Genomic DNA, 57,671 nt, shown 5'->3' on the forward strand with positions numbered 1-57,671 from the left:
CTAGCAATGAACCATCGTTTAATGCCCTCAAGAATATACCCACATCCTCTGCTGTAGCCATCATTCCGAAATCAGTATGCTTCAAATCGGCAAAGCCAACCAGAACACCTTAAAGCAACTTATATATTGCCAATATGCAAAAAAGAAACTAATATGTTTCTTATAGATAAATAGCAACATATGAGTTTCATCGTGAATTCACTACTCGAACAGATCAAAAAACGCCGTATAGTACTGGCACTCAAGCAGCACGATATGCTGTTGCGCGTCGGTATATCGCGCCAACAATATCAGCGACTGGAATCCAAAGGAAATCCTCGGCTCGATACCCTTGAGTTAATCGCCAAGGGGCTTAAGAGCGAGTTGCTGCTTATCCCCCAAGAAAAGCTAAATGCTGTGCTGGCTGTATTGGCCGACGAGGCTTTGTCACCCACTGGGTCATCAACTGGGGCGCCAACCAAGCCAAGCCAGACGGGCAAAGAAAAGAATAAGTCTCTAACCGATGATCCATGGCAAGGGTTGCTGGGAGAAAACGAATGAGCACAGATACAAATGATGAAGTGAATGTATTACAGCTCTCCATTCACGGCGTTTTGATCGGCTATCTCGCAGGGTTTAAGAATGGCCGCAATGTATTGAGCATTGCAGATACGTTTAAAAACAATCCTGAACGTCCGGCATTCAGCCTGATTACGCACCCCAAGTTTCCGAATGCGGACAAGCTCATGGCCGAGCCATGGGCACGGAATCAACGATTGCATCCTGTACTTTCAAACTTACTGCCAGAGGGCTCATTACGTGAGCTGATCGCACAAGGCCTGAAGGTGCACGTTGATAATGAATTTCACATTCTCTCGTACCTTGGCGAAGATTTGCCGGGGGCTATCGAAGCCACGCCGATGGAGCCTGAAGATGTTCCCGACCATTTATTAGACAGGGTATTGAACACGCATGGAAAAGCCAAGGCCGTAAAATTCGACAAAGATGCTCTCCATAAAAAGGGAAGAGAAAATAAGTTTTCCTTGGCTGGCGTGCAAATGAAGTTTTCCATGAAGGAAAAGGATGGGCGCTATAATTTGTCCAAGGGTGATGTGCTGGGTGACTGGATCATCAAAACGCCCTCAACCAAGCATAAGTTCGTACCACTGAACGAATATACGGCCATGTCGCTGGCGGGGCTCGTTGGCGTTGATATCCCTGAGATCAAACTTGTCGAGCTGGATAAGCTCGATAACCTGCCACAAATTAACTTACCCGATGAGAAGCAAGCCTTTGCCATCAAGCGATTTGATCGTGAAGACGATCAACGTATTCACATGGAAGACTTCGCACAAATTCTGGCGAAGTACCCGCACGAAAAATACACTTCGGCTAATTACGAGAATATCGGCAAAGTCATTTATGGCTTTTCTGGCGACGGGCTTGCCGACGCTCAACAGTTCGCAAGGCGATTACTGGTGAATATTCTCTTGGCCAATGGCGATGCACATCTCAAGAACTGGAGCTTTCTATACCCCGATAAGATCACGCCACGGCTGTCTCCTGCTTACGATATCGTCACAACCAACGTCTATATCGAAAACGAAACCCAGTACGCGCTCAATCTTGGTAAAACGAAGGAGTGGTATACAGTCACCATGGCGCACTTTCAGTCATGGGCTGATAAGTCAGGTATTCCATGGCGAGCAATAAAGCCACATTTGGATGATACGCTGAGTAAGGCAAGGGAGCTTTGGCCTGAAGCACTCAAAGCACTACCGATGGAGGATGCCCACAAAGATGGGCTTAGAACGCATTGGGGTAAGCTTCAGGAAGACTTTAAGATTGATACCACAAAATAAACGGCCTCTCAGTTAACGAATAATTCAGATACACAGCGTATGCTATTAGTAGCTGCGTGGCTTAATTCTGAGAAAGCGACTATCTGTTAACAGCAGGCGCGTAACTAATTTTCAAACATGGGTGCAAGGAAGCGATGCAGCATATGGCTGTTACCGCTTCCTTTGAAAAGGAAAGCCCCATGGATCAGATATTAAATGGCAAAAGCATTAAGGCGGACTTTTAAGCGCAGGTAACAGCGGCGCTTATGATTCAGAGCAATGCACTTATCCCTCTCAAGCTTGCCGCTCGCCTATGCGGTATTCCCAAACAAGAAATACTAGGGCGCATTGACTGCGGCACTTTCCCAAAACCCAGAACACTATCTTTAACAGGCAAACGCATTCGTGAAGCGTTCTACCTGAAAGATTTGCATGAATGGATTAAATGCCCGCACCTCTATCACCAGAGAGGGTTGCATGAGTGATCAATTAAGCTTGTCGCAAATAAAAAAGGCTTATCATCAAGCTGCAAAAATTGTAGCGCGATATGGCGATAAATATTTACCGATTTTCGAACGACTGGAAAAAGAATACCACGAGAGAAAAGATAAAATCGAAACGCTAAAACGTGCTATAAAAATTGCTGAAAAACACACAGGATTCGAACCTTGAGCGTTAACATGGGTGTCCGATTATTTGTCGTCTGATTATTTTGGTCTGTAGAAAGCGCCCCACTTCGGCCACAAGCCCTTACCCTTGCCTAAGCACGGGTGTGCAGCTTTCAATATAGTGCAGTAAGCCATTCTATCGGCATGGCTTTGCCTGACAAGCTGCTACTGAACAATGCCGGCTCTAAACAATTACCCATGCCTGCTTAAGGGTTTGCCCGCGCGGCACGGTTTAGATGGTGCTGTATAAACAAACAATAAAAAGTGGTGCCAACGCGGGAGGCCATTTGGCAAAATGGCGTAGAAAGGCGCGGCGGTAAGTTGCGCATTTATTTTAATTACAATGGCGAGAAATGCCGCGAGCCGCTGGGGCTGGGGCTGGGCAATACTCCAGAAAACGTAACCTACGCCCAAAATGTAGTGGCTACAGTTCAGCACAAAATTAAGCCGTGCACGTTCGACTATTCCAAGCACTTCCCTGAATCTTCCCGGCTGGCCGAACTTACGTTTGGGCGCTATGCGGATATTTGGTTGTGCATTAAAAAAGACAAGTCAGTGGCTTGGCGTATGTGGGTTAGGAGCGCTGGGCACGTAATTATATGCGAGCCAAATGGGGGGGAATGGTGGGCTAATCATTTAAACGCGGCTGTGGTTCGATATCACGGCCCCAGCCAATGCCGACACACGTTTATTAGCCAAATGCTAACGATAGGAATACCCATAAATGGGATAATTGCCCACGTGGCCCACACTTCTGAAGCAATGCTTCGCAAACATTACGGCCGATTTATTCGTGAAGACCAGCCGGTGAGCGTTGCAGAATTAGCCAATAAGCCGTTGGGGTTTGGCTCGATATCGTCACCAGAAGTATTTTGGAGCACGGAATACGTTGCCCATATTGCCGCACCAACAACATGCTCAGGCACGGCGAACACCCATAACAATACATTACTGGCAGCGCCAAAAACGTGCCCCTCTATACTCTCATTTTCGGGTGACATAGCCTTTCCTTTTGCAGAGCAAAAAAAAGGCTACCTCTCGGTAGCCTTTTTTCACTTTCAGACCCAAAACAGTCCCATTCTAGTTCCGTTTCAATCCATTATGCCCTGAAAGCCCCGCATTACGCGGGTTTAATTGGCGGTGGGCTAGGGATTCGAACCCCAGGAGCTATTACACTCAACGGTTTTCAAGACCGCCGCTTTCGACCACTCAGCCAGCCCACCGGAAGGATCGGAATTATACATGGGATTGCCGTTGTGGCAAGGGCTTGTACGAAATTTTAGTGAATTAAGTCAAAGGCTTAGCCGTTGTACAGAATGTATACCGTTATCACTACCCTATCGTCACAATACCTCTTTTAATATTGGCCACACATTATCCAGCACTATCGGTTGGGCTTCTGCGGTAGGGTGTAAACGATCTGCCTGCATTAGAGACGAGTCTCCCGCCACCCCCGCTAGAAGGAAAGGCACTAAGGGCAGGCTATATTCAACAGCTAACGCGCTGTATTGGTTAAAGAACGGTTCGGTATAGCGCTTGCCAAAATTGGGAGGGATACGAATGCCCGTCAAGACAACTTTTGCTCCAGCTTGCTGACTTAAAATAATCAGTTCTCGCAGGTTCTGCGTAATATAGGCAATGGGCTTTCCTTGCAGGCCGTCGTTAGCGCCCATTTCGAGCACAACAATGGCCGGCTGGTGTAGCTTAAGAAGTGCAGGCAAGCGTTGCAGTGCAGCGGCGCTGGTTGCTCCTCCCGCAGAGGCGTTCACTACGGTGTAGAGGCCTCGATATTGCTCGTCGGTTTTTAGCCGTTGCTGCAGTAAATGTACCCAGCCTTGTTCTTCGGCTAAGTTGTAAGCGGCACTTAGGCTGTCTCCAACGATCAATAAAGGTTTAGACGATGGCGCAGCCGCTACATTTATTGTGGCACTCATACACGCCACTATTAATAGGTGGATAATGACATTTAAATAGCGGTTGCAGTTGAATAAACGGATCACAATCATTATTGGTAAACTCTCTCGTTCGTAAAAGCTTTCAGCAAAGGCAATGCAGTATGATCAAAACACATAATCTTCATCACCGTGTCCCTGTATTTGATGGCCACCTCGATATACTCAAAGGTATTAATCTAGAAATCAAGCATGGTGAATCTGTTGCGATTGTAGGCGCGTCGGGTTCGGGTAAGTCAACTCTCCTTGGTATGCTAGCAGGCTTAGATATTCCTAGCGCAGGGGAGGTACTTCTCGACAATACGGATATAACACAACTAACGGAAGAAGAGCGTGCGGGCGTGCGCGCCAAGCTTGTTTCGTTTGTTTTCCAGAACTTTCAACTACTCGGTAGTTTAACGGCCCTAGAGAACGTGATGCTGCCGCTGGAGGTTGCCAACCTCGATAATATTGAAGATAAGGCGAAAAGCTATCTTGAGCGCGTGGGTTTAAGCAAACGCGAACACCACTACCCTCGGCAATTGTCTGGCGGCGAACAGCAGCGAGTTGCGCTAGCACGTGCTTTTGCGTCTGAAGCACCCGTATTGTTCGCCGACGAGCCTACGGGCAACCTCGATTCCGAAACCGGTAATGCGATAGCCGACCTTCTTTTTACGATGAATAAAGAAGCGGGCACAACGCTGGTACTGGTAACGCACGACCAACATCTCGCAGGACGCTGTGAAAAGCAGTTTCGAATGGAATCCGGACAACTGGATTGCACCTTATGACATCTATTTTTAAGTTGCTATGGCGGGATTTACGCGCTGGCGAACTCAATATTTTAATATTTTCACTTATTTTAGCCACGGCCACGGTCACAAGCATTAGCCTGTTCACCAGCCGTATTCAGAATTCGATTTTAGATGAAGCAACCGAATTTCTCGCTGCCGATGCACAAGTGCGCAGCACTTTGCCTATTAAAGATGAAATAACTGATCAGGCACAACATTTAGATTTAGAAACCGCGTTGCTGGCGTCTTTTCGTGCAATGGCCTTTTCTGACACCGGAATGCAATTAGTTTCGGTAAAAGCGGCCACACAGCAATACCCCCTTAAGGGTGCCGTTACTTTGGCAAACGCGCCTTTTGGTGAAAGCTATACGGTTACCCGAGGGCCAGCGCAAGGTGAAATATGGCTTGCCCCGCGCCTGTTTTCGGCATTGGAGATTTCACCCGGTGCGCAAGTGACAATTGGGGATGCGCACTTTACGGTATCGGCCGTGCTCGTAAAAGAGCCTGATAGCCCGCAATCTTTTTTTGGTGTGGCGCCTCGCGCTATCATGCATTACAACGATATTCAGGCGACTGGCGCAGTGCAAGTGGGTAGCCGTGTTAACCACACTCTGCTGCTGAAAGGCTCGGCACCTTCCTTAAAAGCACTTAAAGAGTACCTTGTAGAGAGCCTCGATAGTCACACCCATTGGGTGGGCGTGCAAGACGGCAACCGAAACGTTGGTGATGCGCTACAACGCGCCGAAAAGTTTCTGCTGCTTGCTGGCAGTTTGAGTGTTCTGTTAAGCGGCGTAGCCATTGCGCTCGCAGCCAGACGCTACGCCATACGACAGTCGACCAATGTCGCGCTATTAAAAACCTTTGGCCAAACACCTGCTCAGATAACCAAGCGCTACTTAACCGTATTGCTAGTATTGGGTGCCTCGAGCGTATTGGTAGGCAGCATTATCGGCTGGCTGTTGCACTGGATAATTTTGCAGTTACTAAGCGCTGTATTGCCCTCTGGGCTTGTGGCGGCCTCTGCACAGTCATTTATTACGGGCGCCCTCGCCGGTTTCGTTACGCTGTTCGCATTTGCGGCCCCCCCTTTACTCTCATTGCGTCATGTCGCTCCAGCAGCGGTGTTAAGGCAAGACAGTAGCAGCGGTATCATTGACCCGCGCATTGCGGCGCTTATCGGTTTTGTGAGTATTAACGCGCTTGTACTGGCGTATAGCCAAGATTTAATGATTACCGGCGTAATTGCGATTGGCGGGCTCATTACGTTAGCGGGGGGTAGCCTATTAGCTTGGCTCATACTCACACTAGGAAAGTGGGTAAGTGCCCATTTTAGTAATGCGTGGCGGTTGGGTATTGCTAATTTAAAGCGGCACCAAGGTTTTAATGCGATTCAAATCGTAATTTTTTCAACCTTAATAATGCTGTTACTCATACTCATTGATACGCGTACAAGCCTTATTTATCAGTGGCAAAAACAAATTCCCGAAGACACCCCCAACCACTTTATTTTTAATATTTTTAACGATGACAAACCCGTTGTTAAGCACTTGTTCGACGAAAGTAATATTCAGTACAGCCAGTTTTACCCGATGATGCGAGGCCGCTTAACAGAAGTAAATGGCGATTCTATTGCCCCGCGCGTGGAACAAACCGAATCCCATATGAATTATGAGCGAGAGCTTAATCTAACGTGGGCAACCGCGCTAGGAGGCGATAACACAGTTGTTGCGGGAAGCTGGCATTCTGAAACCGACACCAGTATTGTCGTATCGGCAGAGGAAGAATACGCAAAAGGCATTGGCCTTAAGGTTGGGGATAGCCTTACCTTCAGTATTACTGGCCAACAGGTAATCGCTACGCTCGGCAGTATACGATCGGTTCAATGGGATTCAATGAACCCCAATTTTTACATGATATTCAATCAACCGTTACTGGACAACACTGCCACAAACTGGATGACGAGCTTCCATTTACCCAAGGATCAAAAAATCTTTGTCAACTCACTCACCCGTAAAGTACCTACCGCGTCTGTGATTGAACTCGACCAGATGATTCGCCAAGTTCAAAATATTATTGGGCAAGTCTCTATAGCGATTGAGTTTATTCTTTTACTGGTGCTGGTAGCGGGTATTTTGGTGCTTATTACCAGTGTGCAGGCAACGCTAGATATTCGCTTTCAAGAAAGCGCCATTCTAAGAACGCTCGGCGCGAAGCGACGATTAGTGAGCCAAGTATTGATTATAGAGTTTAGCAGCTTAGGTTTTATGGCCGGTTTACTGGGTGCTTTTGGTGCTCAGTTATCGTTGTATTTTTTGCAAACCAAGGTCTTTCAGCTAACCTTTGAACCAAGCCTGCTAATCATGTTCTTAGGGCCTATTTCTGGCGCACTACTCATTGGTATAATTGGTTGGCTGTCCACGAGAAAAGTAACTCATCAGCCGCCATTAACCATTTTAAGGTCATTACAGTAAATGCTAGACACTACCGACCCCGACGTTCTGAAAGCCAAACTTAACAGCGAGACGGCAACCATCCCATGGCGTGAGTTACAGCGTTTTTTTGCTGCTGGTCATGCCATTGCTGTTGCACCCTCTATTGATCTGTTATCGGTTGCAACCGCTTTTAACCAAGATGACGCCACGCAAATCAAAGCGTGGATGAACTCCCACGAGGTTCAGCCTGTAACGGATGAAGAGGCCTCTTTGTGGTACGAAAATGATACGTTAGTTTGGGCCGTTGTGGTTTCACCGTGGGTGCTTGTTCAAGCAAGGTAATAGTGGGCAATAAAGCCCTGAAGTAATGGCTTGTTGCCCTAGGTCAATCATTATTGAATTCTAAACCCTGCTAACCGAGAAGCGCTATACAATGGCGGCATGGCGTATTTTCCCCTACGCATATAACCCTACATTTTTATTCTGCATTTTTGCCCGCTCTCTATAGGAGATACTATGTCCACCGCCAATAAACGCAGTTTGGCAGCAACCGTTTTATTATTTGCGGCAATTATCTTTATCGAGCTCTTTGGTATTCCCAAAACAAACCTCACTCACGCACAAGAAATTACCGCCGCTATATTAGTTGTTGCCGCGGTACTGTGGGTTAGTGAATGGGTTTCACTTTTTGTTGTCTCGTTCCTCATATTAGGCTTAGAAATAGTATGGTTATTACCCTCTCTTAATGCGGTGAGTGAAACCGCGTTTAAGAGCAGCGTATTTTTTAGCCCTTTTTTCTCCAACATCATTCTTTTGTTTTTAGGCGGCTTTGTTTTATCTAGCTTGATGCAAAAATACGGGCTCGACATTCGATTTGCTCAGGCTATTCTACGTAAAACCAAGGGCCTACCTTCCATGACGTTGCTGGGCATTATTTTGGCTTGCTCATTTTTATCCATGTGGATTAGTAATACGGCTACCACAGCGATGATGCTAACCATGGTTTTCCCGCTGATCAAAAAAATCCCCGAAGCCAACCCATTCAGAAAAGCCTTAGTGCTGTGCATACCCTTCGCCTGTAACTTGGGTGGTATAGGCACGCCAATAGGCACCCCCCCCAATGCTATTGCGCTTACTTACCTCACGGAGCACGGCTATACCGTTACTTTTGCTAAATGGATGGCATTGACGGCACCCTTTTTGGTGCTCTTTTTATTCCTTTTATGGCAGATGCTGTTACGCCTATTCCCAGCAGGAAATTTACGTTTAGAGGTGCCCGAGCGCCATACTGGCACCTTTGGATTTAAACATTGGGCCGCTATTGCCGTGTTTGCTACCACCGCACTGGGTTGGTTTTTCGCTAGCGCGCTAGGGCTCGCAACCGGTACTGTTGGCCTCTTCCCTATTATTGTGTGCTTTTGGTTTGGCTTACTCGACACCAAAGATTTTAGAGATTTGCCATGGGATGTGCTTTATATGGTCTCGGGCGGGCTTGCGCTGGGTGTTGCCCTTAAAATTACAGGCTTAGGCGAAGTTATTATCCATGCACTGCCGCTAAACGGATCACCCGCTATTTTGCTTATGATCACTGCAGCAGTAGCAGGTATAATGTCTACGGTTATGAGTAATACCGCAACGGCAGGTCTCGTTATTCCACTGGTAATGAATTTGCCCTTTGAGAACGAGTACATCCTGTCACTGGTTATTGCTTTAGCACTAATGTGCTCAATGGCGATGGCGCTTCCTGTGAGCACCCCTCCGAACGCTATTGCGTTCAGCTCCAGAGCAATTAAAAGTAAAGATATGATAATAACTGGCGGTCTTATAACGCTTATAGGCTATGCCTGTGTCGCGCTGCTAGGCCCCATGTACTGGCGTTTTATACTGTCAGTGATGGGCGTATAACAATAAATAAACATATCACAGTATGCTGATACCTCCGTAGATGGTACAACGGAGGTATCTTATGCTTCAGAGGATTCGTCATGGGAGATGTAATGGAAGTTAAAGTTCAAAAATGTCAAAACTGCGCATCACGGAATTTGCGTAACGTACTCGTTCGTGACGAAACCCAAAAAGTCTTTGTCCAATGCCGCGATTGCAGTAATTTAGTGGCACGCTATGTATTGGCTAAAGGCGGCTACTTTCATGCAGGCAAAGGTTTTGAAAGCTTTTTACGCTCTATGGAGCGAGACGGCGATATGATTAGTGGCCGCGATATCAATTCCAATTTCGATGAATTGGAGCATAATATTAACGACGAGTTTGCTGAAATAACCGCGATGATGAATAACATATTCGGCAAAAAGCTACCGTAGACACTGGCTATTATCGCAGCCAATCGGCTACCTGCCGTCGTAATTTTTACGTGGAAAGTTAGAACTATTAGCAATACAGCGCTAATATTTCGGTATAACTCGGCGGGTGGAAATCATGAAAAAAGTCGATATAACGGTAATTGGCGGCGGTATCAACGGCGTTAGCATTGCTGCCGAAGCCGCCAATAGAGGGCTAAGTACTCTCCTAATACACAGCCACGACCTTGGTTCTAGCGGCTCTGCACCACCCGTTACACTTGCGGGCACACACCTTCAACACCTTTCGGCACTCGACTACTTTCAGTTAAACAGCATGCTGGATGAGCTTGAACGGCTAAGGCGCTTCGCACCTCATTTGATAGACCTGCTGCCCGTGGTAGGGCCAAACGGCGCCCCCCTAAAAGACAAAGGCTTCGGGCTCATCGAGCAGTATTTCCAGGCGATGCGTGATAGAACACTGTCATCGCTGTGTAAACCCGCGCATTCGGCCAAAACACAAAGTATTGCCGCACGTATAAAGCCCTCTCGGCTTATCCTCTCAAAAGCGTTGCAAGCACAAGCATATGGCGCAGAAATACTGACAAAACACACCCTTATTGCCGCCCAACGCCAATCGACTTGTTGGCAATTGACGCTTCAAAGAGAAGCACAAAGCCACCTTGAGATTCAAACCACACTGTTGGTGAATTGCAGCGGCTGGTGGGCAAATGAGCTACTTGAAGATATTTTACGGGTGAAAACACGTTGCAAAGCGAAAGAAGAGCATCGCACACAATTTTTCTTTCGCAACCCTGGCATAGAAGTCGCTACCGTAAGCGTTCTAAAGCTACAAGGCCTAAGCAAACAAGCCTATTACGTTTACCCCGTTGCCGAGGGTATTTTTGCCTTCGGGCCACGAAAATGTGATCAGCACGGTTATGCCGAATGCGTCGAATTAAGACAAGGGTTTATTGATACCTGGAACAACGCCGTAGTACCGCACGCCCCACAGGCCGTTCTCGAACCAGCACATTTTATTTATCAGCGAAAATCTAAAATGGCACTAATCGCAGACCCGTGCTCTAACGACGAAACCCCCATGACCACGCCCTTGCATGATTTAGATAACCCCGGCGGCGCAGCGGTTCTGCTTAATATTTTTGGGGTCGACATTGCCTTGCACCGCAAAGTGGCTCGACAAGCACTCGACATACTCTACCCTTTCACCGGCAAAAAAATAAACTCTGCCTTTAAGGATGAAATACTGCCCGGAGGCAACTTCGGACCTTCATCAACAGATTCAGATGGCCGTTGTATAGACCACTTCATTGCAACTCTAAACACCGATTACCCCAACATCCCCACACCTCTGCTGAAACGGCTAGCAGAAAACTACGGGAGCCTTGCTACGCATATCCTCGGCAACAAACAGTCAGTGGAGTCGCTCGGCCAGCATTTCGGGCATCAGCTCTACCAACAAGAAGTCGATTATTTAACCACAATGGAATGGGCGAACGAGGCTGATGATATTTTGTACAGACGCACGCTCCTTGGGTTGAAATTTACACCCTCTCAAAAAGATACGCTTCAGCGCTACCTACAAAAAAACCACCTCTAGTTACCGGCCACTTACCGCTATTTCACGTTTTTTCCTCACTTCTAAACTCATTTTATACGCCATGTAGACTCAGCGTACTATGATGCCAAAATGATTCTGTTCGCACGACGTTATAATTTCGATTGACGCAGGTCAACGAGCTGAGCTTAAATACGCGCTTCAATACCAGCCACCTTAAAAACACTACATATTGGGATCGGGAATGACCAATACCACTACAAATAGTCTTTCAGATAGTACAAATCACAATCAAAAAAACACCTCTCCACCGCTTCAAGCGGCCTCAGAAGATATCTGGGACAAGAAATATCGCCTTAAAGACGGACACGGAGTGCCCGTCGATGACGATGTAGGCGCCACCCGCATGCGCGTAGCGAAGGCCTTAGCCGACCAAGAGCCAAAACGTAAAAAATATTGGCAAGAGCAATTTTTATGGGCTTTGGAGAACGGCGCAATTCCTGCTGGGCGCATTATTTCCAATGCCGGTGCAAATGAATACAAACCTGCCACATCCACTATTAACTGCACCGTTTCGGGCACTATTCAAGATTCCATGAAAGGAATTTTGCAGAAGAACTTAGAAGCCGGCCTAACACTTAAAGCGGGCTGCGGCATTGGTTACGAATTTTCTACGCTACGCCCTAAAGGCGCTTATGTCTCCGGCGCAGGTGCGTATACGTCGGGCCCGTTGTCGTTTATGGATATATTCGACAAGATGTGCTTTACCGTATCATCGGCTGGTGGCCGACGCGGCGCGCAAATGGCCACCTTTGATGTTCATCATCCAGACGTGCCTGAATTTGTTCGTGCAAAACGTGAAGATGGCAAGCTGCGCCAGTTTAACTTAAGCCTGTTGATTACCGACGACTTTATCAATGCGGTTAAAAACAATACGGATTGGGCGTTTTCATTCCCACTGTCTCAAACCGATCTAGACCACACCCCTATCGACACGCAAGACCCTGATCAAGTGGTTTGGCGCAAAGTCCCCAACAGTATTAAATACATTACCAACGATGCGGGCCTTACCGCGTGTCGTGTCTACAAAAAAATACCGGCTCAAAGGCTGTGGAATCAAATAATGACCTCCACATACGATTATGCCGAACCCGGTTTCATTTTGATCGACAAAGTTAACCACCAGAATAACAATTGGTTTTGTGAAGATATAAGAGCAACGAACCCTTGTGGTGAGCAGCCACTGCCGCCTTATGGCAGCTGCTTATTGGGTTCGGTTAACCTAACCTTATTTGTTGAAAATGCCTTTACGGACGAAGCCCGTTTTAATTGGGAGCGTTACCGTAAAGTCGTCAGTATTTTCACGCGCATGCTGGATAACGTTGTAGAAATTAACGGCCTCGCGCTACCTGAGCAACAAGCCGAGATTACCAATAAGCGTCGTCACGGTATGGGCTTTTTGGGTTTAGGCTCTACCTTGGCGCTACTTGGTATTAAATATGGCAGTTCAGCCTCTATTGCCTTCACCGAGCAAGTAAGCCGCGAACTTGCGATAACGGGCTGGCAACAGGGTATTGAACTCGCAAAAGAAAAAGGTATGGCGCCCGTTTTAGACCAAATATTCGACGTTACTATAGCAATGCTGGAACAACGTCCAGAAATGGCCGAAGACGGTTACAACGCCGGCGATAAGGTTACCGGACGCGTTCTACTAAGCCGTTACAGCCGCTATATGCAAAATATAGCCGAAGAAGCCCCCGAGTTAATCGACCAAATTGTTGAGTTCGGCAGCCGCTTCACCCATCACTCATCTATTGCGCCAACGGGCACTATCTCCTTGTCCCTTGCCAATAATGCGAGCAATGGTATTGAACCGAGCTTCGCTCATCATTACGCACGTAATGTAATTCGCGAAGGCCGCAAGACGAAAGAAAAAATAGACGTGTACTCGTACGAATTACTCGCCTATCGCCACTTAATTGATAGTGACGCGACCCCCAATAATTTACCGGATTATTTTGTAAGCGCCGACAGCATTTCACCGAATCAACACGTTGATGTACAAGCCGCCGCACAAAAATGGGTAGATTCCTCTATCTCGAAGACCATTAACGTACCCACCGACATTCCTTACGACGACTTTAAAGATATCTACCTCTACGCGCACGAAAAAGGCCTAAAAGGTTGTACTACCTTCCGCTTCAACCCAGAAGCCTTCCAAGGCGTACTCGTCAAAGAAGAAGACCTCGCTAACACGACCTACAACTTTAAGTTGGACGATGGCAGTAGCATAGCGTTAAAGGGCAATGAGATGGTTGAATACGACGGTGAACAACACACCGCCGCTAACCTATACGACGCAATGAAAGAAGGCTACTACGGTAAACTTTAGGATTAAGACCATGAGTATTGTAAAAATAGATAAAAAAATAACAGGTTATTCTATTCAAAAAGAATTACCAGAAAGAGCGCCAGCAGTAACGAGTGTGGCGCCAGCAGTAGAACCAGTAGTAGAGCCCGAAATCGAACACATGCATGAAAACGTTGGCCGCCCGGAAATGCTATTGGGCTCTACCTACAAAATTAAAACGCCGCTTTCTGACCATGCACTCTATATCACTATCAACGATATTATTTTAAACCCCGGCACCGACCATGAAGCTCGACGGCCGTTTGAAATTTTTATCAACTCTAAGAATATGGATCACTTTCAATGGGTTGTTGCACTGACTCGTGTAATCTCAGCGGTTTTCCGTAAAGGTGGCGACGTCACCTTTTTAGCAGAAGAGTTAAAAGCCGTTTTCGACCCCCAGGGTGGGTACTTTAAATCTGGCGGTCGTTTTATGCCTTCCTTGGTAGCCGAAATTGGTATGGCCATTGAGTCTCATTTGAAAATGATTGGCATGCTTGTCGACGAAGAGCTTTCCGCGATTCAAAAGCAGATTTTGGCTGAGAAACGTGAAGAATATGAAACGGAAAAAGGCACCAAGTCCGCGGAAGGTGAGTTTCCTGAAAGCGCGCAGCTGTGTATGAAGTGCTATACCAAGGCAATGATTCTTATGGATGGCTGCATGACCTGCTTAAGCTGCGGTAATTCCAAGTGCGGTTAATACCTCACACTTAAGTACGTATTATACAAAACCTTTAAAAACGTCGATTAACCCCCATAAATAGTTTGTACATCCGGAACGTTATATAGACTAAAATGCCGAAGTAAAGAACAGCATACCCCCCTCTTGCTATTTTTAGAGGGGTTTGTATCATATTCGGTAATTCATCAAAATTGGAGTTGGATAATGCAAGAGCTTTATACACAATCCCCCGCGGGCCTTTCATCCCTTGAGGTGGGTAAAGTATTACGTAACACCTACGCGCTATTGGGCATGACTATTGCCTTCAGTGCCGTTACCGCCACAATCTCTATGGCTATCGGTTTTCCGTATTTAGGGCTTTTTATGCTTCTCCCTTACATCGGGTTACTGTTTGCCGTTGAGAAAACCAAAAATAGTGCCGCTGGCTTGTTTTGGGTCTTTGCCCTTACCGGTTATATGGGTTTAACGCTCGGCCCAATATTAACTCACTATATAAGTATGTCCGGCATTGAACCCGTTATTATGGCGTTAGGCGGTACCGCGCTTATATTCTTCGGTTTATCTGGTTATGTGCTCGTAACTCGCAAAGACATGAGCTTTATCACTGGCTTTATGATGACCGGCTTTATAGTTGCTTTTGTCGCTATGTTAGCGTCGGCCTTTTTAGATATTAGCGGCCTGAGCCTCGCGGTTAGCTGTATGTTTTTGGTTTTGTCATCGCTTTTAATTATGTGGCAAACCAGCAACATCATCCACGGCGGCGAAACTAATTACATCTCCGCAACCGTTACCCTTTACGTGAGTTTATACAATATATTCACCATATTGCTGAGTTTCCTCGGCGGTAGTGACGACTAAGGCTTATAGGTCTTAATCACGGCTCCGCAATGCGGGGCCGTTTTTGTTTGTAGGCTCACCAATTATACTCTGGCGACAATGCCTCATCTCTCCCCAAAACGAGCGCCCCTTGTGAACTTTGTAATTGCCATCAATGCAGCTCCCGAGTCAGCAACGGCACAACAAGCCTTGCTCTTTGCAGAGGCCGTCCTAAAAAATAAGCACACGGTATCTCAATTATTTTTTTTCGGGGAGGGTGTGCGTAACCTTGTACTTTCAGCAGAAGCGCCTTTAGCAAAGCACTGGCAGCAATTAATTCTTCAGCACTGTTTGGACGCTGTCGCGTGTATAAATGCCCTCCAGACATACCGGCCTCAAACTACGGACCAGTCTCTTGAATTCGCTAGTGTTGCCGGAATGGCGCAGCTAGTTGCAGCTAGCGCTTCTGCCGATAGAACCGTCACTTTTGGTGTACGTGAGAATACATTATGAGCGATGATACCTTGCCCGAAAGGGCGAGCACGGTTATAACCATTAGCCAGAACACCTGTAACGAAGATATACAAGCCGCCTTCGATTTCGCGGTAACTGCCAAAATTTTTGATCAGCCTTTAAGGCTCTATGTGATTAGCACTTTACCTATTCGTTACGATATAGCCTTTCAACAAAAAATCACTAGCGCCAGCATAACGTTGACCGAAAATTTCGGTGAAAACATTGTTGAGTATGTATCAGGCAAGAGCCCTCTTGTCGAACGCTCACGCTTTCACTCAATACTAAGAGAAGCCGAGCAAGTAATACACTTTTAAGAGTGCCAAAACTTTATGCTACACATTATAAATTGTGAACGTACCGCTAAACACCAAGCAGAGCCCCTCGCACTTTTAAAGGGCAGCCTTCACAGCGACGACCGCATAGTTTTGATGAACTTAACCGACAATATGCCTTATGAGCTGGAACCCATTATTCGCCAGAACCTTAGCTTTCGGTGGCTTGCCCTTAATGATAAACGTAAAGACACTTTAAAGGCGGCAATGCCCTTTACCGAAATTGATCACACACAGCTCGTGGAGCTCTGTGTGAACCACACACCCGTTAGTAGTTGGTACTAAACATGCAACATACCGGCGCCGCATTAGAAGCGGACTATGAAAAACAACTCGATGTAAAATCAGCCTTAACCCAGCAAGAGTTTTCAGTTTTTAACCCGCCTCAGCTTGAGGTTTTTTCGTCGCCCAGCAGCCATTTCCGTATGCGTGCAGAATTCAAAATTTGGCACGATAAAGAATCAGGTCTTGCAAACTATGCTATGCATCAAAAGGGCGTATCCAATAAACCTTTTATTATTCAAGATTTTACGATTGGCTCTACAACTATAAATCGATTGATGCCATTGCTGCTAGATCAAATAAATCAATGTGAACATTTAAAGCGTAAGCTCTTTCAAGCCGAATTCCTTACATCAACTACGGGTGAAGCACTAATATCGCTCATATACCACCGCCCATTATCAGGTGAATGGCAAGAAAAAGCCGAGCAATTGGCCTCAACGTTTGACTGCGGAATTATTGGCCGTAGCCGAAAACAAAAAATAGTGATCAATCGTGATGCTGTTAGCGAAACGTTCACTGTCAACGGTTCTGCCTATCACTATCAGCAAGTTGAAAACAGTTTCACGCAGCCCAACGCTGATGTTTGCAACAAAATGTTAAATTGGGCCTCTAATGCGGTCGAAGCGCTTTCCGGCGATCTATTAGAACTTTACTGCGGTAACGGCAACTTCACTCTTCCGCTGTCACGTCAATTCAACAAAGTATTGGCCACAGAAATATCCAAAACCTCCGTAAATTCTGCTAAATACAACATAGAAAAGAACGACTGTAACAATATTGAAATTGTGCGAATGTCTAGCGAAGAGTTTACACAAGCACTTAATAAGGAACGCCCCTTTCGGCGATTAAAAGAGATAGCGTTAGAAGGCTATAATTTTTCAACCATTTTTGTTGATCCACCAAGAGCTGGCCTAGACCCCGACACAGAAGCCCTTGCAGCAAGGTTTGATAACATTCTCTATATTTCCTGTAATCCAGAAACACTCAAAAATAATATTGAGCACTTTTCGAAAACACACAACATTACGAAGTTTGCTCTTTTTGACCAGTTCCCTTATACCGACCACAGAGAATGCGGTGTTCTCCTACAAAAAAAATAAAAAAAGGCCGCTAGCAATAGCGGCTTTTTTAGCACAACACCCTTTTGTTACAAGGTTTCAATATGAGCGAAAAAATCAGATTCCTTTGATAGCACTCGCTCTGCACCCGCGACTATAAAATCGTGGTATTGCTCTTCATGCTTCATTCGCTCTTTATCAAACTGACGCTGTTCTTTTTTCGACAAAGCCTTCCATGCCGCCAAAATGGGGATATGGGAAGTCGCTTCAGCTAACTTATAGAACGACACAAAGTCCTCTTTCTCTTTATCCGGCAATGCTAACGCTTCTAACAAAACACTTATTCGAATACTCACTTCAGTTGCACTCACCTGCTCCGCAAGAAAACCTCGCGCCAAAATGACAATACTTTTCAAGGCCTCCTTACGATTTTCGAGTACCCGTTTTTTTTCCTCGCCTAGCGCCTTATCACGTCTCACATTCTGCCAATAGAGTTTCCAATGTAGAAAACCTGCAACGCCAACGAGCAACACGACAATGGCTGTCGCCACGACCATTAAATACAACATAAATTACTAAATCCTAAAAGGTAATCTCACCATAATACGGCATTTATAGCCTACTTTTTCTCAAGTTCAAAGTGCTCTTGCACAGCCTCATCCTCTTCGATGGATAACACGCTTTCAGCAGCGTCAAGCGCTTCAGTCTTTAACTTTTCGGGTATGTTTCGACTCGTCTTCGCGCCCAGATCACGTAAATTTTCGACTCGGCGCACCAAATTTCCACGACCACTACTCAACCGCTTTCGCGTTGTATCGTAAGCCTCAGACGCCTTTTCCAGAAATTTACCCACATCATCAATCCCCGCCAGCAACATAACGAACTGATCATATAGTTTCCCCGCGCTTGCCGCGATTTCTTCCGCATTACTATTTTGCTTTTCGTATCGCCACAACGTTTCTACCGTTCGTAACGCCACCATTAAGCTCGAAGGGCTAACCAGTACAATATTGTTATCATACGCTTCTTTGAAAAGCGCAGGAGCTGCTTGTATTGCGGCAATATAAGCAGCCTCTATGGGCACAAATATAAATACGAAATCTAATGTTCTCACGTTCTCTAACTGCTCATACTTCTTTACCGAAAGCCCCTTGATATGAGTACGAATAGAATCTATATGCCGTTTCAAGGCTTGATTTTTTTCGCTAGTATCCTCAGCGTCGAAGTAGCGTTCGTAATCCACCAAGGACACTTTTGCGTCAATAACAATATCCTTACCTTCTGGCAGATGCACAATCACATCCGGCTTAAACGTCTTTCCAGACTCGTCTGCGTGAGCCTTCTGTGTATCGTATTCACGCCCTTTTTCAAGGCCAGACTGTTCTAGTAAACGCTCAAGGATGATTTCACCCCAAGTGCCCTGCGCTTTATTGTCGCCTTTTAGAGCTGCCGCTAGGTTGTTCGCTTCGCTACTAATCTGTTGGGTATGTTTTTGCAGCTCAACAATTTGCCCCACCAACTTACTACGTTCACTGTTTTCCTTGTGATAGACATCCTCCACGCGCTTGTGGAAATCTTTAAGTTGCTCTTTGAACGGAGACAATACGGTTTCTATTTGCGACCGGCTTGTAGCCGTGAATTGCTGCTGCTTGGCCTCAAATAGCTTATTTGCCGACAACTCAAACTCTTTAAACAGTTGCGCTTTCGTTTCATCCAGCAATTGTTTCTCTTGCACATTCTGTTTTCGTTGGGCGTCGAAGCGGGTTTCCATTTGAATAAATCGAGATTTATACTCGGTGAGTACAGCAACTTCGTCGCGGCTGCGCTCCAACTGCCGCGCCATGGACGCTTGCTCAGCCTGCACACGGGTAAGGGTTAAGTCTTTTTGATGAAGAACCACTAAAGAACTCTGCTCTTGCGCTACCACTGTGGCCTGAAGCTCGGCTACACGCTGATCAAAGCGTTTTTTATCGCGTTGTCGCCCCACGTTTGCCAAGGCCCACCCTGCCGATGCCATTAACACACTTCCGAATGCGAAGGGCAATAAATAGTAATTTTCAAAAAATGACAATAATTCAAACATAGTGTTTTCTGTATCGAGTGGAAAAGCTTTGCTATTATCCTTTGGCCTTTTCTAATGGTAAAGCCGGACAATAATTATTGTGCAACGAACACCCACTATTCTTATATTCGACTCTGGCGCTGGCGGCTTGAGTATCGCAAGGGAAATCCAAATACGTTACCCCTATTGCGACCTCGTTTACGTGGCCGACAATGCACTGTTTCCATACGGCTTAATGGACGATAGCCACCTCATTGACCGCGTAGTGCAGTTGATGGGAAGCCTTATTGCGCGCTATAAGCCAGACATTACGGTAATCGCTTGCAACACCGCAAGTACAATTGCACTAGCCCCTCTTAGAAAGCGTTTTAAGCAAATTTTTGTTGGCGTGGTTCCCGCCGTAAAGCCGGCCGCGGAAACGTCATCTAGTAGCGTTATAGGGCTATTAGCGACGCCAGCGACGGTAGACCGTGAGTATACAAACACTCTAATCACTAAGTTTGCAGCGCACTGCCATGTGTATACGCTCGGTAGCAGCCAACTCGTACACTATGCAGAGGCGCAAATTTGTGGCAATCCCGTCGATGACGATAAGCTATCTGACGAGCTGGTGCGATTAACAGGGCAGGATCACTCTGGCACTATGGATAAAATTGTGCTCGCCTGCACTCACTTCCCTTTGCTTAAAGAGCGCTTTACCAGCCTTGGTCACTTCCGCAAAATAGATTGGATTGATTCTGGAGAAGCTATAGCACGGAGAGTTGGTCATCATTTAGCGGATATACCGCATAACGCTCAATCGTCCTCCCCCGCTAAGCTCAATTTTGTGTTTACTTCATCAACAACCAGCACCGAAACTAAAAACGCCTACCGTCGCTATTTAGTCACATCGATAGAAAGCGGGTCTCCGTAGCTTCAACCAGTAAAATTTCATTCCGCAAACATTTTATAGAAGGCGAAAAAAAAGCTTCGAAACTCCAAACGAAGTAACGAAGCTTTTTAAGAGCGCGAAACGCTCTAGTGTATTTCTATTTCTGCTCCAGCAATAACGTTTGCCTGGAAAGCACCGCCTTCATAGCGACTATTCTCTGTCGTTAACTGGGATGCCAAACCGGTAATATCTAGCGCATCCAAATCAGCAATAGAGCCTGGTTTCTTGGAGGTGATACCAACAACTCTCATGCTACCGTCAGCATTTTTGTTCATTTCAAAAGTCGTTACACCTTGAACCATCGGTGCCGAGAAGACTGCCCGACGAGTCGTCGGATCCGAAACGGGTGCGCTACGCGTTGTATTTTCATGAACGGCAAAACCATAACCAAGATCATCCGCAAGCGTATTCGCTTCACTCCCAGCTTTAACAGAGGCAATAAAGGCATCGGCTTTATCGGTTAATATCGCCGCTACTTCGTTTTCAACAATAAGCTCTTGAATTTGCGCGGTTACCGCTTCTAGCGGTTTAATATGCTCAGGAGAGTGAGACTTCAAACGCAGCACGACAGCTCTATTACCGGCCAACTCGAGAACCTCGCTATTTCGACCATCGACAAGAACTTCGTCGCCGAACGCCACTTCTCTAATTTTTGCGTTAGACGCAATACCTAGGCCGTTAGAACGTTCAAACATTGACGACACTTGCACCTCGGCACCCACTTCCGCGGCGGCATCATCAAGGCTATCTGAGTTAAATGTAAGCTCTTCCAACAGCTCTAAACTTGAGGAGAAAATCTCTTCTGCTTTTGCCGTTTTTAATGCAGCCGCAATAGCATTTTTACGCTCGTCAAAACTAGGCATTTCATCAACACTTTTAGACACAACTTTAATCAAGTGTACGCCAGAATCGGTGCTCACCGGCGCCGACACTTCACCCTCTTCAAGTAAGTAAACGGCCTTTTCAAAAGCTTCGGGGAAAATACCTGATAGCAACACACCTAATGACCCGCCAGAATCTTTCGAACCTGCATCGTCAGAATAGACCTTGGCAAGCTCTGCAAACTCTTCACCTGCCGCTATTTTCGTTTGTAATTCAGCTAAACGGTCGTCTTTATCTTCTGCATTTTTATCGACCAAAATATGTGCGATCTCGTACTCCGCAGACGAACTAAAATCAGCAACTTCTAGATCATACTGAGTGCTTATTTCTTCATCAGATACAGTTTCTGTATTTGCTAAAGCGGTAACAGACAACTCAATATATTCAATAGATAACTGTTCAGGTTGTGAAAATTGCGCTTGATTACTTTCGTAGTAAGTTGCAATAGCATCATCACTAACAGTAATTCCTTCAGCCAAGCCTTCAACGGGAATGTCTGCGGTGTAAAACGAACGCTGCTCATAGATAATTTCGACTAAAGCAGCCTTTTCGGCTTCAGTTACAAATGAAGACTTATCTAGACCTGCATCCAACTGCTGCAGCATGACACTTTCTACAAGCTCACTTTTGTAGAGCGCAGGAGAAGAGCCAATTCGACTTAACAACGATCGATACAACTGAGGATCAAACACTCCATCTGTTTGAAAATCTTTCTGCGCTACGATTTGCGTATTAACCGTTGCGTCTGAAGCGGCCATACCCGCACTCTTAATAGAGGCGATTACCGCTGCTTTCTTCGTAAGACGATCTAACACCGGCGCGCGCAAATTTTCATCTTTCAAGTAGTCGGCAGACGGATCAACGCCTTGCTGAGACAGCAAGCGCTGCTTTTGCATGTAGACTTCTCGATTCACGGCTTGATTAGAGATGGTTTCACCATCAACAACCGCCGCATCCGTTCCTGCAACAGAACTTAACCAAGAACTACCTACACCACTGATAACCATCGGCAGGATGAAAAAGAGCACAATAATACTAATAACCACTGTGCCTTTTAAGTTTTCTCGTAACCCCAGAATCATATCGAACCTCGATTTTTTTGTTTTTAAAACACAAAAAAAGGCGCTACCATTTTGCGCCTTTGACGACTTAAATTCATTTAAATCGATCAGGTAGTATTTGTGTTTTTTTTGTTTTTTTCATTTTCATTTTACTGATTTAACACCGCTCCAATACGAGAAGCAATCTAACGAACGATTCAACAATCCGAATATAGGAACAATCATAAATGGCTTCGCTGTGTATTTGACCTAATCAGTTATTATTAGTTTTCTAGATCGAGACACAATAATTAACAGGGTTAAAACAGGGAGGCGTACCAATTGGTGAAGCTTGAAATCTTTCCCGCTAACTTTTGCCGATTACTTATTAATAAAGTTAAATCAACTAACGTTAACTTAAACCGGCAACCGCAATAATACGACCACCAGTTTAACGTCTAATAAACGCTTTAACCTATATTAGTTAACAGCGTCTTTTAAAGCCTTACCAGCTTTAAAGCTCGGTATCTTTGCAGCTGCGATATCGATAGGCGCGCCCGTCTGAGGGTTACGGCCAGTTCGAGCAGCGCGCTCTTTCACAAGGAAAGTACCGAAGCCTACCAATGCAACCTGATCACCTTCTTTGAGGGCAGCAGCGATTGACTCAGTTACGGCATCCAGGGCTCTACCAGCGGCTGCTTTTGAAATATCTGCGGAAGCAGCGATGGCTTCTACCAATTCTGACTTATTCACTTTAATCCCCTCTTTTTATTGGATTACTCTATTAAACACTTCTAATGCTTTACATTTGCGCAGCCCAATGATTGGCTGTCGTAACTAGGTCCCTGGGCGACAATGCCCCGCAAAGAATTGCGATTTATACCAACTGCCCGTATACCGGTCAAGAATGAAATCCATTATTTGTCGGACACGGCCATAACTGGCTGTTTTTTGACCGCTTTACCCCTTTGGGCAAGCACCCTGGCTCTACATTCAAGATGTGACCAAGCTTACAGTGGAGCCTATAGACGTGAAAATAAGCATCTATTGTTGGCCTAGCTATCGCAAGGCGACCAAATGATCGCCCCACAAATACGGCTAATGTGTGCTTATACGTTTGGACTCTTCACCTGCAGTTTTAGCTTGCGCTTCGAGCTCTTGATACTCTTCGTCACTATAGGGCTTGGGCATATACTGCAATGCTATTTCAAGCACTTCATCAATCCATTTTACAGGTTTTACCGTTAAATCTTCTTTGATGTTATCGGGGATTTCACGCAAATCAGCTTCATTTCCGTGAGGAATAATAACCGTTTTAATTCCACCGCGATGAGCCGCCAGTAATTTTTCTTTCAGGCCACCAATTTTTAGCACCTCGCCACGCAACGTAATTTCACCGGTCATAGCCACGTCTGCCAATACCGGAATATCGGTAAACACTGATACCAACGCTGTGCACATGGCAATACCTGCGCTTGGCCCATCTTTCGGGGTTGCCCCCTCCGGAACATGTATGTGCAAATCTCGTTTTTCATGGAAATCCGGCATGATGCCCAAGAACTGAGAGCGAGACCGAACAACGGTCATTGCTGCCTGAATAGATTCTTGCATAACATCGCCTAACGAACCGGTTTTAACCATTCGCCCTTTCCCTTTAACCGACGATGCCTCAATAGTTAATAACTCTCCACCGACTTGCGTCCATGCTAGCCCCGTCACTTGGCCAACTTGGTTTTCATTTTCAGCTTTGCCGTAATCCGATTTCCGAACACCAAGGTAATCTTCTAACTTATCGGCAGTAACCGTAATGGTCTTCGCGGATTTAGATTTTACATTTGCCGTTACGACCTTGCGGCAAAGTTTTGCGATCTCTCGATCCAACCCTCGAACTCCCGCTTCACGTGTGTAATAACGGATCACATCTAATATAGTATCTTCGGGAATAGCAGCTTCAGTTTCTTTTAAACCATTATTCTTTGTTTGCTTAGGAATTAAATATCGGCTAGCTATATTGACCTTTTCATCTTCGGTATAACCCGGAATACGAATAACTTCCATACGATCGAGTAACGGCCCTGGAATATTCATAGTGTTTGAGGTACACACAAACATTACGTCTGAAAGGTCATAATCAACTTCGAGATAATGATCATTAAAAGAATTATTCTGCTCAGGATCCAATACTTCCAGCAACGCAGATGCCGGATCACCACGATGATCCATACCCATTTTATCGATTTCGTCGAGTAGGAATAATGGGTTTTTAACCCCCGCCTTCGACATTTTTTGGACAAGCTTACCCGGCATTGAGCCTATATAGGTTCGACGATGACCTCGAATTTCGGCCTCATCCCTAACGCCACCCAGCGCCATGCGAACAAATTTACGGTTAGTCGCGCGCGCAATAGATTCACCCAAAGACGTTTTACCCACTCCTGGAGGCCCAACCAAACACAATATGGGGCCTTTCACTTTTTTAACTCTTTGCTGAACCGCTAAATACTCGAGGATGCGTTCTTTAACTTCTTCTAGACCGTAATGATCTTTATCTAAGATATCTTCTGCCCGCTCTAGATCGTGACGTACCTTACTACGCTTTTTCCACGGAAGGTTTACCATCCAATCGATATAGGCTCGCACAACCGAAGCTTCGGCTGACATTGGTGACATCAATTTGAGTTTGCCCAGTTCAGCTTTTACTTTACTCTCGGCCTCTTTACTCATGCCAGCTTCAGCTATTTTCCGCTCTAACTCTTCAGCCTCACTGACCTCTTCGCCCATCTCACCAAGCTCTTTTTGAATAGCTTTCATTTGCTCATTCAAATAGTACTCGCGCTGGCTCTTCTCCATTTGTTTTTTAACGCGGCCGCGAATGCGTTTTTCAACTTGATAGAGGTCTGCCTCAGCTTCCATCAAGCCAATTAAATGTTCTAACCGTTCCTGTACCGCAGGAATTTCAAGAATTTCCTGCTTCTGAGCCAGCTCTAGGCTCATATGAGCGGCCACGGTATCCGCTAAACGACCCGAGTCGTCTATACCACTTAAAGAGGTCATAACCTCTGAAGGAACTTTCTTACTTAAATTAACGTATTGCTCAAAACGAGAGATCAAAGAACGCGTTAACACCTCAACTTCTCGGCCTTCGACGTCATCTTTCGGCACTATGGCAATATCCGCCATGAAGTACTCGCTCTCTTCTGTGATCGACTTTATCTCTGCCCGCTGCCGCCCTTCCACCAACACTTTTACTGTGCCGTCAGGAAGCTTTAACAGCTGTAAAACACTTGCTATGGTTGCGAAACCGTATAAGTCTTCAATTCCTGGTTCATCCACAGAAGCATGCTTTTGCGCTACCAGTAATATTTGCTTGTCTTCGGCCATCGCTCGTTCTAGCGCCGCAATAGACTTAGCTCTACCGACAAACAGTGGGATGACCATATGCGGATAAACAACAACATCACGCAAAGGTAAAAGAGGAAGGCGATTATCGCCTACGACAATCTCTGATTGATCCATTTATGACCTCGAAACAACTTATGCCGCTATACGGCGGGAACATAAGAGTACTGGGAATTACAAGCAACAAACGCAAAAAAGGGGCAATTAACCGCCCCTTTTTGCAATAACAACAATTGTGTCTTGGCATTACAAAACGAACTATTCCTCGGGCATAGCCTTCGGAGACTCAGTATTACCGTAAACAATCAATGGCTCAGACTCACCTTTAATAACGGATTCATCAACAACAACTTTTTCGACATTTTCTTCCGATGGTAGCTTGTACATTGTTTCCAAAAGTACATTTTCCATTATAGAACGCAAGCCTCGCGCGCCAGTTTTACGCTCCATTGCCTTCTCTGCAACTGCGTCAAGGGCGTCGTTACGAAAATCGATCTCAACATTCTCCATTTCGAAAAGCTTGCCATACTGTTTTACGAGTGAGTTTTTAGGCTCTTTAAGAATAGTGACCAAGGCTTCTTTATCAAGCTCGTCTAAGGTTGCAATAACCGGTAAACGCCCAACGAACTCAGGGATCAACCCATAACGAACCAAATCTTCTGGCTCTAAATCTTTTAGCGTCTCACCAACATTCTTGCTGCCATCTTTACTCTTTACTTCAGCGCTGAAGCCTATACCGCCTTTTTCAGAGCGGTCTCTAATAACCTTCTCTAAGCCGGCAAATGCACCACCACACACGAATAAAATATTCGAGGTATCCACTTGTAAAAACTCTTGCTGAGGATGCTTGCGCCCACCTTGCGGAGGAACCGATGCAATTGTGCCTTCTATCAACTTAAGCAATGCTTGCTGAACACCCTCGCCAGATACATCACGTGTAATAGAGGGGTTATCGGATTTACGCGAGATCTTGTCGATCTCATCAATATATACAATACCTTGCTGAGCTTTCTCCACATCGTAATCGCACTTCTGGAGTAGCTTCTGAATAATATTCTCGACATCTTCACCGACGTAACCCGCTTCAGTCAGCGTAGTGGCGTCCGCTATGGTAAAAGGTACATTCAGTAAGCGCGCCAAGGTTTCAGCCAATAACGTTTTGCCACTTCCAGTAGGGCCTACAAGTAGGATATTACTCTTGCCAAGCTCGACTTCGTCCTTACCTTTTTTCTGGTCACCAACACGCAAGCGCTTATAGTGATTATAAACAGCAACGGCAAGCACTTTCTTCGCATCTCTTTGACCGATAACATAGTCATCAAGAGTCGCCGAAATCTCTTTAGGTACAGGCAATTTATCACTACCACCCTCGGTAGCACTCTCCTGAATTTCCTCGCGAATGATGTCGTTACATAAATCAACGCACTCATCACATATAAAGACGGAAGGCCCGGCTATTAGTTTACGTACTTCATGCTGACTTTTACCGCAAAAGGAACAGTACAACAGTTTGCCGCTATCTTCGTTATCACTACTATTGTCGGACATTCTCGTCTCCAACCAACTCTTTCAATACTATTTTCGATTTAGACTTCGGTTTAGCTTCAGCTAGCCGTAAATACAGCCAGTTAAAGTCTTATTGTGGCCATGAGGTGTCTGGAGTGTCAACTTGTTAGCTGGTAATCAACCATTCCAGCTGCGATACAACATTTATGAACACCCTCGGCTACTTAAACCAAGTTTTCAATCAGCTCTTTTATGCACCTACGCCATCCCGACTTTGAAGGACTTCATCAATCAGCCCAAAAGCCTTAGATTCATCAGCACTCATAAAATTATCGCGCTCAGTCGCAACGGCAACCTCATCTACTGTTTTACCAGTATGGTGTGCCATAATTTCATTCAAACGCTCACGAATTTTCAGTATTTCTTGTGCATGAATATGAATATCGGTTGCTTGCCCCTGCGCACCACCAGAAGGCTGGTGAATCATTGTGCGTGCATTTGGTAAACAATACCGCTTACCTTTTGCGCCCGCTGACAGCAAAAACGACCCCATGCTACACGCCTGGCCGATACACATCGTGCTGACATCAGGTTTGATGAACTGCATGGTATCGTATATAGAAAGGCCTGCGGTTACGGAACCACCAGGAGAATTAATGTATAGGTGTATATCTTTATCGGGGTTTTCAGCCTCTAAGAATAGCAACTGAGCGACCACCAAATTGGCCATATGATCTTCTACTTGTCCCACTAAAAAAATAACGCGTTCTTTTAATAAACGGGAGTAAATATCATAGGAACGCTCACCGCGTGCGGTTTGTTCAACAACTATCGGCACCAAAGAACTATCGATTCCAGGCGCAGTACCACCGTACAGATCTAGTTGGGACATAAAATGTTTCCATTCATCAATTTACGATAACAATTATAAATTTTGGGCAGGGGTTGGTCGGCCATGTAAGTTTAGTCGCTTGCCCGAATTTGCACTAGCAAATTACCGACTCACATTCCGAAACAATATATCTACAGCGAATAAACGCGAGTTTGCCCGCCTATAGATCCATTATAAGGGCGAAAAGGCCACATACAATGATTGTAGCCACAATAGAGAGAGATTCTTTACTCAAACGCGCAATCGTTAACCATTCAGTTCAATTGGCGCACGAGAAACACTTTTTATTATTTTTAACGCCACAACACCTCAGTCCAAATTTGGCGCATAAAAAAACAGCCCCATATAGGAGCTGCTTTTATGTATACACGGAAGCGTTATTGATGCCGCTATCCGTTTTCAGATGGCTTTACAATATCTTCGTAAGCTACTTTTTCGTCGGTTACATTAGCCGCTTCTAGCAGAATGTTAACAACTTGCTCTTCAAGAGCAGCCGCCTCAACACTCGCTAACAACTGCTCGTTGCCGTAGTAGTAATTAACAACTTGCTCGGGATCTTCGTAGGTGGAAGCTGTTTCCTCGATAAGCGATCGAACGATATCTTTATCGGCTTTGATTTCTCGGTCTTTAACCAACTCTGAAATCAACAAAGCCAAAGCGGTACGACGCTCGGCTTGCGCTTTAAACATATCGTCTGGCAATAAAGCTTTTAGGTCGAGATTAGCGGCTGCCTGACCATACTGCTGTACCATTTGCTCGCGAAGCGCATTAATTTCGGTAGCAACAAGGGCTGCCGGAAGCTCAATAGGATTGGCCTCAAGCAGTGAAGTCATAACCTGCTCTTTTAGCTTAGCCTTGATAGCCCGCTGCTTCTCACGCTCCATGTTCTCAGCGACATCGGTGCGGAATTTCTCAACGCCACCCTCTTCAACACCAAACTTTGCAAAAAATGCATCATTCAAAGCAGGTAGTTTTTCGCCCTTAACCTCGGTTAAAGAGATGCTAAACTCAGCCTCTTTACCCCGTAATTCTTCTACTTGGTAATCGTCTGGGAACGTTGCCGTAACAACGCCGCTTTCACCGGCTTTCATTCCGATAATCCCTTTCTCAAAACCTGGGATCATAGTGCCAGAACCTAGCGTTAAGGCGTGCGCTTCGGCACTTCCGCCCTCGAAGGATTCGCCATCAATTTTACCTTCAAAATCGATAGTAACTTGGTCACCCTTCTTAGATTTACGCTTTACAGGGTTCATTGTCGCTTGAGCCTTACGCAACGACTCTATCATTTTGTCGATGTCAGCCTCTTCAATGTCCGCATCTAGACGCGAAACAGCTAGCTCATCCAACCCTTTGAGTTCTACCTCTGGGTAAACCTCAAAGGTTGCAACATATTCTATGTCTTTGCCTTCGTCCATCTGAACAGGCTCAATTGCAGGCTGGCCAGCGGGTCGTACAGATTCTTTTGTGACTGCATCGTAGAAAGAGCGCTGTATTACGTCACCAAGCACCTCTTGCCGTACACCGGCGCCATAACGCTGCTTCACCACTTTGAAAGGAACTTTACCTTTACGAAAGCCATTAATGCGTACTGACTTGGCAGCATCATTCAACCGCTTAGTCACTTCTTGATCAACGGCATCCGCTGGGATGCCGATTGTTAAACGACGCTCTAAGCCAGATGTTGTTTCAATGGAAACTTGCATCTTGTTCCTCGTAGAAAATAGTGGAGATTAAACTGTGAATAATATGTTTGAGTTATGGTGCGGTCGGAGAGACTCGAACTCTCACACCTTGCGGCACTGGAACCTAAATCCAGCGCGTCTACCAATTTCGCCACGACCGCATAACTCAAAAACTAGCCACCACCTATATAGATAACGAGAGATTCTCGTCTAACCTGTTGTTTTATAAAGAGTAATTTCAACTTTACTCTTGCAGGTGGCCGCTGAAGGGTGGCAATTGTGCCACACTCATCTGAGCGGTTCAACAATCACATTAAGAAGAAAGTAAAACAGTGCCAGATTAACCCCAACACTGATTAAAGTTCAGCCTAAATTCGCTCAAAAACTGTCGTTATGCCCTGCCCCAAGCCTATACACATAGTAGCAAGCCCCAGCTGTGAGTCATTTTCCTGCATCACTGACAATAACGTTCCTGAAATTCTGGTGCCGGAACAACCGAATGGGTGGCCCAATGCAATTGCTCCCCCATACAAATTAACTTTTTCGTCCATCTTGTCCAATAAAGCTAAGTCTTTTAGGACAGGTAAGGCTTGGGCTGCAAAGGCTTCATTTAGCTCAACCTTGTCAATATCTGTCATTGCCAACCCGGCCAACTTAAGCGCCTTTTGCGTTGATGGCACAGGCCCATAACCCATTATCGACGGATCAACACCCATCACCGCCATTGACCGTACTCGCGCAATAGGCGTTAAACCTAGAGAAGCCGCTTTTTCAGCAGACATCACAAGCATGGAAGACGCTCCATCCGTAATTTGCGACGAGGTTCCAGCCGTAACAGTTCCGCCTTTTGGATTAAAAGCCGGTTTCAACGTTGCTAAGACTTCAGCGGTTGTCTCTGGGCGAATGGTTTCATCATGCTCCACCAACATTGGCGCGCCGTCTTCGTCATGCCCAATCACAGGAATAATTTCACGCGCAAACAAACCTCCCTCACGCGCGGCAGCAGCAAGCCTGTGTGATCGAGCCCCAAAGTCATCCATTTGCTCTCGCGTAATACCGTGCAATAACGATAGATATTCCGCTGTGAGGCCCATCGAGCCGGCTGCTTTTGCGACCGAAAGGCCCATTGCAGGATTTTGGTCAACACCTTCGCTCATATTGATATGGCCCATGTGCTCAACACCGCCGATCAAATAGACATCGCCAAGGCCAGCCATAATATTGGCTGCGGCGGTATGCAACGCGGACATCGACGAGCCACATAAGCGATTAACAGTTTGACCTGGAACGGAGTGTGGCAAACCCGCTCTTAATACAATATTGCGGCCTATATTGAAGCCCTGCTCACCACGCTGCATTACACAGCCCCAGATTAAGTCATCTATTTCTTCTGGCGGAAGCGCCAAGTTTCTAGACAGTAAACCATTAATAACATGCGTACTCAGGTCTTCTGCTCTCACATGCCGAAAACACCCATTTTTAGAACGTCCCATTGGGCTGCGAGCGTAATCAACGACAACAACATCTCTTGGATTCAAACTCATAATCTTGGCCTCACGGAACGGGATAATAGGTTGTTTTGCTGTTTAGTTTTTCTGTCATGCCTTCTGTCATTCCATATAGAGGGCCAAGCGCCTCTAACGGTTTTATCATAGAAGAGAAAGCGTCCAAACCAACGGTATCTAGCCAACGAAAAATACCTCCCCGAAAAGGAGGAAAGCCAATACCATAAATTAGCGCCATATCGGCTTCTGCGACTGACGCCACTACACCCTCTTCCAAACAACGCGACAGTTCAGTAACCATTGGCACCATCATGCGAGCAATAATGTCTTCATCGGTAAATTCGCGGGCCTCCGCAACATGCGGTTTTAGAAGTGCAATACTCTCGTCCGTAGGTGCCTTCTGAGGTTTACCTTTTTTATCCGGCGCGTAGTTGTAAAAGCCTTTATTATTTTTCTGGCCGTAACGACCGGCTTCATGGAGAATATCGGACGCAGCAGTATACGACTTACCCATCCTATCGGGAAAACCGTCAGCCATAACTGATTCCGCATGCACGCCTGTATCGATACCCACAACATCCATTAAGTAGGCAGGCCCCATAGGCCACCCCCAGCGCTCCATTACTTTATCAATGTGCTGAAAGCTCGCGCCATCACGAAGCAACATGGAAAAACCTGCAAAATACGGGAATAACACGCGATTCACTAAAAACCCGGGGCAATCATTGACTACGACCGGCTTTTTACCCAATGCGTTGGCATATGCGACCGTACGCGCAACAGCGCTATCCGACGTTTTAGCGCCGCGAATAACTTCGACTAAAGGCATTGCGTGAACAGGATTAAAAAAGTGCATGCCACAAAAATTTTCGGGGCGCTTTAACGACGCGGCTAGGTGGTCAATTGAAATGGTCGACGTATTAGAGCAAAGAACAGCGTCTTCACGAATATGTTTTTCTGTCTCAGCCAGCACGGCTTGCTTTACTTTCGGGATTTCAACAACCGCTTCCACCACAATATCAACCGTATCAAAATTGTCGTAACTCAAAGTGGGTTGAATACTTGAAAGCACATGAGCCATTTTCGCGGCCGTAATTCTGCCACGCGTAACTTGCTTGTTCAGTAACTTTCCAGCCTCTGTAAGGCCCAGGTCTAAGCCGGCCTGTGCAATATCTTTCATTTTTATCGGCGTACCTTTGTACGCAGACTGGTAGGCGATTCCTCCCCCCATTATACCTGCACCTAAAACAGCGGCCTGCGTTACTTTTCTATCCGCCCCTTTTGCAAGATGTTTAGCTTTTTTAGTGAGCAATTGATCATTAATAAAAAGACCGACCAAACTTTTTGCCGCGGTTGTTTGTGCAAGCTCGGCAAAATACTTGGTTTCTATCAGCAGTGCATCATCACGCCCCAACTTAGCCGCTTCTTGCATGGCCTTAATCGCCGAGACAGGTGCTGGGTAGTGGTACCCCGCCTGCGCTTTGACAAACGCTTTCGAGCTTTCAAACGATAATAGTGCTTCTATATCATTATGCTTTAGTGGCGATTTTTTCTGAGTTTTACGCAACGCAATAGGCAGCTTTCCTGAAACTGCTTGGCGTAACACCTTGAGTGCGGAGACACCTAATTTATCACGTTCCACTACGCCATCCGCAACGCCTGCGGCAAGCGCTACCAGAGCTTTCTGATCTTTGCCGGATGCAATCCATTCAACCGCTACGTCTACACCCGCTAATCGAGGCAACCTTACCGTGCCACCCCACCCGGGAATTAGCCCAAGCTTTATTTCCGGTAAACCAACTTTTGCATCAGAGCTAAGAATACGGAAGTCGCACGCTAGGGCAATTTCCATGCCCCCTCCCAAGCAATACCCATTAATTGCGGCAACGGTTGGAAAAGATAAATCTTCGATACGACTAAATAATTTGTTCGTTTTTCCTACAAAAGCTTTAATGCCCTCATCACCCAGTTTAAACGCGGGGCCAAATTCGGTTACGTCTGCACCCACAATAAAAACGTCTTTACCGCTGCACAACACCATGCCTGCTGTTTCGGAGCGTTGTTCCAGCACCGTTACAACCTGCTCTAACTCCTCGAGCGCTGCGGCTGTAAACTTGTTAACAGATTCGCCTTGCAAATCAAATTTCAGCTCTACAAACCCGTCTTCTAGCTCACTCAGCTGAAACGCTTGTCCATTAAAAATCATGCTCACCTCTGCTTCTTATTTAGCGAGTGTTAAGAGCCGCTTGTTAGGCTCCCGATGAATAAAACGTTGCCACACGGCATTTATAGGGTCAACATCTATAAAGACTTTATGCTTATAACAATCAAAAATGCTTGTGGCGGCATACACTAATGAAACGGCCTCTTGCTATCACTAGTCAAAACGACTGATATAGCTATCCTTATCAACCACCAGCAACGACTGCTCCAAAGTATGGAACAGAATACTAAGGATCGATAGAAATTTAAGACGAAGGGAGAATAAATAGAGAAGAAAGCGCTAGGTGCGCCTATCACTAAATGACACTGAAATTACGGTGCATTCTTTTTGGCCATGATTCGCCAAACTGTGGGAACGGTGTAGTGAAAAATGGAACCCTTCTCCTACATCCAAATGATACTCGTGGCCATCTAGCCGTAAAGTCAGTATTCCGTTTACCACTATGCCGCCAACAAACCCTTTACGCATCATCCATTCAGAGGCGATATTTGCGCCAGGAGAATAAGTTTGGCGCGAAATGTAAACGCCGTCTCTACCCGCTTCAGTAAGCGGCATAATGCAACTTTCTGCGCCATCCTTTTGCACTTTAACGAAATCGCCCTCTCGATAAATAGGGGGCATAAGCTCAAGGTTATCGGAAAAGAACTCTTGCATTGTTAACGGTATTGCAGACAATATTTTTTCCAGCGAGCTCACAGAGGGGCTAACCTTGCCTTGTTCGATCATAGACAGCGTACTATTTGTAACGTCTGCACGGCGAGCCAGTTCCCGCTGAGAAAGCCCTTGCTGTTTTCTGACCGCTTGCAATCGCTCGCCTAAATTCCCAGACAGTGGCAACGCTGTCGAATACCGAACAATGCCCTCTCCTACGCGTCGTTTATCCTCTAGATCATCATCCATCGGAGCACTTCCATCTGCTTGATTTCATTATTCACGCCATTTTCCGGCTAAAACATTTCAATTAAAAAGAGTAGCCTTCACTATCTCCCAATGTAATCGGCTGAGCGTATCCCGGCAAGCTAATTGAGTCTGGTGTAAGCTTTATTTCCGACTCGTCGATAAGATCTGTACCAAAGGCATAAATAGGATTTAACTCTGCCTTGTCTGCCTCACCAAGATAAATTTTGGATTGCGCTTCGCTCGCTTGTTGCCTATCACGAAAAGCACTCAACTCGGCCGCCGAATAACGTTTACTTAAAAAACCATTTAAAACACTTGGAGACAACACCGTGGCAGTTGCGTTGTTACCGCCAAAGCCTTTGGAGTTTAAAAAGGCTATCTGACTTGAATCAACGCCCAGTTCTATATCCGTATTCGAAAGGTTTAATCGGTCGGCGTATACATCACTAGCGACGCTATCTATCGTCTTAATACCGGGCACGATGCCATGAGCAAAAGTCCCTAAACTTGCAATAAGTTGGTCGCCACTGGCAGGCCCAAGCGAATGCCCTAAATAAGATTTAACCGCTGCCACCGGCCAATTTGAAATTCCGAAGGCTCTTGCAACCTCGTCGAATATTCTCGATTCAGTCACTCGATTATGCGGTGTACTGGAGCCATGAGCGTGAACGAAACTACGCTCACGCACTGCCTGCTCCCCAAGAAGTGTTCGCGCCAAAGACACCGCTTTGGCCATGGTCACATAATTACCCGCACCTGGTGCCGAAATCGACTTCTTATGGCCGTCAGCATTCACATAAACACCGGGCACAGCACCGTATACCTGAGCCCCCAACTCCACCGCCAAATCATCCGCCATTAACACAACATACTGGGCAGATTCTGCCAACGTAAAACCGCAGTTTTCGCCAAAGGGCCGGCTGGCGCGACGATAATTCGGCGTATCGGTACTGTGTAAACCCTCAAGCTTTAACAAATCAGCATCCGTCGCCAAGGCGCTCATCGCCGAATAACCATCCATAACTTCAGGAATAATAGGCGCCTCACTTGACCCCACGAGCACAATTTTACGGCGCCCACTGCGAATATCCTCTACACCCGCGCGTAAATTGTAGAGAAACGTTGCACAGGCGCCGGTAACGCCGCCTGTTGCACCAACGCTACCGAGAACATAAGCATTGACGAAGTCAGCTGGCATTGTATTCAAACCCATAGCTAACTGTTTCGACGTAACGCGCGACGCTAATTGACGGGCCTGCATCATACCGCCAAATCCCGTACTATCGAGCTGGCTCATAACGCTACTGCTATATACGGCAACTGCATCGGGCGATATCTTAGACGTTGCCTCTTTCCAGTCGATACCCATAGATTTTACCGCGTCACTTGCCGCTAAAATCGACATTTGCAGGCCACGAGGGTGATGCTGCGAGCGATAGTGAGCACCGGGATTAAAACCCGTGGGCAATTGCCCAGCCGCTTGAACCGGCATTTTTGAGGTACAACTAAGCGTTAGGGTTTGAGTACTATCAATAGATATTTGATAACGCTTACCCCCGTCATCCAAAGGATCTGCAGTCCAATGCTCGGGTAATGGGTAAGGCAAATCCTTACCGGCAATCACGAACTTAGCAGGGTCACGCGGGCTCGCCTCCAAATTAATGCGCTTGCCAGCAGGCGTATTATTCACATTGAAAAAATCATGGCCAACCTGACGAACCAACGTACCATTGATAACGGCTTGTTCGTCATACGATGCCTGCCCCATCAGGTGAGATAAAGAGCTGAGGGTTTGCTGACGTAAATCACCGCTAAGGCTCTCTAAAATCATCCGTCGATAAGACTGAAAGCCCGAGCTTCTTCCGGCAGCGTTAAACCCACCAAAACCTACAATTAACGGTAAAAAATTCGCCATATTTACACCTGACTGTTGTCGACTACTCAATACTGGATAGCGCACAGTGTAGGGATTCCTAACCGCATGGGTACCGCCATTTCAGCCACCGACCATGGTATATTGGCCACAATATCACGAGTAACAAAATGGCGACCAATTAATGCTCAACATCTCTTTCTTACTGTGCGACAACATGTTGGCAACCAGCGCCACACTGCCCATGGAGCTACTCCACGCTGCCGTTACGCTAGCTACCGCGAATATCGATTCAGAACTGGAGGCTCAACCCCTTAAGATCACTTTAGTATCCACTTCAGGACACCCCATAAAAACACGCACAGGCCTCAAGCTCTCGCCAGATTGCGCAATTGCCAATGCCCCAACGGCCGATATCGTCTACCTTCCCGCTCTGTGGCGTAATCCAGAGCCTATCCTAAAAGCTAACCTTGAGGTTATTCCCTGGCTCCAGGAGCATTATCGCAATGGCAGCCTGCTTGCCGGTGTAGGCACCGGCTGTTGGTTCTTAGCGGAAGCTGGTTTATTGGACAATAAACCAGCTACAACTCACTGGTTCTATTTCGACCGATTTCAAAAACGATTTCCCAATATTCAACTAAAACGTCATCACTTTATTACTCAAGCAGGAAATCTTTATTGCACGGGCAGCGTCAACTCGTTAGCCGACCTCACCGTTCAATTTATCCAACGTTATTTTAGCCATCGCATAGCGAGCCATGTAGAGCGTCATTTCTTCCACGAAATACGGGCCTCCGCACGGGCCGCCCAAGCCTTTGACGAAGCCGATAACGCACACCCCGACGAAGCCATTGTGCAAACCCAAACGTGGTTGCAGTCTAATTACAATCAAGAGGTGCAAATGGGAGAGCTTGCGGAACAATTTGGTATGAGTACGCGAACATTCAATAGGCGGTTTAAAACAGCCACAGGCAGCACACCCCTTGCCTATTTAAAAAACATTCGCTTACGTATTGCAACAGATTTACTGAAGAGCAGTAATCTATCGGTAGGAGAGATTGTATTTCGAGTGGGCTATCAGGATGGAGCGCATTTCACGCAACTATTCAAACAGAAACACGGCGTGACCCCGAGCGTGTACCGCACAACCGTACGCGCCAAACTATTCACGCCTCACGAATAGACGTTGTGCCACAATCTATACTCATTCGCTTTTTGACAAAAAATAAAGGCCGAATAAAACGGCCTTTATTGACTGATCGCGCCATTCACAAAGAATTATGCAGCGTTATTTTTTGCAGCCGCTATATTGACAGAACCAGACGGATGAACATTGCTGTTGCTCGTGCTTCCAGCAGTTGCTATCGCTATAGTGCGCGGCTTCAATGCATCAGGAACCTCTCGCACTAAGTCAACATGCAATAAACCATTCACTAAAGATGCCCCCGTTACGGTAACGTAATCCGCCAACTGAAAACGGCGCTCGAAATTTCTAGCGGCAATACCTTGATGTAAAAACTGGCGACTCTCTTCTTTAGACGCTTGATTATTTCCCGTAACAATCAAACTATTTTGTTTGGTTTCGATGCTTAATTGAGCCTCATCAAACCCTGCTACCGCCATCGAAATACGGTATTGGTCTTCACCTGTAAGCTCTATATTATAAGGTGGATAAGTAGGCTGGCTCTGATCAGAACTGGAGAGATTATCAAGCAAGCTTGCCATACGGTCAAACCCGATTGAAGAACGGTAAAGTGGAGAAAAATCAAAATTACGCATAGGAATATCCTCTAAATGTGAGCAATATTAAAATTTGGCTTATCGTTAACGATCAAACCATTCCAACGCCGAAAAGTATAAAATACTGTTGCAACGTTGTTATATAGGCCCCCTTACGGCTGGCCTATCAATAATATTGGGACACAAAAAACAACTTCAAGGAAAAATAATATTTTTTTATAATTGCGTAACGTCTTCTAGAGCCGTGCCAATATTTCTATGCAGAAAATCAAACCCTAATGTTTGCGCATTACCGGGAACTACATGCTGCCCACCAATTAACAGCTCCTCAGCCATTTGACCGTAGATAATTTTCAACAAAAACCCTGGGGTTGGAAAAAAAGCTGGACGGCACAGTATTGCCCCCAATTTTTTCGCGAATTCGGCTTGTCTAACAGGGTTTGGCGCCGTAGCATTCACAACACCTCTATACTCTGGGTCGTGTATAGAGGTGACCAACATGCGCACTAGATCGCAAATATGTATCCATGACAACCATTGCTGCCCTCCGGCAATAGGCCCACCTAAAGCTAAGCGAAAAATAGGCAATAACTTACTTAACGCCCCTCCTCCTGGGCCTAATACTACACCAATACGAAAAATACATACCCGAGAACCTAGCGCTATAAACTTCTGCGCGGCCGTCTCCCACTCACCGCATAGATCTGCAGCAAAACCCTCACCCTTCGCGCTATTTTCACAAAGAATTTCATTATCACGCACACCGTAGTAACCCACAGCGGATGCATTAATTAAAACTTTAGGCACATGACCTCGCGCTTTAACCGAACGTAACAAACTTTCGGTTAAACGTACTCGGCTATCCATTAAAATCTTCTTTTGCGCTGTATTCCAGCGTTTTTCAGCAATTGGCGCGCCCGCCAAATTCACGATGACATCCGGAACCACACCTTCGGGCAATTCTAGATAAGAGGATACAAAAGTAATGGAACGGTGCCGATGATGGCTTGGCATGCGCGTTTGAACAAACAACTGATAGTCATGGGCGTCATCATCTACGAGAGAGGTGTTTTTACTTTCTAAACCAGAAGGAAGCTGTTGGCATGATAATTTTAGCAAGGCGGAACATAGTGCCCGGCCGATAAAACCTGTACCGCCATTGATAAACACCACTATCGACGCCATAGTTACCCCTGTTTCATTGTTTTTATTTTATTATTATTTTGCACCTTATTCAGTACCGACAATTGCGAAACAGTCAATATTCACAACCACCTATTTCCTCAGTATACGCTCAAAATTAACGAAACAGCCAGTAACACCCTCGCTTATTCTTTATATTGCTATAACCATTCAATTTTCCCATAGAATATTCTTAAAAACCGCTTGATAAATATTTTTAAAACGCCATGATTAGTTTGTGGGCCCACTATTACATTTTATATTTTTTAAACCGGCACTGATGGAGGTTAGCCTATGAAGTCCAATACCGATGTTGTATACCGTGATCTAGAGCCCTCACCTGCACTAAACGATACTATCCACAAAAAAATCGAAAAACTCTATCGCTACTCGGATTCTATTATTCATAGCCGCGTGGTACTGGATAGCCCGCACAACCATAAACACAAAGGTAAAATGTTTCGCGCATCCATAGAGCTTGGCGTGAAAGGAGCGCCCATTACCGTCACCCATGACGACCCATCACCTCATGTCGCCGTAAGAGACGCTTTCGCTACGTGCGAACGAAAACTCAAAGAAGACTCTAACCGCCGAAAATCAACACGGCATTAGTGACCGCGCCATTAGATGATAGCCTTATCATTAAAGAGTCTCAGAGTAAGTCTAAGCGACCGCCGACTCTAAGGAATATTTATTTTCATCCTGTAATGCAGACGGGCTAATTGCCCGTCCATGCACAATACTTATGCATGCGCTGCCATCAATACACCGAGGCAAGAATAATTTAAGCCCTTCGGCCTATTCCACAAAAAACACGTAACTGCTGTACTCTCGCTCTCGGACACCCACACCACCGCTTGAACCAAGAAAAACAATACTGTACATTAAAGGGTCTTCCCCTATTCAGGTGGCTTTCTAGCCTTTCCTAATAAACTCCCTTAGAATCCCAGCCTTTTATTTCTTGGTTTTCAGTGATGGACGAGCTTTCTCTTTACGAAAAAATATTATCAATCTCTTCTCCTTGGTTTGTCGAATCAGTTCAGCTAGATGAGCGTGACAACACCGTTCACGTCCACGTTGAATACGATTGCGACAAACATTTAACCTGCCCTTTGTGTGAATCCAGATGTAGTCGCCATGACACCAGAACAAGAACATGGCGCCATCTCGATAGCTGTCAATTTCGCACTCTCGTTCACGCGAATATCCCTCGCTCTAAATGTCGCACGCACGGTGTATTGCAAGCTGATATCCCCTGGGCTGATAAGCGATCAAGTTTCACCTTGATGTTTGAGGCTTATGTAATCTCCTGGCTTCAAGAGGCGAGTATTAATGCCGTCAGTAAGAAGCTGGCGCTTAGCTGGAATGCTGCCGATGGAATAATGAAGCGGGCTGTAGAGCGAGGCCTAAAAAGACGGTCTCATCTACATATTCAAAACCTAGCTGTCGATGAGGTCTGCAGCAAAAAGGGACATGAATATGTGACCATTGTTTCCAATGATCATGGGCATGTAATAGATGTCCAAGAAGATCGCAAAAAATCGAGTTTAAACGCATTTTTTACAGGATTAAGTGACAAGCAAATCCAATCAGTTGAAACGATTAGTATGGATATGAGTCCGTCCTATATTTATGCCACCAAAGAGTATATTCCTCACTGGGAAAGAGCGATATGTTTTGATAGGCTCCATGTTGCGATGGACTTAAATAAGGCTCTAAATAGTGTTCGTAAAAGTGAAGCCAATATGGTCGCGCAACAACACAAGCTAGAGCTCCATAGATCGAAATTTGCATGGCTGAGATCACGTGAAAATCTAAAGGATATTCATTCTGTACAGATTTCAACATTAAGCGTTGTAGCAAAGAAGACTGCACGCGCATGGGCGATAAAGGAGTATGCCATGGAGCTCTGGAATTATGATGATCGTATATGGGCTGAAGAAGCTTGGAAGCAATGGTACAGCTGGGCGATAAGAAGCCGCCTCAATCCTATAAAATCGGTAGCTAAAAGCATAAAGAAGAATCTATGGGGGATAATAAACGCCATCGTAAATAAAAAGAATAATGCTGGTGCAGAAAGTATAAATAGCAGAATAAAAATGCTAAAAGTAAAAGCGAAAGGTTTTAGGAATAAGGCCCGTTTTAAGGCTGCAATTTTATTTCATCTCGGCGGGCTGGACCTGATGCCAGAAATCTAGCCACCCGAATAGGGGAAGGCCCATATTAAAACAGCAAAAGTTAACTCAAGGAATGAGCCATGCCCCGCCCAAGGAAGCAACAAATCTCACTAGATGCCACACCCTACTATCACTGCACATCTCGCTGTGTGCGCCGCGCGTTTCTTTGCGGCCTAGATGCGTTAACCGGTAACGACTACGAACACCGCCGACAGTGGGTTGAAGACCGTATTGTATTCCTGGGGGAGGTGTTTTGCATTGACATCTGTGCTTACGCCGTAATGAGTAATCACCACCATCTGGTATTGCATATTAATGCCGCAGAGGCTCACACGTTAAGCGATTTAGAGGTAGCCAAACGCTGGCACACCCTTTACAAAGGTACCCCCTTAACCCAAGCGTTTGTAAAAGGTGGGCCGTTAGATGACGCCCAGCGGCAGGCCGTGAAAGAAAAGCTGGACCAATGGCGCTTGGAACTCGCCAGCATAAGTCGTTTCATGTGGGCTTTAAACGAACCCATTGCCCGCAGGGCAAATGCAGAAGACCACTGCACAGGTCGCTTTTGGGAAAGCCGGTTTAAATCACAGGCGTTACTGGATGAAAAAGCACTCGCCGCTTGCATGGCTTATGTCGATTTAAATCCTGTTCGAGCCAAAATGGCGACAACCCCAGAAAGCTCGGAACATACCTCTATAAAACGGCGTATTGAGGCCCTTAAAGCGGCTAACACTCACCCCTCAACTCAACCTTTAAAACTCGCTGAATTTGTAGGCAACCCAAGAGAACCCATGCCCCAAGGCTTACCCTTTCACCTGAAGGATTACATTCAGCTCGTGGACATAACAGGCAGAGCGATTCGAGAACACAAACGTGGTTTTATCGACAACAACTTGCCACCCATTCTAGAGCGATTGAATATAACCAGCCGCGAATGGCTCACACTCACCACCCAGTTCGAATCCACATTCAAAAGCTTAGTCGGCTGCAAAGCAAAACTCATGCTCGCTGCCAAAGTTCTAGGATTGAAAAGAAGACCGGCCTTCGCGAATTGCGAAGCCATTTTCCACTAACACCCCATCCTGCAATAAACCCTACCTTTCTCGAACCTAGAGAGCGGCTAGACTCGTCTGAAATTCAGAAAAATCAAATATTTCACGCCAAAAACAAACAGTAATGAAATAGCGCCTATGGCGTGGTGGGTTTAATAAAAACCACAACTAAACTGATTGTTTTTCTCTTAACGTGGCTGTCCGATTATTTCCTGTATGTAATTTCCCAAACTACAGCCGTAAGATCAGTATTATTTCAACCAAATAAACATCCTAATCCTATCCCCTCCTTATAACGTTAATTCGGGAATATAAATTTTCCCTGTAAATCCCCAAATTTTATTTGATGCACTTCATATAAATTTTGTCTAATTGACGAATGAAACGATTTTACCCAGATTTTGAGTCCATTCAGGCTTTTACTCTGTCCCTCGATTACCATCAAAATGAACTGACATGTGTTCATTGTTCAAAGAGCGACCAGTTTGTCTCGCATGGCATTATTTACAAACAACGTTCAAGCGTACTGGCAGATAAAGTAGGCAAACGCTTGTTTTGCTCCAACCGCTATGGCCGAAGTGGTTGTGGCCGGACATTCCAGCTGTATGTCGCAAGCGAGGTCCCTGCTTTTCGCTACGGCGCGGCTCATCTCTTTATCTTCATCACTGCATTGGTGGCGAAGGTGGGTATCAGTGAGGCTTACCATCAAGCAACCGGCCAACTCGAGACCCGCAATGCCTGGCGGTGGCTCAACCGCTTAATGTTCAAACTCAGTCACTATCGAAGCGTCCTCAAATATCGAAAGGATGATCTTTTAAATTCCTTCCGCTCATCCAGCCATTATTGTCAACACTTGCTCCCCACTCTTACCCGACTGTTCACCTCAACAAAGAACGGCTGCATTCACTATCAAACGGATCAACAACAGTCGTTTTTATAATCCATTTTTACTCATTCAATTTTTCCACCCAGACAATTTTTGCAACTTTACGGCCGAATCAAACACACACAATGCTCATCACTTAAATCTCGATTGTTGCGCAACAGCTTAGGTCCTTCTGATCGAACAAGGATGCCGATATCGTCCGACGGAAGTTAACTCACCCAGGGACTAAAAATGACATCTTTTAAAAAACCGCCTTTAGAATTACGACTGCGCATACTCAGCGCCATTGATTACGCACCCGGTAACAGTATTCGAGCCCGAATACAGAGTGTGGCTGAACGCACATTTGTTGATGAGCAAACGGATAGCCGCTATCAGTTTACATGGCGAACCATCAGTACCTGGCTCTATCGGTTTAAAAAATATGGCGTCACGACGCTGGATAACAAAACGCGACGTGACAAAAACAGTTACCGTAAGGTGCAGGTGAATGAATTGGCTGAAGCCATTAATGAGGTCATTCCCTCCCTGAGTAAAAACAAGGTGGGCGTCATCCCCAAAATGACACTGTATCGGCAGTTGATGCAAAAGAACTACTTTGCGCGAAGCCAACTCTCACAAACCTCTTTTTATCGCATGGTGCGAGAGAATGATTTACTGAATTTCGAAACCACCAAAAAACTCCGGCATTCGTTTGCTATGCAGTTTGCCAACGAGCTTTGGCAAGCCGACACGATGTACGGCCCGTCAATCAAACAAGTCGATGGCTCGTGGAAAAAAACGTTTCTGATTGCTTTTATTGATGACGCAAGCAGGGTCATTACTCATGGCCAGTTCTTTTACAACGACAACACCGAGAATATGGTTGATGCGTTTCGAACTGCATTATTCAAACGCGGCAAACCCGACAGACTCTATTTTGATAATGGCTCCAACTACAAATCCAAAGAAATATTGCAGGCGTGCGTCAGGCTCGATATTTTACTCTCACACGCCCCCGTTCGCGATGGTGCGGCCAAGGGCAAAATCGAGCGCTTTTTCAGAGGTTTTCGTGATCGTTTTTTAGTCCAACATCTTGAATTCAAATCAATTGAAGCACTCAACGATCTTACCCATGACTGGATAGAAAACGAGTACAACCACCAAAAGCACAGCAGTATTCAGATGACACCCATTGATCGCTTTGCACTTGATCATAGCCGTATTCACTTCCTGGTCGATGACGAATATACGGAGGAAGTGTTTTTTGTCGAGGAAGTCCGCAAAGTCTCTAAAACAAATCTTTTCTCCATCAACTCAAGTAAGTGGGAATGCCCTGTTGATCTTCGCGAGAAGAAAATACAGGTGCGCTTTGACCGAAATAACAAGCAACGGTTTATTGTTTACTTTAATGATCAACGCATGGGTGAAGCCAGCCCGATCAACCTTGTCTATAACGCTAACCTGCGAAAGTCTCGTCAAGGAGAGGCTGAATGATAAAATCTATTCATGCGACCACAAAAGAACCGTTTAGCCGAACAAACCTGACCTTACTCAGCCAGCAAAAACAGATCTTCGACATTATTAAAATACATTCCCAACAAGGCGGATTTTCTGTTGTCATTGGTGAGCCTGGCGCCGGCAAAAGCGTCCTTAGGGAACACATTGAAACCCAGGAAAAAGAACGAGACATAACTGTTGTCTCCTGCTCAAGAACCCTGCATACTTATTGGAAAATTCTGGCGCAGCTCGCAGACTCTTTTAAAATTGAAGTACCGGAGAAGGCGCTTGAGAAAGAACTGATAAGGTGCGCATACAATCATATAAAAGACCGTAAAACGCTTTATATACTGATTGACGAAGCCCATTTACTGGATATGCAGGTACTGAGAAAGCTGCGATTATTGTTCGAGCGTTTTCCAAAAAAACATAACCTGGTATTATTCGGCCAGCGGGATTTATTGCATTATTTGTCACTCAATGTAAACAAGGACATCAAAAGCCGCATCACCTATTCCGCCAATATTAAACGGCAAAATGATGAGGACATGGAGCGCTACATTGTTAAAGAACTGGAAGCGGTAAGAATGGGCATCAACACCTTTAGCGAAGGCGCGACGGAACTTATCATACGAAGTGCTCAAGGCAATTTACGGTTGTGCCGAAACCTGTGTTACGGCAGTTTGATTGATGCAGCCAGAGAGGCACAGAAGATCGTGACCATCGCACACGTGAATAGCGTATTGGTTCAGCCACATTGGCGAAGTCATGAGGAGTTGATCAAGCAACAAATATCATAAGTTTTAAGCTATCGAAAATACTTAACCAGCCGAAACCATCATAACAGGTGGTTTCGGCTTTTTTATTTAAATCTTATGATGGTAATTTTTATAACGCAGTTTGGTAAATCGTTAGATTTTAATTTGGGAAAGGGGAAAATAGTTGTGATGGGAGCGTGGTAAAACCATCATAAAATGTCCGAATTTTATGATGGTTAATTTGGGAAAAAGTACGATGGAAAAGTGGACGGCTACAAGTAAACAGAAATTCATTAGTGATATGCTTGATGCTCTGATTAAACAGCAACAAGCATCTTAAACTAAAAAGCCCCAGTCAATGACTAGGGCTGTGAGAATAACAGCTAAGAAACAAACGAAAGCAAGCGACTAAATTGATCATTTAAACTCCAATACGACTCCTTAAGTCAAAAAAGCCCCAGTCAAGGACTAGGGCTTTAAGAATAACAGCTAAAAAATAGCTGAAAGCAAGCGACTAAAGGAAAAGAAAAGAGTTGATCATTTAAAATCCAATACGACCCCTTAAGTCCATTTAAAATCCAATACGACCCCTTATTTTCCTAATCACCACATCAACCTTCAGGTCTTCCTCTCCCTGTATAAAATCATTTGATTTTTCATCCCAAAAATCAAATTTAATTGTGCACACACTTTCATTTATCTCAATAAAAACATCATCACCTTCACTCTGAAAGCCTATATCTTTTTTGTCTCCTCTTTCAAAACTGTCTACCTCCTTTCTAACAAATGAAGCATATTTTTCCTCGGAGAACTCCGCCAACAATATATTTAAGGCTTTTTCTGCATTATTCATAGAAACTCACAAATCATTATCTCTTAATATTAGGGAAAGCAGTGTCTACAAACAAGCCTCCCTTGCCATTTGATACAATCCTTAATTCTATTTTAAAGCCATAAGGTGAGTCGACTATATGACGTCCCTTCCCTAAACCTTTTATTGCAACCTGGCTAATGTACACCTCATTAATCACATTTTTTATTTTCTCGCCAGACCATGAGTTAGGCCAGAAAGTACTAGCTTTAGGCTTCCCTCCAGGAGCCTGAACCAACAAACGATAAGGCATATTAGATGAGCTAGGCTTCTCTAATACTTTAATTATTTTATAGCCTCCTGACTGATTAACACCATTAGGTCGATGGTGCCACCCACCACCCTTTGTTCCTCGAAGAATATGATCCATATCTATTCCGTTAAGAGGCTTACAATTATGACTCAATACCCCACTCTCACCAACATAGTAGGTATGGTCATTATTCACAGTCAGGTTATAAACTCTAGCCTGTTGACTGTAAAGACTTATCCCCTCAATACCAAGTGGGCTACGCACTAAATCAAGCAGCACTTGTTCCGTGGTTAAATCACCCGCATCCATCCACTCTTTTTCGTTGGGTAAGTAGAATGGGTGGCCATCCGTTGCGGTAATCACTTCGCCTGTGGCTAGCGTAATATCCACCAACTCTTTTGTTCCCTCTCCTTGAATTAGGTGAACAACCTCTTGAAGCGTCTTCTCGCCCGTCTCTTCGTTATACGCCCAAACTTTATCGCCTATTTGTTAACGCCAATGTAAAAATGACCCACTAACGCCAAACGAAAATTGACCCACCTGAGGCACTATAGCCGCCGGATTAATAGCTAGGCGGTGACATGATTACTCAGGAGATATTAGTGGATATTCACGTATTACATAGGCAAGGGCTTGGCATTCGCGCGATTGCAAAAAAGCTCAACCTTTCCAGAAATACCGTGCGAAGCTACCTTCGTGCACCAGCTAAAACACCAACATATTCGGAGCGAGAGCAGCGCCCTTCGATCCTAGATCCTTACAAGCCGTATTTGCTCGAACGTATTGAGGCAGCTAAGCCGCACTGGATACCTGCGACTGTTTTGCATAGAGAGATTCGTGAACGAGGGTACACGGGTGGCGTATCAACGATTAAGGTGTTTGTTCATGCGTTCAAACCCTCGGTTAATGACCCTGTCGTGCGATTCGAAACCGAACCTGGCGAGCAAATGCAGGTCGACTTTACGATCATTCGCCGAGGCCGAAATGCGCTTAAAGCCTTTGTCGCTACAATGGGGTTTAGCCGAGGCACTTACGTAAAGTTCTCTAGTTCTGAAAACCAGCAAGATTGGCTTGAAGGCATCAAGGGTGCGCTAGAATACTTTGGTGGTGTACCAAAGGAGATACTCTTCGATAACGCCAAGTCCATCATGATTCAGCGCGATGCGTACGGCAACGGTAAGCACCAATGGAATGCTCAATTACTAGATCAGGCAAACACCTATGGTTACCGACCTCGGGCTTGCCGACCGTACAGAGCTAAAACCAAAGGTAAGGTTGAACGCTTCAACTCTTATCTTAAGCAGTGTTTTGTCACACCGTTGTCTGCCACATTAAAGCAAGCTGGCCTGACTCTGAATGTTGAGGCCGCAAATGCCCATATAGGCACTTGGCTAAATGACGTAGCTCATCAGCGGACGCACGGCACAACTAATGTTAAACCCCAAATACGTATGGATAAAGAGCTGCAATATCTACAGCCGCTGCCATCTGAATACAAGACAGTAGATTCACCGGTTATTACAACTATACGACCACTTCCGGTAGAAAGCTTCCAGCACCCGCTGGACGTCTACGATCAACTGCTTGAGGTGGCTCAATGAACATTCAACACGAACGCATACGCAGTGCTTGCACGCAGCTAAAGTTGGAATCAATGGCCAGAGAGTGGTCGGCGCTAGCCGATAAAGCCAGCTCAACTGAGCAAACCCTAGCAGACTTCTTTGAGCAATTACTGCGCACCGAGCTAGATGCAAAAGCTGAACGTACGCAAGCGACATTACTAAAGTTTGCTGGTTTGCCAGCCCAAAAGCGCATAGAAGATTACGACTTCAAGTTTGCCTCAGGAGCCCCCAAAAAACAGATTCAGGAACTTGCTGGATTAGGTTTTTTAGAGCGGACAGAGAATGTGGTGTTACTTGGTCCAAGTGGTGTAGGAAAGAGCCATCTTGCAATCGCTTTGGCCTATAAAGCCATTTTGACGGGTCACAAAACGCGCTTTATAACCGCTGCCGACTTAATGTTGCAGCTTTCCACAGCAAAAGCGCAAGGCCGACTTGATGGTTATCTTAAGCGAAATATTATTGGGCCGAAATTAATGATCATTGATGAGATTGGCTATCTACCCTTTGGGCGAGAGGAGGCGAATTTATTCTTCAATGTCATAGCAAAACGTTACGAAAAAGGCAGCATTATCGTCACCAGCAATCTGCCGTTCTCACAATGGTCAAATGCCTTTGCTGACGATACAACACTAACCGCAGCACTACTCGATCGGCTACTGCATCACGCACACATTGTACAAATATCGGGAGAAAGCTATCGGCTAAAAAACAAAAAGCATGCGGGCATCGCCCCGCCACAATCGATCAATAATTAAACGGGGTGGGTCAGTTTTACTTTGGCGATAATCGGTAAAAGTGGGTCAGTTTTAAGCTGGCGTTGACACCTATTTGAATATCCTTAATGGCAACCAAACCAAACTCGGCAGCGACTAAGGTTTCACCATCAAAACTATTCCCGCAGGCTTTTCTAAACTTACTGGATAGAAGCCTTAATAATTTAAACGCTGCTGGACCACCCATTGAAGCAATCCCGATTAACGCATTAGCACCCGCATTATTGGCTGCATTTTCTGGGTCCAGTGCTATATCCAGCACACTCATACCGATGTTGATTTGAATGTTAGACAAGGTTGAGCGAATATTGCTTGCTGCGGCGAAACTCCCCAGCCCAAAATTCCCTGTCGGATCGGTATAAGTCACCGGATCGGCATTACCATAAATATACTTATGCAAGGTGATCGGGTCTTGATTATTCCCCGCGTAAGTATCCATTTGCGTAAACCGACCCACACCCTGATCGTAATACCTCGCCCTTAGGTAGTATCAGATACACTTGGGCCAGTATTCCGGTCTATCTTGCTAAGTATTACCTCCCATCGAACAGTCTCATATTTTCAGATTCCACTAAGAATTAAATACAACAATATCGATTACTATTTGTAGTTTTTACAACCCTATGTCAAATCGGATAATCATCAACCAGAATAGCAATCATTGCAGGATGGTTTACCTGTAAAGACCACCATGAACGCTCACCTCTAGTCTGTTTCATAAATTCACCAAGAGCAAAAACTCGGTATTCTTGACGGCTATTTTTTTTATCAATTTATTTAATTTAGTATGTAAAGATGTCCCTGACGCCCTCTCATTAAGAGCTTGGTTAGTCACCCAAACCCAAAAAGGAAATCCGGTCAAATGAGGCTCCGGCAAAACCAGTGTAATCCCGGTTCGCCCCTGCACCACGTCCTTCAAGATTCCCGAATATATTCGTTCACCCAACCCATCAATTTCCCGCTTTTTATAAAATACTAAGGGGACGAGAGCCGAGAAGTAACTTCCGCCAACATTCCACGGCGCATCAAGGGGAGTAGACCTTCGCTCCCGAACGGTCATGGACAACCAATCTTCTGCGAATCGTTTAACCAAACTCGACTGCCCCTGACTTGGCTTATTTGAAGTAACGCCGCTCACCTTTCCTCGTCCGCTGCCAGAATCACCCTCTGACGAAGCTGGAGCGTCAATAGGCTCTTGGCTTCCGCTTGAACCTGATTGTGAACGAGGATCTATCCACTTTGTTCGATACTTACTCTTCTTCTCTTTCGGTGCAATTGAGCCAGACTCAGATTGATGTAACTCTTTTGGTTTTGGCTGTCGATCACATCCGACAATGTGTGAATTGGGCTTTGCAGCGAAATATGAACTTGGACTTCGCTTTCGGTTTAATCGTTTTTTTTGGGTTATAACGGCAGTTACAGATACACCACATGAAGAGTTTGCACATACAAAGCTGTTTACTTTTGCAGCTTGAGTTGTTGCATAACAATTTTCAATTTCATCTATTGATACTAGGTCGTACGGGTTTTTTCCTAACCTATTATCAACATTGAGAATTACAGCTTGTTCATGTGCAGACATTATATTTTTACCCTCACACATCCATTTTATTCATTAAGGCTCTAATTAATGGGAGGCTCATGCTATTCATTACCTTCTGTTGAAGTGACGAAATAAATTTTCCTACTATGAAGTCTCATCTAACTGATAGATAGTACGTAAATTTTTTAGCGTGTCGTCAAGGCTGCTAGCAACACCAAAATTCTTAAGATTTACCCCTTCTTCTTTACTCATAGACAAAAGGAACTGTTCCATGTCCTGCTTGATAGAGTCCGGCAACTCAACTCTCTGGGTGGGAGTAAGCAATACCGACAACCGAAAAACATCATTACGGTGTTTTTTAATTGCTCTACTATCTATTCCTTGCCCATCTTGTTTACGCTCAGTTAAATCAAGCCATGCTTTAGCTTTAAACGGCAGAATAAACTCGGAGCCCAATACCGGCACATTCTCAATCAAAATTTTGCCATTCTGAATACATTCGTAGTAATCCTCATCCAATAAAATGGCTGACAGACTTGATATTTCCTCATCCGCGGGAATGGGGGTTAAATGTGCATCATCTGATATTTCCAGTTGATCTGGCGCTCTGGAAAATAGCTCCAGCATAAAAGGATATCCTTCAGTCGCAGGCTTATCGAACCTGTAAAACTGTTTATCTCCCGTGCTTTTTTGCTGATTCTGATAGTTACCAGCTTTGATAAACTCCCAGAAATGAGTAATGAACGCCGAATCCAAGGCTTCCGCACACAACACAATATCTAGGTCTTTGGTAGCTCTGAAATCTACACCAGCTTCTTCCATAGCAAGATAACAAGCAACACCTCCAATCAGAACATAGCAGCCTTGAAAATCTTTAAAGTGATCTCTGAAAACATCGAGGCCTTTTACCATTGCAATGTACTCCATACCTGTTCCAATAAAGACTCACAGGCAATCTCTATACGCTCATCAGTGTTGGCCTCAAAACTCAGCCAGAGAGAAAGCGGGTCAACCCCAGACTTACTGATCGTAATTACACTCGGATTGTATGCCCAAAGCTCCAGCTCCATGACCTCTCGATCTTTGCGAAGGTGGCTCGTTTCACCAGAAGACTTGCTAGACAATACTTGTACATCCTTACTCTTACATAAGGTAGGCCAGGTGTCTGAAGCAATGGCCCATTGGCTGATTTGGGTATCAGCTAAATCCGTGTAATGAGCCAAAGCTGATTCTCCGGCCATACGCGGCTCGAAATTGGCGGAAATCAATTTCCAGTCTCGCTGAACGGCCCAAATCCGTTTGGTCACCGGGCTTTGTAACGCCGGCCGCACGGATTCCCATAAAGAACGGCCACTTTGTGAAAAACTCAGGTGTTTTTCACGACCTACTTTTTCAGCCGTAGCGAATTGATGCTCAGTCAACTCATTGATGGCCCGAGTGATAGTCATAGAGCTATAGCCCAAGACTTGGGCCAAATCTTTGGCTGGCTTACCGGAGCAATCATGCGTCAGTATCTCTCGTAGTAGTAACGCCTGTGCTGGATAGCTGAGGTGCGTTACCCTAGGCTGCTTGCCAGGCTTGAAATATTCACGTAAATCCACACCAAATGTAGGCAAGTAAAGCTGGTTGCCTGGCACAAGAAAGGGTACCCGATGCTCTATCAACCTTCTACGATTGTAAGAGCTAACCACCTCGATCACATAAATCACATCCCCCTTGTATAGTTTGCTCACTACCTGCCAGTGTTTACGTACCACCGCGGGAGTTTCGCCTTCCAGTGAAATGGCCTGCATCAGCAGGCAAGACCGTCCAAACAATTTGCCTTGGTGGTAGGTGTAGGGCGTCTGAAGATAAAAAGGCAGCTGGTTAACTTCCGTCCAAGGCCTTACCCATGCGTCACCACAAACGTCGCTGCCAAGAATATCCAGCAGGTACTGTTTGACTTTGGTGAGTAATGTGACTGATGTCATGCTAAGAGGCACTCAATTGATAACGAAGTTACTGCACGATAACATTGTCAATGTTATCGTGCAACATGCATGTTATTATCTTAAGCTCAATACCCAATCAAATTGAGAAGCAATTCATTCAGCTTCTCATTTTTGGTCTTTTTTGAGAAGAACACTCTAAATGAGCTATTTTTACTTACTCCTCATTTGATCGCTTTTTATTCATAAGCATAAGCATTTCATATGCATCATGAGCATTCATTGCATTAACCAGAATGATCAAAGTATCTTTAATAGCTTCTGAATGTAGTTTCAAGATGACGCCTTCAAGCCGTGATTGTTTTGAGTTTTTCCATTCCCCATAGTGAACAACAAACAGTACTCGAGCATCGGAAAAGGCACAGTCATACCCAAAATAATACAGCTCCTCTTCGATTCTAAATCTCGACAACCTCGAGCAGTATTCTTTAACTTCCCCCTCGACCTCTAACTGGTTCTCGTATGAAAATGTACTGGTCTAATAGCACCGGACACTTTAATGAGAGACAATATTAGTCAACAATTAAGGTGTCATTATGAGTCAGAAGCGTACTTACAAGCAGTACCCGAAAGAGTTTAAGGAAGAGGCCGTTGCGCTTGTTCGAGAACAAGGCTATTCCGTTCCTGAGGCCGCTAAATCGTTGGGTATCGCAACCAACATGCTCTACAAATGGAAAGAAAAGGTGGAGTCTAGTGAGGCAGGTGAAGTGCTGGCCGAGGATGAGAGAGTCGAGCTTAAGCGCTTGCGCAAGGAAAACAAAGAGCTGCGCATGGAGAAAGAGATTTTAAAAAAGGCCAGTGCCTTCTTTGCGAAAGAAATGAAGTAAAGTACGATTTCATTCAGACTGAATCACCTCGCTTTCCTGTAGTTATGTTGTGTCGCGTGATGGGCGTTGGGAAAACGTCCTATTACGATTGGCTTAAGCGCCCAGGCACAGTGATAACAAGCGATACCTTGCACCTACACCGTAGGATGAAGTGGCTTTTCGAGCAGAGTCGCAATAGCCTGGGTAGTCGCGAGATGATGAAGAAATTACGCGAAGAAGGCTTTCAGATTGGTCGTTATCGGGTTCGTAACTTGATGCGCAAGCTTGGCTTAAGGGTCACTCAGCGAACCGCCTATAAAGTGACAACTAAACGCAAAACCTCGGATGCCGTAGCCGACAACTTGCTGAATCAGAATTTTAACCCAGTGGGGCCGAATCAAATTTGGGCGGGCGATGTCACTTACCTGAAGACCGGCGAAGGTTGGATGTATTTGGCGATTGTTATGGATTTGTACTCGCGTCGAATTGTTGGTTGGTACATTGATAAGCGCATGACAACTAATTTAGTGAGCAAGGCCCTGATAAAGGCCTACAACCTAAGACAGCCGCCTAAAAGCTTAGTTTTTCATAGCGATAGAGGCTCACAATATACCAGTAAGCGCTATCGAAAACTTCTAGCGGCTTACGATATGCGGGCGAGTATGGGAGACGTTGGTGCCTGTTGGGATAATGCGGTTGTTGAACGCTTCTTCGGAAGCCTTAAACACGATTGGATATTTAAGATTGCGCAGCCGACAAGAGCGCACATGAAGACTGACGTGGGCAAATATATGCGCTACTACAATGTACATCGTTTTCATTCGGCGAATGAAGATTTATCGCCAATAAAATACGAAGAATCCAAGTATGTGCTGCAAAATGGAAGAGTCGGTTCTGCTCGAATAGAGCAGGTTCGACACTTCGATTCTGCAGTCAACAAGTGAAGCGCGTTAGCAGGGAATTTATAAAAAATAGGTGTCCGGTTTTACTTGACCAGAACATATATCTAAAGTTGGGAAAAGTACCTAAAAGTTCGCCATTCTCAGGAAAGGTTTCAACAATAAAGGTAATCAGATCACCATCGGGGTCAGCGACAGGAAAACCTATCTCTATAACGTCGTCTTCGATCATCTCAAAATTTACGCTAACAGAAGAAGGAGGCTCATTTACACTTACAACTGTCAGCAAAAATCCCTGTAAAACACTCAATCCTTCTAGATCTCTTACAGAAACCAACACATCATGATAGCCTATATCCTCCATAGACGGCTGCCATCGAATAATCCCAGTACTCGCATCTAATGACATACTTTCCGGGCCGTTCATAAGCGTATAAACAAGCAAATCATCAATATCATCAATAGCAACTATTTCGTAGTCATACACAACTATTTCGTAGTCATACACAACCTTTTCTAAAACACTTAGCTGCGGCGAGGAAGTGATTATTGGTGCTTGATTGACATTTGTTACTGTGACATTAAGATATAATTCAACGCTAAATTCTCCGTCACTAACCGATATTACAATATCCGAATACTCTCCTGAATCTGAAAGACTAGGCGATAAAATTAATTCATTCCCAGTCAATATCGCAAAGGATGGAAGAGACACTTCCCTATACGTCAATACATCGTGTTCTGCATCACTGGCTGATATCAGTAGGGTCACTTCTTGCCCCTCCTGAATCACCACGAGCTCAACTTCTTCGACGATAGGGCTAGTATTTCTTGCTCGCACAACAATTGTAAATTCTTGATTAACAGTTGAGAATCCATCGGTCAAAGCAAGAATAACACGGTGTTCTCCAGCCTGTGAGCTAGATGGAACCCATTCCAATATTCTCTCATCAAACTGCATACCAAGCGGTGCATCGACTAATTCTAAAATTAAGTGATCGCTATCCTGGTCAAAAGCCTCTATGGTATAGCTATAAGGTTCAAGCGTAAAAGCTTCAAGGTTCGGCAAAGAAACAAATGCTGGAGGAAAAAACTGGGGCTCTTCTTCAGCACTTAAATCCCCCACAAACGGAACATGGTGCAATTCCATCGGGCCTGACCAAGATTTTGCAATAACGGTTCCATTGACCGCACCTCTTGGATTAACCACGTTAGCTTTTGGTGCCAGTATCGTCCCTTCAACGCCAACCCATGTAAGTTCCAGCGTCGAGGCATCATGGAAGTTATAAAGGGTACGCGAGGCCCTTTTACTTAAATGAGCCAATCCAATATTCTTAAATCCGGCACTCGGCCCACTTATATTTAAAATCAACGTAGCATCGTCAGAAATGCAAGATAATACTAGACTGCTAGCATTGAGCATTTCTTGGCCGTTAATGTGAAATACCTGAGGCTCACTCTCACAATTTCCGCTTAGATATACGCCACCCCATTTATACTCAACATCGCCCGTACCCTTCAATTCGCTTAGCTTCAGCGAGACATCTAGCAACCCCTGAAATACACTTTCAAAGTCAATGGGAAGCAACTGATCGCCTAAAATTAACGCACCTTCTTCTAGTGAATTTGAAACGTTCTCTGAAATTGAAGACACGTCTCCACCGGCAATAACTCCGCCCGTGAAGATCTGACCATTTATATAGTCCACGGACCCGCCCGCTACAATAGAGTAATCGGTTTCGGAGGGCTCTATAGCGCTCGCAACGCCGTAACTTCTAAGATAAACATTTCCACCTACGGCCATACGCCCTTGTACATCACTCGATTCAGCAGAAAAATCATCCAGAACAAAAGCATTATATTTCAGCGCCAAATGTAACAATTCATTAGCCATTACATTTGGCGCTAAACAAATAAAGAATAAACTGGTGACGAGGAATTTAAATAATTGATAAAATAAATATGAAGGTATGAATTTAGAGCAATAAATTTTAGTTAACACGTTATCCTCGCTTAAATATAAGAGTGCTGCCTAGCCGTCTAGACGAAAAATCCTTTTCAGCTATACCTATGCAAAATACTAATTCGGCGATGGTACGTCACCACCAAAATTAATGCACCCAATAAACAGACTATTAACATAAACAATGACGAAAAATAGATAAAACCATTAACCTCAAAATATACACCTAAAAATTATTGGCATAACTTCCGTAGCAATCAATTGAATAGTTAATCTTTGTGTTTTTTATAACCGCAATACTCGACTTTTTATGCTTTATTGAATTAATTGCCTCCAACATAATCAATAACTTTACGGTAAGTTAAAAGCCACCTAACTTAGCCCAATTGCTTTCCTTTCGACATATACAGAAAAACAACACCCTTGACCTTTTGGGTATGCACGGATAATTTGATTCTCTTCAACGCTATGGCATTGCGCCCAAAGCGAGCGCGGCAACACTGGCGCGCTTACGAATACCCTTGGCTTATAAGCTTACCCTGCCACCCGCCAAACACTTTTTAACGGCGGCGAAAGAAACCGCAACTTCTGGACAGGATTGCCGCACGGTTTATCGGTAATTGAGAGTGCCGTGTAGGCACTCTTATCGGCCTGGGAAAGGCTGCCCTTGTTGCCGCAATAGCGATTAGCCTCCCTCAACGCCAATCGGTGAATACCTCCACAAAAAATTTTGGCCCGTGAGCAAGGCTGTTCGCTTGATACCAACGCTATGTCATTAGTTACTAGACGCCACTTAGGGTTCTTGGATGCTATCCGTCGCTCAATTGTCCTAGCGCGACAAACAGATCAACGAGCGTAGCAACATAGGCATTGCAGAACCACTTGCACCGCTTTTAGGGGGTTCCAAGAATATTGAAGCACCGGCTACAATTTAGGTGCACATAGGCCGTTTTCAGGCTAGAATTCGCTCCCTCAATGCAGCTCCAACCTCTTTGGAGCCTTGGCTATACTGGCCTGACCGCACCCAACACCTTTCCGTACGCGCTTCTTCGCTATAGCGGGCTAAGGTTAATGCTATCAGGTTTGAATCTTTACTTTTCAAGAGCATCACTTCGTTGAATAAAATTGTTAATTCCAGCTGGACGCCTGATGATTCAGCCGAACTTTAC

At 45.3% G+C, this 57,671-nt stretch carries 53 protein-coding genes, 2 tRNA genes and 1 pseudogene (2 of these 56 only partly in view); 30 read left to right on the top strand and 26 right to left on the bottom strand.

Annotated features, from left to right (window positions below; genetic code table 11):
* Nucleotides 1-85, bottom strand: partial view of a hypothetical protein gene (locus H5647_RS16655; protein WP_200911596.1) — the 5' end (the start) only. Its footprint begins 164 nt before the window's first position; the window shows 85 of its 249 coding nt (coding positions 1-85); it begins with the start codon at nt 83-85; its stop codon lies beyond the left edge, outside the window.
* A gap of 107 nt (nt 86-192) precedes the next feature.
* On the opposite strand from H5647_RS16655, the gene H5647_RS16660 reads away from it, so the two are divergent.
* From H5647_RS16660 to H5647_RS16680, 5 genes are all read left to right on the top strand, one after another.
* The gene (locus H5647_RS16660) at nt 193-540 is read left to right on the top strand and encodes a helix-turn-helix domain-containing protein (RefSeq protein ID WP_052692277.1); all 348 of its coding nucleotides are present in this window, start codon (nt 193-195) and stop codon (nt 538-540) included.
* Complete coding sequence (locus H5647_RS16665; protein WP_045860157.1) at nt 537-1,841, top strand: type II toxin-antitoxin system HipA family toxin; 1,305 nt, start codon at nt 537-539, stop codon at nt 1,839-1,841. Before H5647_RS16660 ends, H5647_RS16665 begins: the two co-directional genes overlap by 4 nt.
* Nucleotides 1,842-2,086: 245 nt before the next feature.
* Nucleotides 2,087-2,305 carry a hypothetical protein gene (locus H5647_RS16670; RefSeq protein ID WP_045860159.1) on the top strand — a complete coding sequence of 73 codons (219 nt, stop codon included), beginning with the start codon at nt 2,087-2,089 and terminating at the stop codon, nt 2,303-2,305.
* Nucleotides 2,298-2,492, top strand: a complete 195-nt coding sequence (locus tag H5647_RS16675; protein ID WP_045860161.1) for a hypothetical protein — start codon at nt 2,298-2,300, stop codon at nt 2,490-2,492. Before H5647_RS16670 ends, H5647_RS16675 begins: the two co-directional genes overlap by 8 nt.
* 263 nt (nt 2,493-2,755) lie before the next feature.
* Nucleotides 2,756-3,598: an Arm DNA-binding domain-containing protein gene (locus tag H5647_RS16680; protein WP_268871362.1), complete on the top strand. Its 843-nt coding sequence runs from the start codon at nt 2,756-2,758 to the stop codon at nt 3,596-3,598.
* Between the two features lie 25 nt (nt 3,599-3,623).
* Here the strand turns inward: H5647_RS16680 and H5647_RS16685 are convergent.
* Nucleotides 3,624-3,711, bottom strand: a tRNA-Ser gene (locus H5647_RS16685).
* A 120-nt stretch (nt 3,712-3,831) separates the two neighbouring features.
* Nucleotides 3,832-4,422, bottom strand: coding sequence for an arylesterase (locus tag H5647_RS16690; RefSeq protein WP_052692122.1), 591 nt, complete (start codon nt 4,420-4,422; stop codon nt 3,832-3,834).
* A gap of 122 nt (nt 4,423-4,544) precedes the next feature.
* Between H5647_RS16690 and H5647_RS16695 the strand changes: the two genes are divergently transcribed.
* The 13 genes from H5647_RS16695 to trmA all read left to right on the top strand — a co-directional run bounded on the left by H5647_RS16695 (nt 4,545) and on the right by trmA (nt 17,659).
* On the top strand, nt 4,545-5,210 hold the full coding sequence (locus H5647_RS16695; RefSeq protein WP_045860166.1) for an ABC transporter ATP-binding protein: 666 nt from the start codon (nt 4,545-4,547) through the stop codon (nt 5,208-5,210).
* Nucleotides 5,207-7,684, top strand: coding sequence for an ABC transporter permease (locus tag H5647_RS16700; protein WP_045860168.1), 2,478 nt, complete (start codon nt 5,207-5,209; stop codon nt 7,682-7,684). Before H5647_RS16695 ends, H5647_RS16700 begins: the two co-directional genes overlap by 4 nt.
* Nucleotides 7,685-7,987 (top strand): DUF2288 domain-containing protein, encoded by a 303-nt coding sequence (locus tag H5647_RS16705; RefSeq protein ID WP_045860169.1) that lies wholly within the window; start codon nt 7,685-7,687, stop codon nt 7,985-7,987.
* 174 nt (nt 7,988-8,161) lie between these two features.
* Nucleotides 8,162-9,550 carry an SLC13 family permease gene (locus H5647_RS16710; RefSeq protein ID WP_045860171.1) on the top strand — a complete coding sequence of 463 codons (1,389 nt, stop codon included), beginning with the start codon at nt 8,162-8,164 and terminating at the stop codon, nt 9,548-9,550.
* Nucleotides 9,551-9,642: 92 nt separating this feature from the next.
* A complete protein-coding gene (locus H5647_RS16715) occupies nt 9,643-9,963 on the top strand; it encodes a hypothetical protein (protein WP_045861484.1) in 321 nt (106 codons plus the stop codon).
* Between the two features lie 115 nt (nt 9,964-10,078).
* Nucleotides 10,079-11,560 (top strand): FAD-dependent oxidoreductase, encoded by a 1,482-nt coding sequence (locus H5647_RS16720; RefSeq protein WP_045860173.1) that lies wholly within the window; start codon nt 10,079-10,081, stop codon nt 11,558-11,560.
* Nucleotides 11,561-11,762: 202 nt separating this feature from the next.
* Nucleotides 11,763-13,910: an adenosylcobalamin-dependent ribonucleoside-diphosphate reductase gene (locus tag H5647_RS16725; protein ID WP_045860175.1), complete on the top strand. Its 2,148-nt coding sequence runs from the start codon at nt 11,763-11,765 to the stop codon at nt 13,908-13,910.
* A gap of 10 nt (nt 13,911-13,920) precedes the next feature.
* Nucleotides 13,921-14,628: a TSCPD domain-containing protein gene (locus H5647_RS16730; RefSeq protein ID WP_045860176.1), complete on the top strand. Its 708-nt coding sequence runs from the start codon at nt 13,921-13,923 to the stop codon at nt 14,626-14,628.
* Between the two features lie 186 nt (nt 14,629-14,814).
* Complete coding sequence (locus H5647_RS16735) at nt 14,815-15,468, top strand: Bax inhibitor-1/YccA family protein (protein WP_045860178.1); 654 nt, start codon at nt 14,815-14,817, stop codon at nt 15,466-15,468.
* A 111-nt stretch (nt 15,469-15,579) separates the two neighbouring features.
* Nucleotides 15,580-15,939: a DsrE family protein gene (locus H5647_RS16740; RefSeq protein ID WP_162926425.1), complete on the top strand. Its 360-nt coding sequence runs from the start codon at nt 15,580-15,582 to the stop codon at nt 15,937-15,939.
* The gene (locus H5647_RS16745) at nt 15,936-16,256 is read left to right on the top strand and encodes a hypothetical protein (RefSeq protein WP_045860183.1); all 321 of its coding nucleotides are present in this window, start codon (nt 15,936-15,938) and stop codon (nt 16,254-16,256) included. Before H5647_RS16740 ends, H5647_RS16745 begins: the two co-directional genes overlap by 4 nt.
* 15 nt (nt 16,257-16,271) lie before the next feature.
* Complete coding sequence (locus H5647_RS16750; protein WP_045860185.1) at nt 16,272-16,559, top strand: hypothetical protein; 288 nt, start codon at nt 16,272-16,274, stop codon at nt 16,557-16,559.
* A gap of 2 nt (nt 16,560-16,561) precedes the next feature.
* Nucleotides 16,562-17,659, top strand: a complete 1,098-nt coding sequence (gene trmA, locus H5647_RS16755) for a tRNA (uridine(54)-C5)-methyltransferase TrmA (RefSeq protein ID WP_045860187.1) — start codon at nt 16,562-16,564, stop codon at nt 17,657-17,659.
* A 47-nt stretch (nt 17,660-17,706) separates the two neighbouring features.
* On the opposite strand, the gene H5647_RS16760 is transcribed toward trmA, so the two are convergent.
* Complete coding sequence (locus tag H5647_RS16760; RefSeq protein WP_045860190.1) at nt 17,707-18,186, bottom strand: DUF2489 domain-containing protein; 480 nt, start codon at nt 18,184-18,186, stop codon at nt 17,707-17,709.
* Nucleotides 18,187-18,236: 50 nt separating this feature from the next.
* Nucleotides 18,237-19,700: a DNA recombination protein RmuC gene (locus tag H5647_RS16765; RefSeq protein ID WP_052692123.1), complete on the bottom strand. Its 1,464-nt coding sequence runs from the start codon at nt 19,698-19,700 to the stop codon at nt 18,237-18,239.
* Between the two features lie 79 nt (nt 19,701-19,779).
* On the opposite strand from H5647_RS16765, the gene murI reads away from it, so the two are divergent.
* The gene (gene murI / locus H5647_RS16770) at nt 19,780-20,592 is read left to right on the top strand and encodes a glutamate racemase (protein WP_052692124.1); all 813 of its coding nucleotides are present in this window, start codon (nt 19,780-19,782) and stop codon (nt 20,590-20,592) included.
* A 104-nt stretch (nt 20,593-20,696) separates the two neighbouring features.
* Here murI and H5647_RS16775 read toward each other — a convergent pair whose 3' ends face one another.
* The 11 genes from H5647_RS16775 to H5647_RS16825 all read right to left on the bottom strand — a co-directional run bounded on the left by H5647_RS16775 (nt 20,697) and on the right by H5647_RS16825 (nt 36,555).
* A complete protein-coding gene (locus H5647_RS16775) occupies nt 20,697-22,574 on the bottom strand; it encodes a SurA N-terminal domain-containing protein (RefSeq protein ID WP_045860192.1) in 1,878 nt (625 codons plus the stop codon).
* Nucleotides 22,575-23,012: 438 nt separating this feature from the next.
* On the bottom strand, nt 23,013-23,285 hold the full coding sequence (locus tag H5647_RS16780; protein ID WP_045860194.1) for an HU family DNA-binding protein: 273 nt from the start codon (nt 23,283-23,285) through the stop codon (nt 23,013-23,015).
* A 345-nt stretch (nt 23,286-23,630) separates the two neighbouring features.
* Nucleotides 23,631-26,048 carry an endopeptidase La gene (gene lon, locus H5647_RS16785; protein ID WP_045860196.1) on the bottom strand — a complete coding sequence of 806 codons (2,418 nt, stop codon included), beginning with the start codon at nt 26,046-26,048 and terminating at the stop codon, nt 23,631-23,633.
* A 141-nt stretch (nt 26,049-26,189) separates the two neighbouring features.
* Nucleotides 26,190-27,479: an ATP-dependent Clp protease ATP-binding subunit ClpX gene (clpX, locus tag H5647_RS16790; RefSeq protein WP_045860198.1), complete on the bottom strand. Its 1,290-nt coding sequence runs from the start codon at nt 27,477-27,479 to the stop codon at nt 26,190-26,192.
* 208 nt (nt 27,480-27,687) lie between these two features.
* On the bottom strand, nt 27,688-28,329 hold the full coding sequence (clpP, locus tag H5647_RS16795) for an ATP-dependent Clp endopeptidase proteolytic subunit ClpP (protein WP_045860199.1): 642 nt from the start codon (nt 28,327-28,329) through the stop codon (nt 27,688-27,690).
* A 389-nt stretch (nt 28,330-28,718) separates the two neighbouring features.
* Nucleotides 28,719-30,032, bottom strand: coding sequence for a trigger factor (gene tig, locus H5647_RS16800; protein WP_045860201.1), 1,314 nt, complete (start codon nt 30,030-30,032; stop codon nt 28,719-28,721).
* Nucleotides 30,033-30,087: 55 nt separating this feature from the next.
* Nucleotides 30,088-30,172, bottom strand: a tRNA-Leu gene (locus tag H5647_RS16805).
* Between the two features lie 207 nt (nt 30,173-30,379).
* Nucleotides 30,380-31,555 (bottom strand): acetyl-CoA C-acyltransferase FadA, encoded by a 1,176-nt coding sequence (fadA, locus tag H5647_RS16810; protein WP_045860202.1) that lies wholly within the window; start codon nt 31,553-31,555, stop codon nt 30,380-30,382.
* A gap of 10 nt (nt 31,556-31,565) precedes the next feature.
* Nucleotides 31,566-33,722 (bottom strand): fatty acid oxidation complex subunit alpha FadB, encoded by a 2,157-nt coding sequence (gene fadB / locus H5647_RS16815; protein ID WP_045860204.1) that lies wholly within the window; start codon nt 33,720-33,722, stop codon nt 31,566-31,568.
* 297 nt (nt 33,723-34,019) lie between these two features.
* Nucleotides 34,020-34,640: a helix-turn-helix domain-containing protein gene (locus H5647_RS16820; RefSeq protein ID WP_052692125.1), complete on the bottom strand. Its 621-nt coding sequence runs from the start codon at nt 34,638-34,640 to the stop codon at nt 34,020-34,022.
* 61 nt (nt 34,641-34,701) lie between these two features.
* Nucleotides 34,702-36,555, bottom strand: coding sequence for a beta-ketoacyl synthase (locus tag H5647_RS16825; protein WP_045860206.1), 1,854 nt, complete (start codon nt 36,553-36,555; stop codon nt 34,702-34,704).
* Between the two features lie 142 nt (nt 36,556-36,697).
* On the opposite strand from H5647_RS16825, the gene H5647_RS16830 reads away from it, so the two are divergent.
* Nucleotides 36,698-37,696: a GlxA family transcriptional regulator gene (locus H5647_RS16830; RefSeq protein ID WP_045860208.1), complete on the top strand. Its 999-nt coding sequence runs from the start codon at nt 36,698-36,700 to the stop codon at nt 37,694-37,696.
* Nucleotides 37,697-37,791: 95 nt separating this feature from the next.
* Here the strand turns inward: H5647_RS16830 and H5647_RS16835 are convergent, their stop codons facing one another.
* Both H5647_RS16835 and H5647_RS16840 read right to left on the bottom strand, forming a co-directional pair.
* Nucleotides 37,792-38,292, bottom strand: a complete 501-nt coding sequence (locus tag H5647_RS16835) for an Hsp20 family protein (protein ID WP_045860211.1) — start codon at nt 38,290-38,292, stop codon at nt 37,792-37,794.
* A 177-nt stretch (nt 38,293-38,469) separates the two neighbouring features.
* Nucleotides 38,470-39,438, bottom strand: a complete 969-nt coding sequence (locus H5647_RS16840) for a TIGR01777 family oxidoreductase (protein WP_045860213.1) — start codon at nt 39,436-39,438, stop codon at nt 38,470-38,472.
* Nucleotides 39,439-39,729: 291 nt separating this feature from the next.
* Between H5647_RS16840 and H5647_RS16845 the strand changes: the two genes are divergently transcribed.
* The 6 genes from H5647_RS16845 (at nt 39,730) to H5647_RS16870 (ending at nt 45,826) form a co-directional block, all read left to right on the top strand.
* Nucleotides 39,730-40,047: an HPF/RaiA family ribosome-associated protein gene (locus tag H5647_RS16845; RefSeq protein ID WP_045860215.1), complete on the top strand. Its 318-nt coding sequence runs from the start codon at nt 39,730-39,732 to the stop codon at nt 40,045-40,047.
* Nucleotides 40,048-40,409: 362 nt separating this feature from the next.
* Nucleotides 40,410-41,633 carry an ISL3 family transposase gene (locus H5647_RS16850; protein ID WP_045860216.1) on the top strand — a complete coding sequence of 408 codons (1,224 nt, stop codon included), beginning with the start codon at nt 40,410-40,412 and terminating at the stop codon, nt 41,631-41,633.
* Nucleotides 41,634-41,692: 59 nt separating this feature from the next.
* Nucleotides 41,693-42,682 carry a hypothetical protein gene (locus H5647_RS16855; RefSeq protein ID WP_045860217.1) on the top strand — a complete coding sequence of 330 codons (990 nt, stop codon included), beginning with the start codon at nt 41,693-41,695 and terminating at the stop codon, nt 42,680-42,682.
* A gap of 358 nt (nt 42,683-43,040) precedes the next feature.
* Nucleotides 43,041-43,601, top strand: a complete 561-nt coding sequence (locus H5647_RS16860; RefSeq protein WP_162926426.1) for a hypothetical protein — start codon at nt 43,041-43,043, stop codon at nt 43,599-43,601.
* A gap of 177 nt (nt 43,602-43,778) precedes the next feature.
* Nucleotides 43,779-45,023 carry a DDE-type integrase/transposase/recombinase gene (locus H5647_RS16865; RefSeq protein WP_045860219.1) on the top strand — a complete coding sequence of 415 codons (1,245 nt, stop codon included), beginning with the start codon at nt 43,779-43,781 and terminating at the stop codon, nt 45,021-45,023.
* Nucleotides 45,020-45,826 carry an AAA family ATPase gene (locus tag H5647_RS16870; protein ID WP_045860221.1) on the top strand — a complete coding sequence of 269 codons (807 nt, stop codon included), beginning with the start codon at nt 45,020-45,022 and terminating at the stop codon, nt 45,824-45,826. Before H5647_RS16865 ends, H5647_RS16870 begins: the two co-directional genes overlap by 4 nt.
* 529 nt (nt 45,827-46,355) lie before the next feature.
* Here H5647_RS16870 and H5647_RS16875 read toward each other — a convergent pair.
* On the bottom strand, nt 46,356-46,637 hold the full coding sequence (locus H5647_RS16875) for a hypothetical protein (RefSeq protein WP_045860223.1): 282 nt from the start codon (nt 46,635-46,637) through the stop codon (nt 46,356-46,358).
* Between the two features lie 16 nt (nt 46,638-46,653).
* Nucleotides 46,654-47,394: a polymorphic toxin-type HINT domain-containing protein gene (locus tag H5647_RS16880; RefSeq protein WP_236075067.1), complete on the bottom strand. Its 741-nt coding sequence runs from the start codon at nt 47,392-47,394 to the stop codon at nt 46,654-46,656.
* Between the two features lie 95 nt (nt 47,395-47,489).
* Here H5647_RS16880 and istA point away from each other — a divergent pair, with 95 nt between their 5' ends.
* On the top strand, nt 47,490-48,509 hold the full coding sequence (gene istA / locus H5647_RS16885) for an IS21 family transposase (RefSeq protein WP_045856331.1): 1,020 nt from the start codon (nt 47,490-47,492) through the stop codon (nt 48,507-48,509).
* A complete protein-coding gene (gene istB / locus H5647_RS16890; RefSeq protein WP_045855575.1) occupies nt 48,506-49,285 on the top strand; it encodes an IS21-like element helper ATPase IstB in 780 nt (259 codons plus the stop codon). The genes istA and istB overlap by 4 nt, the downstream gene beginning before the upstream one ends.
* Before the next feature lie 16 nt (nt 49,286-49,301).
* Here the strand turns inward: istB and H5647_RS16895 are convergent.
* From H5647_RS16895 to H5647_RS16915, 5 genes and pseudogenes are all read right to left on the bottom strand, one after another.
* Nucleotides 49,302-49,781, bottom strand: a pseudogene (locus H5647_RS16895) (RHS repeat-associated core domain-containing protein); the annotation flags it as partial.
* A gap of 237 nt (nt 49,782-50,018) precedes the next feature.
* On the bottom strand, nt 50,019-50,885 hold the full coding sequence (locus H5647_RS16900; protein WP_162926427.1) for a hypothetical protein: 867 nt from the start codon (nt 50,883-50,885) through the stop codon (nt 50,019-50,021).
* Between the two features lie 105 nt (nt 50,886-50,990).
* Nucleotides 50,991-51,773, bottom strand: a complete 783-nt coding sequence (locus H5647_RS16905; protein ID WP_200911598.1) for a hypothetical protein — start codon at nt 51,771-51,773, stop codon at nt 50,991-50,993.
* Nucleotides 51,752-52,816 (bottom strand): helix-turn-helix domain-containing protein, encoded by a 1,065-nt coding sequence (locus H5647_RS16910; protein WP_045860233.1) that lies wholly within the window; start codon nt 52,814-52,816, stop codon nt 51,752-51,754. The genes H5647_RS16905 and H5647_RS16910 overlap by 22 nt, the downstream gene beginning before the upstream one ends.
* A 175-nt stretch (nt 52,817-52,991) precedes the next feature.
* Nucleotides 52,992-53,246, bottom strand: coding sequence for a hypothetical protein (locus tag H5647_RS16915; protein WP_045860235.1), 255 nt, complete (start codon nt 53,244-53,246; stop codon nt 52,992-52,994).
* A gap of 124 nt (nt 53,247-53,370) precedes the next feature.
* On the opposite strand from H5647_RS16915, the gene H5647_RS16920 reads away from it, so the two are divergent.
* Nucleotides 53,371-54,584 (top strand): IS3 family transposase gene (locus tag H5647_RS16920; RefSeq protein ID WP_236074888.1). Its coding sequence is split into 2 segments (ribosomal slippage): nt 53,371-53,620 and nt 53,620-54,584, totalling 1,215 coding nucleotides; the frame shifts between segments, so codons are not numbered across the junction.
* Here the strand turns inward: H5647_RS16920 and H5647_RS16925 are convergent.
* The gene (locus tag H5647_RS16925) at nt 54,574-56,541 is read right to left on the bottom strand and encodes a choice-of-anchor A family protein (RefSeq protein ID WP_052692127.1); all 1,968 of its coding nucleotides are present in this window, start codon (nt 56,539-56,541) and stop codon (nt 54,574-54,576) included. The two genes, H5647_RS16920 and H5647_RS16925, sit on opposite strands and share 11 nt — an antisense overlap.
* A 1,076-nt stretch (nt 56,542-57,617) precedes the next feature.
* On the opposite strand from H5647_RS16925, the gene speA reads away from it, so the two are divergent.
* A protein-coding gene (gene speA, locus H5647_RS16930; protein ID WP_045860237.1) for a biosynthetic arginine decarboxylase crosses the window boundary here: on the top strand, nt 57,618-57,671 show its beginning. 1,866 nt of this gene lie beyond the right edge of the window; 54 of the gene's 1,920 nt are visible here — the first part of the coding sequence; the start codon lies at nt 57,618-57,620; its stop codon lies off the right edge, out of view.

Source organism: Teredinibacter purpureus (assembly GCF_014217335.1).
Classification (GTDB): Bacteria; Pseudomonadota; Gammaproteobacteria; order Pseudomonadales; family Cellvibrionaceae; genus Teredinibacter; species Teredinibacter purpureus.

Excerpts from the sequence above, each read along its gene's own strand:
- H5647_RS16835 (WP_045860211.1), bottom strand. The coding sequence starts at position 38,292 with ATGCGTAATTTTGATTTTTCTCCACTTTACCGTTCTTCAATCGGGTTT.
- clpX (WP_045860198.1), bottom strand. The coding sequence starts at position 27,479 with ATGTCCGACAATAGTAGTGATAACGAAGATAGCGGCAAACTGTTGTAC.
- H5647_RS16775 (WP_045860192.1), bottom strand. The coding sequence starts at position 22,574 with ATGATTCTGGGGTTACGAGAAAACTTAAAAGGCACAGTGGTTATTAGT.
- H5647_RS16840 (WP_045860213.1), bottom strand. The coding sequence starts at position 39,438 with ATGGCGTCGATAGTGGTGTTTATCAATGGCGGTACAGGTTTTATCGGC.
- H5647_RS16670 (WP_045860159.1), top strand. The coding sequence starts at position 2,087 with ATGATTCAGAGCAATGCACTTATCCCTCTCAAGCTTGCCGCTCGCCTA.
- H5647_RS16730 (WP_045860176.1), top strand. The coding sequence starts at position 13,921 with ATGAGTATTGTAAAAATAGATAAAAAAATAACAGGTTATTCTATTCAA.
- H5647_RS16860 (WP_162926426.1), top strand. The coding sequence starts at position 43,041 with ATGAAACGATTTTACCCAGATTTTGAGTCCATTCAGGCTTTTACTCTG.
- H5647_RS16855 (WP_045860217.1), top strand. The coding sequence starts at position 41,693 with ATGCCCCGCCCAAGGAAGCAACAAATCTCACTAGATGCCACACCCTAC.
- H5647_RS16750 (WP_045860185.1), top strand. The coding sequence starts at position 16,272 with ATGCTACACATTATAAATTGTGAACGTACCGCTAAACACCAAGCAGAG.
- H5647_RS16875 (WP_045860223.1), bottom strand. The coding sequence starts at position 46,637 with ATGAATAATGCAGAAAAAGCCTTAAATATATTGTTGGCGGAGTTCTCC.
- clpP (WP_045860199.1), bottom strand. The coding sequence starts at position 28,329 with ATGTCCCAACTAGATCTGTACGGTGGTACTGCGCCTGGAATCGATAGT.
- H5647_RS16765 (WP_052692123.1), bottom strand. The coding sequence starts at position 19,700 with ATGTTTGAATTATTGTCATTTTTTGAAAATTACTATTTATTGCCCTTC.
- H5647_RS16665 (WP_045860157.1), top strand. The coding sequence starts at position 537 with ATGAGCACAGATACAAATGATGAAGTGAATGTATTACAGCTCTCCATT.
- H5647_RS16725 (WP_045860175.1), top strand. The coding sequence starts at position 11,763 with ATGACCAATACCACTACAAATAGTCTTTCAGATAGTACAAATCACAAT.
- istA (WP_045856331.1), top strand. The coding sequence starts at position 47,490 with ATGATTACTCAGGAGATATTAGTGGATATTCACGTATTACATAGGCAA.
- H5647_RS16735 (WP_045860178.1), top strand. The coding sequence starts at position 14,815 with ATGCAAGAGCTTTATACACAATCCCCCGCGGGCCTTTCATCCCTTGAG.
- tig (WP_045860201.1), bottom strand. The coding sequence starts at position 30,032 with ATGCAAGTTTCCATTGAAACAACATCTGGCTTAGAGCGTCGTTTAACA.
- H5647_RS16720 (WP_045860173.1), top strand. The coding sequence starts at position 10,079 with ATGAAAAAAGTCGATATAACGGTAATTGGCGGCGGTATCAACGGCGTT.
- H5647_RS16675 (WP_045860161.1), top strand. The coding sequence starts at position 2,298 with ATGAGTGATCAATTAAGCTTGTCGCAAATAAAAAAGGCTTATCATCAA.
- H5647_RS16845 (WP_045860215.1), top strand. The coding sequence starts at position 39,730 with ATGAAGTCCAATACCGATGTTGTATACCGTGATCTAGAGCCCTCACCT.
- H5647_RS16700 (WP_045860168.1), top strand. The coding sequence starts at position 5,207 with ATGACATCTATTTTTAAGTTGCTATGGCGGGATTTACGCGCTGGCGAA.
- H5647_RS16820 (WP_052692125.1), bottom strand. The coding sequence starts at position 34,640 with ATGGATGATGATCTAGAGGATAAACGACGCGTAGGAGAGGGCATTGTT.
- lon (WP_045860196.1), bottom strand. The coding sequence starts at position 26,048 with ATGGATCAATCAGAGATTGTCGTAGGCGATAATCGCCTTCCTCTTTTA.
- H5647_RS16865 (WP_045860219.1), top strand. The coding sequence starts at position 43,779 with ATGACATCTTTTAAAAAACCGCCTTTAGAATTACGACTGCGCATACTC.
- H5647_RS16745 (WP_045860183.1), top strand. The coding sequence starts at position 15,936 with ATGAGCGATGATACCTTGCCCGAAAGGGCGAGCACGGTTATAACCATT.
- H5647_RS16905 (WP_200911598.1), bottom strand. The coding sequence starts at position 51,773 with ATGGAGTACATTGCAATGGTAAAAGGCCTCGATGTTTTCAGAGATCAC.
- H5647_RS16695 (WP_045860166.1), top strand. The coding sequence starts at position 4,545 with ATGATCAAAACACATAATCTTCATCACCGTGTCCCTGTATTTGATGGC.
- istB (WP_045855575.1), top strand. The coding sequence starts at position 48,506 with ATGAACATTCAACACGAACGCATACGCAGTGCTTGCACGCAGCTAAAG.
- H5647_RS16825 (WP_045860206.1), bottom strand. The coding sequence starts at position 36,555 with ATGGCGAATTTTTTACCGTTAATTGTAGGTTTTGGTGGGTTTAACGCT.
- trmA (WP_045860187.1), top strand. The coding sequence starts at position 16,562 with ATGCAACATACCGGCGCCGCATTAGAAGCGGACTATGAAAAACAACTC.
- H5647_RS16870 (WP_045860221.1), top strand. The coding sequence starts at position 45,020 with ATGATAAAATCTATTCATGCGACCACAAAAGAACCGTTTAGCCGAACA.
- H5647_RS16760 (WP_045860190.1), bottom strand. The coding sequence starts at position 18,186 with ATGTTGTATTTAATGGTCGTGGCGACAGCCATTGTCGTGTTGCTCGTT.
- fadA (WP_045860202.1), bottom strand. The coding sequence starts at position 31,555 with ATGAGTTTGAATCCAAGAGATGTTGTTGTCGTTGATTACGCTCGCAGC.
- H5647_RS16690 (WP_052692122.1), bottom strand. The coding sequence starts at position 4,422 with ATGAGTGCCACAATAAATGTAGCGGCTGCGCCATCGTCTAAACCTTTA.
- H5647_RS16900 (WP_162926427.1), bottom strand. The coding sequence starts at position 50,885 with ATGTCTGCACATGAACAAGCTGTAATTCTCAATGTTGATAATAGGTTA.
- H5647_RS16715 (WP_045861484.1), top strand. The coding sequence starts at position 9,643 with ATGGAAGTTAAAGTTCAAAAATGTCAAAACTGCGCATCACGGAATTTG.
- fadB (WP_045860204.1), bottom strand. The coding sequence starts at position 33,722 with ATGATTTTTAATGGACAAGCGTTTCAGCTGAGTGAGCTAGAAGACGGG.
- H5647_RS16910 (WP_045860233.1), bottom strand. The coding sequence starts at position 52,816 with ATGACATCAGTCACATTACTCACCAAAGTCAAACAGTACCTGCTGGAT.
- H5647_RS16830 (WP_045860208.1), top strand. The coding sequence starts at position 36,698 with ATGCTCAACATCTCTTTCTTACTGTGCGACAACATGTTGGCAACCAGC.
- H5647_RS16705 (WP_045860169.1), top strand. The coding sequence starts at position 7,685 with ATGCTAGACACTACCGACCCCGACGTTCTGAAAGCCAAACTTAACAGC.
- H5647_RS16710 (WP_045860171.1), top strand. The coding sequence starts at position 8,162 with ATGTCCACCGCCAATAAACGCAGTTTGGCAGCAACCGTTTTATTATTT.
- H5647_RS16850 (WP_045860216.1), top strand. The coding sequence starts at position 40,410 with ATGGACGAGCTTTCTCTTTACGAAAAAATATTATCAATCTCTTCTCCT.